Source organism: Geodermatophilus sp. URMC 62, assembly GCF_052931475.1.
This window is the reverse complement of sequence record NZ_JBRFHY010000001.1, coordinates 5,491,031-5,546,239: the sequence shown is the minus strand read 5'-3', so window position 1 is coordinate 5,546,239 and position 55,209 is coordinate 5,491,031. Positions and strand designations below refer to the sequence as shown.

Sequence of the window (55,209 nt, the reverse complement as noted above, 5' to 3'; positions counted from 1 at the left end):
CCGGGCCAGCGCCGGCGGAGCACCCACGAGCCGCGGCGCAGGTGCTCGGCGGCCAGGTCCTCCTGGTCCACCCGACCGTGGCGCAGCACGTCGGTGAGCGACGGCGCCCAGCCGGCGAACAGCCGGTCGGCGGGCGGGAACCCGGTGGGCGCGTCGTCGACCTCGACCGCGTCGTCGGTGTCGGCGACCCGTCCCCGCAGCCCGAGGTCGACCAGCAGCGCCCCGCGCACCGCCAGGGCGGTCACCAGGTCGTCGGTCAGCCGGCCGCGGTCGAGCCCCAGACAGACCAGCCGCATCGACACCGAGTCCGCCCAGTCGTCGTCCACCCCGCCGATGCTGCCGGGGGAGCCCGCGGGACGGCAGTCCCCGGGACGCGTCGGTAACGGCAGGCGTGATCGACGCGAAGGTCGGGCCCCGCGCGCCTACGCTCGTGCACCGGTGGGGACGACGGTGTCCCCGGTGCGTCTCGGGGGAGGCGGTCGACCATGTCCCAGGTGCCCGAGGGGATGCCGGTGCTCGGCCGGGGCAGGCACCGCAGCCCGGCGCGCGGAGCCTGCTTCCTCGAGTACACGGCCCTGCTGGCCGGTGAGCCGTTCAGCGACTCGCCCGCCTGCGTGGACGGCGAGCTGGCCGCGGTCCTGCGGCACGCCAACGACCGGCTGTCCGCGGCCGACCGGCAGCGCCTGGTGCCCCTCCTCGGCCGCGCCATCGGCCTCGCGGTGCCCGAGCCGCTCGTGGCGCGACGCCGGTCCAGGCGCCCGGGGACGCGCTGGGACCTGCGGGCGCTGCCCGCCTACGCCACAGCCGTCGGTGACCTGCGGCAGACGGCTGCGCACCTGTTCACCGCGGCCCTCGGCGTGGACGTCCCGCCGCGGGAGTGGCGCTGGTACGAGTCCGGTCGCGACCTCGACCGGCTGTTCTGGTCGCTCATGCTCGAGCCGACGGCGGTCACCACGTCCCCGGCGTGGGTCGACCGGCTGGTGGACCGGCTGGTCCTGCTCCACGAGTGCTACGAGCAGGCGATGGACTCACTCGGCCTCGCCCGCGCGACCCCCGACAGCGGTCTCGTCCCGTCCTGACCCGCGCACGTCGGGGCGTTCCCGCGGGAACGTCCCCGCGAGCGCGTGCGCCGCGGGGCGTGCCATGATCTCGCGGTCGGCGCCGGACCCCGCCCGGGCACACCCGCCGGCCCCGGACACGCGAGTCGGCCTCCTCCCGGCGCCGGCCCGGCAGCCCGCTGCCGGCACCCCGCCGGAGGCGGCACCGCTCGCGCGAGGACCCGTATGACCACCCCGACCCCACCGCACCGCCCGCCGTCACCCTGGCCGGGCTCCCGCCACGAGACCGAGCACCGCTGGCAGCTCGACGGCGTCCGCACGCTGGACGACGTCGTCGCCGCGCTGCGCACCCTGACCGCGGAGCTCCGGGCGGCGGCCGCGGCCGGCTGGTCGCTGGCCGAGCCGATGCGCAAGGGGCACCTGCTCGCCACCCGCCCGTCCCGGCGGCAGCGGGCCTCCGCTCCCGACGTCCCGTCCGCGCCGGCCGGCGCCCCACCTCGACTGCACTGGCGGGTGCGCCTCGTCGACGAGCCGCCCGTCACCGGCGACGACGTCCTGGACCTCCGCGCCGCCGCGCGCACACCCGTGCTCGCCTGGGCCGGGGGAGCGCCGGCCCAGGTGGGCGGGCCGCCGGTACGGCCGGGCCTGCTGGCCGAGCTGGCCCCGCAGGTCTCCGCGGCCGACCTGGGGCCCCGGCGGTGGGGCGTCGCGCCGGCGCGGGTCGGGCCGGGCGCGGACCTCGTCGCCGACGGCAGCGCGCTGTACGTCCACGCCGTCGAGGACGGCGCGCTCGTCCGCACGGTCGAGGGCCTGACCTTCCGGCACGCCGCGGACCGGGCCGCGACCCTGCCCGACGCGGCGGCCGCCTACGAGCGGCTGGCCCGCGCCGCCGAGGCCATGGCCGCGGCCGGCGGACGGCTGGCCGCCGTGGACGACGGCCTGGTGCACGTCGGCTACGGCGTCACAGCGGCCGGACGGCGCTGATGCCGACGCACCGCGGCGCCGACGGCGCCGCGCTGCACCACGACGTCCTGGGCGCGGACTCGGCGGCACCTCTGGTGATGCTGGCCGGCGGCGCGGCCGCCCACCTGTCCTACGTCGGCGACCTGGCCGGACTGGGCGCGCGGCACCGCCTGGTCCTGCCGCAGCTGCGGGGCGTCGGCCGCTCGGCCGACGCCTCGCTGACCTCGCGGTGGCAGCAGGCCGACGACGTCGACGCCCTGCGCGCCGGCCTCGGGCTCGACCGGTGCACGGTGGTCGCCCACTCGGCCGGCACCCGCCGGGCCGTGGCGCACGCCGCGCGGTTCCCGCACCGCGTGGCCGCCCTCGTGTTCCTCAACTCGCCGGCCGACCACCTCGTCGACGTGCCCTCCGACGCGGCGCGCATCGCGGCCGCCCGCTCCGGCGACTCGGCGTTCCAGACGGCGACGGCGGCGACGGCGGCGGCCGAGGACGGCGCGGACCTCGGTAGCGACGGGCGTTCGTCGCCTGTCGCCTCGCCACCGCAGCCCTCGGGTACGCGCGCTGAGACGCGACGACGCAGGCCCACGCCCGTGCGATGCGCTACTCCCTCGCGACGGTCCGGGCCTTCCTCGCGGGCGGGGCACCCGCCGACCTCCTCGATCGGCTGCGCGCCGTCCACGCACCCACGCTGGTCGTCGCGGGGCGCACAGCACACCGTCACCGGCCTGGCCCCGGTGCTCGCGGTTGCCGGCCTGTTCCCCCACGGCCGGAGTGTGGTGGTCGAGGACTGCGGCCACTTCCCGTGGGTGGAGCGGCCCGCCGCCTTCCGCGCCGCGGTCGACGCCTTCCTCCGGAGACGTCGACCACCGGCCCGTGACACGGCCGGCGGGTCACAGCCGCCCGTGGTCGACGGCGACCTCCACCACGACGGCGCTGGACTGCGTGACGGGGACGACTGTTCTCAGCCGGCGAGCACGAGCCCCGCGACGGCCAGCGGCACGGACACGAACAGGAAGACGCCGACCGGACCCAGCGCGGGCGTCAGGTCGGGCTGGTCGGCCTCGGGTCCCATCCCGAGGAACGCCCGGACGTCGGAGGACTCGGCCCGTGCCAGCATGTTCCCGCCCAGCAGCGCGTGCAGCCCGGCGACGACGAACAGCGACAGCGACAGCTTTTGCTGGAACCCCCCGTCGGCGACGGCCGACCAGACCCCGGCCGCGGCGACCGCCACGACCGTCGACCCGACGAGGAGGACCAGCGCCTGCCGCAGACCCCGCACCACGTGCACGGCCGGAGCGTAGCGGTGGTCACACCCCGGCCAGTGCCGCCAGCACGTCCCGCGCCCGTGTCCAGAGCAGCGCCCCGCCCTCGCCGTCGAGCACGGTGTGCCGCACGACGGGGAAGCGCCGTGCCAGCGCGCGACCGCGGTCGGGGGAGTGGACGGTGCTGGTGTCCTCGGCGCCGTACCAGAGGTGCACCGGGATGGGGACGTCCTCCGGGCGCACCCACCAGGGCCCGAGCGCGGTCCGCAGGTCCCGGGCGTAGCCCGCCGCGCCCTGGCCGAAGCCGTCGTCGAGAGCGGTGCGGACGGCGGCGCCGAGCGGCGTCTCCTCGTACAGGGCACGGTCCCGCGGCGCGGCGGTGGTCACGATGACCTGCCACAGCCAGTCGGCGTCCGCGCTGCGGGCGACCTCCCGCTCGAAGCCGTCGGGGTCGCCGTCGACCGCGTCGAGCATCCCGGCCACCTCGGGCACGAGCAGGTGCCGCTGGGCGCGCAGGTCGTCCTGACCGGCCACGAGCGCCACCGCGTCGAGCAGCCCGGCGCCGGCCAGCGCGACGGCGAACGGCGCGCCCTGGGAGAAGCCGACACCCAGCACGTGGCGCAGCCCCTCCGCCCGGACGACGTGCCCGACGTCGGCGGCCCAGGTCGCGGAGGTCTTCGCCGGGTCGTGCGTGGAGCGGCCCAGCCCCGGTCGGTCCAGCGCGAGCAGCCGCAGCCCCAGCTCGGGCAGGACGTCGACGCCGAAGCCCAAGACCCCGCTCATCCCGGCGCCCGGGCAGAACAGCACCGGCCGGCCCTCCGGTGGGCCCCACTCCGACCAGGCGAGGTCCCGGCCGCCGGGCAGCCGGACCGCGCGCGCGGTCGGGCGTGCGGTCACGGGGTCGAGGGTGTCCACCGGTCCTCCTGCTGGTCGTCGAGGTCGCGGTCAACCTGGCACCGCCGGCCCCGCGCGGGCAATCGACTTCCCACCTCCGCACGGCCGACGGGAACCCGGTCCGGGCCCCGCCGCTCCGTGGGGCGGCTGCGCCGTCCGTGACGCCCGGGACGACGCGGCCGCCGCAGCCCCCGCCGGCGGACGGGAGCCACGGGAGGACTGTGCCACCGTCTCGACCGTGCCCGCCCGCAGCTCCCGCGCCACCTCGTGACCGGCCTCCTGCTGGCCGGCGCGGCGCTGCTCGGTGCGGGCGCGGGCACGCTCGCCGACCGGGCCGCGGCCCGCTTCCCGTGGCCCCGGCCGGCGACCGTCGGCGGGGTCCTCGGCGGCGGGGTCCTCGGCGGCGGGCGGGCGGCGCCGCGCGGCCTGCTGGCGGTGGTGACGGCGGCCCTGTTCCTGCTCGCCGCCCTCCGCTTCGGGGCCACCGCCGAGCTGCCGGCGTGGCTGTGGTCCGCAGCCGCCGGCGTCCTGCTCGCCGTGATCGACCTCCGCGAGCAGCTGCTGCCCGACCGGGTGCTGCTGCCCGCCACCGCCGGGGCGGCCGCGCTGCTCGCGGTCGCCGCCGCGGCCCTCGGCGCCTGGCCGGACCTGCTGCGGGCCGGCGCCGGCGCGGTCGTCCTCTTCTCCGTCCTCCTCGGGCTGGCGCTGCTCGCGCCCGGGCAGCTCGGCATGGGCGACGTCAAGCTGGGGCTCCTGCTCGGGCTGCACCTCGGCTGGCTGGGCTGGCCGGCCCTCGTGTTCGGGGTGCTCGCCGCGTTCGTCGTCCAGGCGGTGGCGGCGCTGGTGCTGCTGGCGGTGCGCCGGGTCGGCCTGCGCAGCGCGCTGCCCTTCGGGCCGGCCCTGCTGCTGGGGACGGCGCTCGCCGCGGGGTGGCCCGCCGCCCTCTCCTGACCCCCCGGTTCCGGTCACCGCGCGTGACGGGCGGCGTCGGGCCGCCGATCGACCGGGTGGTGGCCGTCCTCCGATCGGCTGGACACCCCTCAAGGCGCTGAACCGTCGTGGCGACAGGACCAGCACAGCCGCGAGGCCGGGTCAGCCGACCCGTGCCGGCCGGTGCCACCTCAGGGAGTCCCCGTGCAGAACCCGTTCGCCGCCCTCGTCAGCCTCGTCGCCCTCGCCGCGGACCGTCTCCGGCGGGAGGAGGAGGGCGCCACCGCCGTCGAGTACGGCCTCATGGTCGGTCTCATCGCCGCCGTGATCGTCGGCCTGGTCGCCTTCCTCGGCCAGGACCTGCGCGACCTGTTCCAGCAGATCGTCACCGCGCTGCCCGGTGGCCACGCCTGACCGCTCCGCTCGACACAGGCACCAGCCGCCCGGCGCAGCGGCCCCGTCCCGGCGGGGCCGCTGCGCCGCAGCACACCCGGGAGGAGGGACGAGGATGCCGCGACTGCGCGGAGAGCGTGGGGCCAGCGCCGTCGAGTTCGCGCTCGTCGTCCCCGTCCTCATCCTGCTGGTGCTCGGCATCGCCGAGTTCGGCCGCGGCTTCCAGGTGCAGGGCACGCTGTCGGCCGCGGCCCGGGAGGGCGTGCGGCTCATGGCGCTGCAGAACGACCCGGCCGCCGCCCGCGCCGCCGTCCGCTCGGCGGCCTCCTCGCTGGACCCGGCGATCACCGACGCCCAGATCGTCATCACGCCGGCCAGCTGCCCGCAGGGCACCGGCTCCACGCTGGTGCGGCTGCGCATCGACTACGACATGCCCTACCTCACCGGGTTCTTCGGCGCCTCGGTCGACCTGACCGGGACGGGGGTCATGCGGTGCGGCGGCTGACCCGGCGGCCGGTCGCCCGCCTGCGCGACCGGCTGCACGGTGAGCGCGGCGCGACCGCGGTGCTGCTGTCCCTGCTCCTGGTGCCGGTGCTCGGCTTCGCGGCGGTGGCGGTCGACGTCGGCGCCGTCTACGCGGAGCGGTCGCGGCTGCAGGTGGCCGCCGACGCCGCCGCGCTGGCCGTGGCCCAGGACTGCGCCCGCGGTGCCTGCGGGAACCCGCAGGCGACCGCCACCGCGCTGGTGGCGGCCAACGCCGGCACGGCGACGGCCGCGCCGCCGGTGCTCTCCAGCCGGCCGACCAGCGTGACCGTCACCGGCCGGCAGCCGACCGAGCACTGGTTCGCCCCGGTGCTCGGCGTCGACGCGACGACGGTCTCGGCGACGGCGACGGTCGCCTGGGGCGCCCCGGGCGGGGGGACGGCGGTGCTGCCGCTGACCTTCTCCTGGTGCGAGTTCTCCCAGCAGACCGGCGGGGGCCTGCCCTCGGGCACCACCGTCCGCACCATCCGGCTGACGAAGACCTCCGGCACCACCGACTGCACCGGGCCGTCGCACAACGTCGTCCCGGGCGGCTTCGGCTACCTGGTGACCGACCCGGGGCAGTGCCGGGCCACCAGCGCGGTCGCCGGCCGCTCGACGTCCTCCACGGGCAACACCCCGCCGGCGGACTGCTCGCCGGCGGACTTCACCCGCTTCCTCGGCTCCACCGTGCTGCTGCCGATCTTCGACCAGTTCGGCGAGACCGGCAGCAACGCCTGGTACCGGGTGTACGGCTACGCCGCGTTCCGGATCACCGGCTACTCCCTCGGCGGCCAGTTCGGCACCACGCCGCGCCCCTGCGGCGGCAACGACCGCTGCATCAGCGGCTACTTCACCCGCTTCGTCGAGCTCTCCGACGACTTCACCCTCGACCCGGGCGCCCCCGACCTGGGCGCGGCCGTCCTCCGACTTCTCCGATAGGTGCCCCGTGAGACGACTCCTCGCCGCCGTCGCGGCCCTGCTGCTCGCCCTCGTCGGCACCGTCGTGCTGGTCGCCTACGTCCGCGGCGCCGACGCCCGCGCCCTCGAGGGCGTGCAGACCGTGCCGGTCCTCGTCGTCGACCGGCCCATCGCCGCCGGGACGCCTGCCGACCAGCTCGACGGCCTCGTGCGCACCGAGCTGCTGCCGGCCAGGGCCGCCGTCGAGGGCCGCGTGGAGGACCTGGCTCAGTTGGCCGGGCGGGTGGCCGACGTCGACCTGCAGCCGGGGGAGCAGCTGCTGGCCGGCCGGTTCGTCGCCCCCGAGGAGCTCACCGCGCCCGGCACCGTCCCCCCGCCCGCGGGGGCGGCGGAGGTCAGCATCCTGCTCGAGCCGCAGCGCGCCGTCGGCGGCCGGCTCGCCGCAGGGGACACCGTCGGCGTGCACGTCTCCCTCGCCGAGCCCGCCGCCACGCACCTGGTCCTCGACCGGGTCCTGGTCACCCAGGTGCAGGGCGCGCCGGCCCCCGCGGCCGACGGCGAGGGGGCCGAGGCCGCCGCCTCCGGCGGCGGCGCGCCCACGGCGAGCCTGCTGGTCACCCTCGGGCTGCCGCCCGCGCAGGCCGAGACCGTCGTCTTCGGCATGGAGCACGGCACCGTCTGGCTCTCCCTCGAACCGGCGGACGTCGATCCCTCCGGCACCGAGGTCGTCACCCCCGACACCCTCTACGCGAAGGACCCCTCATGAGCCGCATCGTCCTGGCCGCCGCCGACCAGGAGCTGTGCGGCCGCGTCCTCGCCGCCGCCGACGGCGACGTGCACGTGCTGCCGCCCGGCCGCCTGCCCGGCGACCCCGCGCGCCTGTTCGAGCAGCTCTGGGACGGGGAGCTCCCCGACGTCCTCGTCGTGGGCCCGGACGCCGCACCGGACGAGGCGCTGACGCTGGCCGCGCGCCTGGACGTGCAGTGCCCGGGCATCAGCGTCGTGCTGGTGGCCGAGCCGACGCCGGAGCTCTGGCAGGCCGCCATGCGCTCGGGCATCCGCGACCTGCTGACGCCGGACGCCCCGGTCGACGACCTCCGCGCCGCGATCGACCGCGCCGGTGCCGCCGCCACCGGGCGCCGCCGCGTCCTGCGCCCGGTGGAGGAGACCGCCCGCTACACCGGCCGGGTCATCACCGTGGCCTCCCCCAAGGGCGGCGTCGGCAAGACCACCGTGTCGACCAACCTGGCGATCGGGCTGACCGCGGCCGCGCCGCAGTCGACGGTCCTCGTCGACCTCGACGTCCAGTTCGGCGACGTCGCCTCGGCCCTCGGCCTGACGCCGGAGTACACGCTGCCCGACGCCGTCCACGGCCCGGCCAGCCAGGACACGATGGTGCTCAAGACCTTCCTCACCCAGCACCCCTCGGGCCTGTACACCGTCTGCGGGGCGGAGTCCCCGGCCGCCGGGGACGCGGTGACCGCCACCGACGTCAGCGGGCTGCTCGCGTCGCTGGCGCGGGAGTTCCGCTACGTCGTCGTCGACACCGCGCCGGGGCTGTCGGAGCAGACGCTGGCCGCCCTCGACCGGGCCACCGACGTCGTGATGCTCAGCAGCATGGACGTGCCCGGGGTGCGCGGGCTGCGCAAGGAGCTCGACGTGCTCCGCGAGCTGTGCATGATCCCGGCCGGCCGGCACGTGGTCATGAACCTCGCCGACCCCAAGGGCGGGCTGTCGGTGCGCGACGTCGAGACCACCATCGGCACGGGGGTCGACGTCGTCCTGCCCCGCTCCTCGGCGGTGCCCGCCTCGACCAACCAGGGCGTGCCGCTGCTGCAGAGCGGCGGGCGCGAGCCGGTCGTCAAGGAGCTGCGCCGGCTGGTGTCCCGCTTCGCCGCGACCCCGATCGTGCGCCCCGGCCGCTACCGCGCCAAGCACCGGGCGGCGTCGTGAGCTCCGCCTGCGCGCACCGGGCGGCGTCGTGAACCTCACCGCCCGCCTCGAGGCCGCCCGCGGCCGGCCCGTTCCCGGTGCCGTCGCCCCGGGCGCTGCCGAGCCCGTCCCCGAGGTGCCCGCCCCGGGTCCCCGCCCGGCCGCCGCGCTCCCGCGGCCGGCGGTGCCCGCACCCCGTCCCGCCGCCCCGGCGGGCGGGGCGCCGGTCCCGGCCGCGGGCGACGCGCTGACCCGGCTCAAGGACCGGGTCGGCAAGGCGCTCTTCGAGCGCATGGGCAGCCGGATCAACGACCCCGGCCTTGGCGAGGAGCAGCTGCGGACCATCGTGCTCGGCGAGCTCGACACCGTGGTCGAGGAGGAGCGCATCCCGCTCAGCCCCGACGAGCGGCAGCGGCTCACCGCCGAGCTCGCCGACGACGTCCTCGGCTACGGGCCGCTGCAGCGCCTCCTCGACGACGCCACGGTCACCGAGATCATGGTCAACGGCCCGGAGATGATCTACGTCGAGCAGGGCGGGAAGCTGCTGCGCAGCGGCGCGCGGTTCGCCTCCGAGGAGCACCTGCGGCGGGTCATCGACCGGATCGTCTCGCGGGTGGGACGGCGCATCGACGAGTCCTCCCCGCTGGTCGACGCCCGGCTGGCCGACGGCTCCCGCGTCAACGCGGTCATCCCGCCGCTGGCCTTCAGCGGGTCGACGCTGACCATCCGCAAGTTCGCCAAGGACCCGTTCACCGTCGAGGACCTGATCGGCTTCGGCACGCTCACCCCGGAGATGGCCGAGCTGCTGCGGGCCTGCGTCGAGGCCCGGCTCAACGTCATCGTCTCCGGCGGCACCGGCACCGGGAAGACCACGCTGCTCAACGTGCTGTCCTCCTTCATCCCCGAGGGCGAGCGGATCGTCACGATCGAGGACGCCGTCGAGCTGCAGCTGCAGCAGGACCACGTCGTCCGGCTGGAGTCCCGCCCGCCCAACATCGAGGGCCGGGGCGCGATCACCATCCGCGACCTGGTGCGCAACTCGCTGCGGATGCGCCCCGACCGGATCGTGGTCGGGGAGTGCCGCGGCGGCGAGAGCCTGGACATGCTGCAGGCGATGAACACCGGCCACGACGGGTCGCTGTCGACGGTGCACGCCAACTCCCCGCGCGACGCCGTCGCCCGCCTGGAGACCCTCGTCCTCATGGCCGGCATGGACCTGCCGCTGCGCGCCATCCGCGAGCAGATCGCCTCGGCCGTCGACCTGGTCGTGCAGCTCACCCGGCTGCGCGACGGCACGCGGCGGGTCACCCACGTCACCGAGGTGCAGGGCATGGAGGGGGAGACGGTCACCCTGCAGGACGCCTTCCTCTTCGACTACTCCGCCGGGGTCGACGCCTCCGGCCGCTTCCTGGGCCGGCCGGTGTCGACCGGAGTGCGGCCCCGGTTCACCGACCGCTTCGCCGAGCTGGGCATCGCCGTCGACCCCCGGGTCTTCGGGGTGCCCCAGCCGGCGCGGCAGCGGGGGTGGGCCGGGTGAGCCCCGCGCTGCTCGTCGTCGGTCTGGTCGCCGTCACCGGCGCGCTGCTGCTGCTCGCCCTCGCCGTCGTGCCGGCCGGCCCGCGGCCGGTGCCGCTGCGCCGGCTGGACCCCGCGGCCGCCCCGCCCGGGTCGGCGCTGGCCGGGGTCGGGGCCGCCGCCGGCGCCGCCGTCGAGCGGGTGCTGGCGCGGCGCGGCCGGCTGGCGGCCGGCACCGCGGCCCTGGAGCGGGCGGGGTGGTCGGTGAGCCTGCCCGACCTCGTGCTGCGCACCGCGCTGGCCGCCCTCGGCCTGGGGCTGCTCGGCGGCCTCGCCGGCGGCCCGGTCCTGGGGCTGCTGATGGCGCCGGCCGCCCCCCTCGGCGCCCGGGTTCTGCTCTCCTGGCGGACCGGGCGGCGCCGCGCGGCCTTCGCCGACCAACTCGACGACTCGCTGCAGCTGATGGCCAGCAGCCTGCGCGCCGGGCACAGCCTCCTGCGCGCCATCGACTCGGTCGCGCAGGAGGCGGAGGCGCCGACGTCGGAGGAGTTCGCCCGGATCGTCAACGAGACCCGGGTGGGCCGCGACCTCTCCGACGCCCTCGACGAGGTCGGGGCCCGCACGGGCAGCGACGACTTCACCTGGGTCGCCCAGGCGATCGCCATCCACCGCGAGGTGGGCGGCAACCTCGCCGAGGTGCTCGACGTGGTGAGCCGGACGATCCGCGAGCGCAACGCCATCCGCCGCCAGGTCGCGGCGCTGTCGGCCGAGGGGAAGCTCTCGGCGCTCGTCCTGATGGTGCTGCCGTTCGGGGTCGGCGGCTTCATCGCGCTGACCAACCCCGGCTACCTGGCGCCGTTCACCTCCACACCCACCGGCGTGCTGATGCTCGGCGTCTGCGGGCTGCTGCTGGTCGCCGGTGCGCTGTGGCTGAAGAAGACCGTGAGCATCCGGTTCTGATGGACACCCTCCCCACCCCCGTGCTCGCCGCCGCCGCGGCCATGGCGCTCGCCGTGCCCGCCCTGGGCTGGGCACTGCTCGCCCGTCCCGGGGCGGGCGCCGCGCAGGCCCGCCAGAACCTGCTCCTCGGCCTGGACCGCGCGCCGGCCGGCGCCGCGGCCCCCGCGGCCCGCAGGAGCGCCACCCGGCTGGTCCGGGTCCTCACCCCGCGCGGCACCGCCGCCCGCATCGACCGGCTGCTGGGCGCCGCGGGCCGGCCCGCCCGCTGGCCGGTGGAGCGGGTGCTGACCGCCAAGCTCGCGCTCGTCGCCGTCGCCACCGGGGTGGGGACGCTGGTCCTCAGCAGCCGGCCCACCCCGCTGCTGGTGGCCGTGGTGGTCCTGGTGACCGCGACCGCCTACGTCCTGCCCGAGCTGCTGCTGAGCAGCCGCGGCCAGGAGCGCAGGCAGGCCATCGGCCTGGAGCTGGCCGACACCCTCGACCAGATGACCATCGCCGTGGAGGCGGGGCTGGGCTTCGAGTCGGCGCTCGCCCGGGCCGGCCGCACCGGGAAGGGGCCGCTGGCCGAGGAACTGGTGCGCACCCTGCAGGACATCGCCGTCGGGCAGCCCCGGCGCGAGGCCTACCTGGCGCTGGCCGAGCGCACCGGCGTCCCCGACCTGCGCCGCTTCATCCGAGCCGTCGTGCAGGCCGACGTCTACGGCGTCTCCATCGCCGACGTGCTGCGCACCCAGGCGGCCGAGATGCGGCTGAAGCGGCGGCAGCGGGCGGAGGAGAAGGCGATGCAGATCCCGGTGAAGGTGATCTTCCCGCTGATCCTCTGCATCCTCCCCACCCTGTTCATCGTGCTGCTCGGCCCCGCCGCGATGGACATCGCGGCCACCTTCGGCGGCGGCTGAGAACGGCGGCTGACCTCCCCCGCGAGATCTGCACACTGGTCGTCATCAGGGCTCCCACGGCGGCCGGTGTGCAGATCTCGCGGGTGGGGGAGGGACCTCAGCCGGTCGAGCGGGGCTGGGCCGGGTTGGTCGGGTCGCCCTGCGACGGCGGGTTCATCGCCGGGCCGGTGGTCGCCTCGGACACCTTGGAGCCGGTCGACGCGGGCACCGGGTCGTCGGCGGCCGCGGCGGCGGGGTCGCCGCCGGAGGGCTGGGCGCCCTGGTGCAGCGACTCCAGCCGGTTCTGCATGGCCAGCACGACCTGCAGCCGGTCGGCGTGGGCCTTCTCGTAGTCGAGCAGGGTCTGCAGGCCGGTGGCGTCCAGCGTGCGGATGCGCGAGATCAGTCCCTCCACCGGCAGGTGGTCGTAGTCGGGCAGCGGCAGCTGGTCGTGCTCGGTCATGCGACCCGCCTACCCCCGCCCTCCGCATCCGACACGGTGTGTGGCGGTCGGGCCGGTGGGTAGGCGGCCAGCGAGAGCGCGCCCCGTCGCGGGCGCCGTCCCGCTCCGACAGCACACCGAGGAAGTGGTCCCCACCCCATGGACGTGTCGTTCCTGGCGCCGGTCTTCGACGCCGCCGGCCCCTACGCCACCGTCTGCGCCGACGTCACCCACGTGACCGAGAACGCCGACACCGAGCTCGACCTCCGCGTGCGCGCGATCGGCGAGAAGCTGACGGAGCAGGGCGCCCCGGAGGAGGTCGTGGAGGCGGTCCGCGGCCGGCTGCTCGAGGGCAACGACGGCGGGGAGGCCGGCACCGTCCGGGGCCGGGCGGTCGTCGTCGCCGCCGACGGCAGCGTCGTGCTCGACCAGCAGCTGGCCGACGTCCCTCGGCAGGAGGTGGCCGAGTGGTCGCCCACGCCGGACCTGCTGCCGGTGCTGCGCGCGCTGCCCGGCCGCGTGCCGCACGTGGTGGTCCTCACCGACCGCACCGGCGCCGACCTCACCCTCGCCACCCTCCCGGGGCAGGCCGAGGCGGAGGAGACGGTGAAGGGCGACACCTTCCAGATCCGCAAGTTCCAGGGCGGCGGCTGGGCGCACCACCGCTACCAGCACAACGCCGAGAACAAGTGGGTGCACAACGCCGACGACGTCGCCGAGCACATCACCTCGATCGTGCGGCGGGTGCACCCGCGGTTCGTGCTGCTGGCCGGCGACATGCGGGCCCGGCAGATCCTCACCGACCGGGCCAGCGGCCTGTGGTCGGACCTGATCGTGTCGATGGACGAGGGCGGTCGCGCCGCCGGCGCCGACCGCGAGCCGGTGGAGCGCCGGGCCGCCGAGCTCGTCGCCGAGCACGAGGCGCGCGACGAGGCCGAGGCCGTCGAGAAGATCAGCTCGGCCGGCGCCCACGGTCTCGCCGTGACCGGCACCGCGCCGGTCGTGGAGGCACTGCGCAAGGCGCAGGTGGAGACGCTGCTGCTCGCCGACCCGCCGGACGACGAGAAGCTGCTCGTGGGCGCCTCGCCGCTGGAGCTGGGCGTCGACCAGGGCGACATGGACGCCCTCGGCGTCCAGGAGGTCCGCTCCGTGCCGGCGGAGGCCGCGCTGGTGGCCGCCGCCGTGGCCAGCACGGCCGGCGTCGTCGTCGTGCCCCGCGCGGCCATGCCGGGGGACATCCCGGTCGCGGCGATCCTGCGCTACACCGACGACTCGACGGCGACCCCCCAGTGACCGTCCCGACCGCCCAGGAGGCGACCCCGTGACCGATCCGCGCCAGGAAGGCACCCCGGCCGGCACCAGCCCCGCCGACGTCGACCGCCGTGCCGCCATCGCCGAGGTCCTCGGCAAGGAGGTGTGGCCGGCCGACCGCGACACCCTCGTGGCCAAGGCCCAGGAGTCCGACGCGACCGACCGCGTGCTCGGCGACCTGCGCCGGCTGCCCGCCGGACAGCAGTTCGAGAACGTCCAGGACGTCGCCCGGGCCCTCGGCCTGGGCACCGAGCAGCACCGCTTCTGAGGAGCCCCGGTGACCACGAACAAGGAGCCCAGCCCCGAGGCGCTGGCCAACGTCACCGAGCACAACATCGAGACCCGCGCCGACCTGCTCCCGGAGGAGTCCGGCATGAAGGGCTCGGGCATGGAGGAGGTCGCCGCCGAGATCATCCTCGCCGAGTCCGAGGAGCGGACCGTGCACCCCGACCCGGACGACGCGCAGGGCGCCCATCGGCAGTCGGCGGAGACGGCGGACCTGCCCTGAGCGCGGTCCACGAGCACCCCGTCCAGCTGCGCTGGGGCGACAGCGACGCCTACGGCCACGTCAACCACGCCCGCGTGCTGGGGCTGCTCGAGGACGCGCGGCTGGCGCTGGTCGACCCCTCGTCGGGCGCGGGGATCATCCTCGCCCGCCTGGAGGTCGACTACCTGCGGCAGGTCCACTACCGGGTGTCCGAGCACCTGATGGTGAGCACCCGGATCACCCGGCTGGGCCGCAGCTCGATCGGCATGCGCCAGGAGCTCACCCAGGACGGCGAGGTGGCGCTGCGCGCGGACATGGTGCTGGTCAGCTTCGACTACGCCGCCGACGCCGCCAGCCCGCTGACCGAGCAGCAGCGGGCGCACTGGTCGCAGTGGCTGGTGGAGTGACCGGGACCGGCCGTTGACCGGCGGGCCCGCTGGGTAGGTCCCCGTCATGCCGAAGACGACGAGGAGCGGGGACGCGAAGGCCGACGAGATCCCCAGCACGCTGCAGCGCTCCGACGACAAGGCGCAGCGCACCTGGGCCAAGACGCACGACTCGGCCGTCGAGACCTACGACGGCGACGAGCAGCGGGCCAACCGGGTGGCGTGGGCCGCGGTCAAGCACACCCACGAGAAGGTCGGCGACCACTGGGAGCCGAAGGAGCGTCCGGGGCCGAGCGACCCGCAGGCCGAGGGCGGCGCCGACACGGACCTGGAGACCAAGGGCGGCGTCGACGCCAACGCCACCAAGGAGCACCTGGTGGACGTTGCCAGGCGGCTGGACGTGCACGGCCGCTCGTCGATGACCAAGGACGAGCTGGTCGACGCCATCCAGAAGGCCAACGACCGCGAGACGCGCCGGGCCCGCGAGCAGTAGTGAGCACCCGGCGTTCCCGTCCGGCGCGCCGGGGGTAGACGAACGGCATGGCTTCCCCGCGTCCCGTCCGCGACCAGGTGGTCGTCGTCCTCGGTGCCTCCAGCGGCATCGGGCGCGCGGCGGCGCTCGAGTTCGCCCGGCAGGGCTGCACCCGGATCGTGGTCGCCTCCCGTGGTGAGGAGGCCCTCGGCACGCTGGTCGAGGAGCTGACGCGGAGGGGTGCGGAGGCGGTCGCCGTCCCGACCGACATCACCGACGAGGCCGCGGTCCGGGCGCTGGTGGAGGCGGCCGAGGTGCGCTTCGGCCGGATCGACACCTGGGTCACCGTGCCCGGCGTCGGCATCTGGGGCTCGGTCCAGCAGATCAGCCTGGAGGAGTTCCGCCGGGTGACGGAGGTCAACTACATCGGCCACATCGCCGCCGCGCAGGCCGCCGTCCCGGCGCTGGAGCGGGCCGGCGGCGGGGTGCTGATCGGGATCGGCTCGGTCGAGGGCTACCGCTCGTTGCCGCTGCACGCGCCGTACTCGGCCAGCAAGTTCGCCCTGCGCGCGTTCTACGACGCGCTGCGCGCGGAGCTGGCCGAGGCCAGGTCGCCGGTCGAGGTGAGCCAGATCCTGCCCGCCACCATCGCCACGCCGTTCTTCGAGCACGCGCGCACCAAGCTGGGGGCGATGCCCAGCGGCCCGCCGCCGGTCTACGCCCCCGAGCTGGTCGCCGAGGCCGTCGTGCGGGCCTCGGTGCAGCCGCGCCGGGAGATCCCGGTCGGCGACGCGGCGCTGGGCATCATCGCCGGGCAGAAGTTCAGCCCGGCCCTCACCGACGCCGTCCTGTCGATGACCGCGCGGCAGCTGCAGACCACCGACCGGCCGGACGACGGCACCGACATCCTGGACACCCCGACGCCGGGGCCGGGCCGGGTGCGCGGTGCGTACGCCGACCACGTGCTGACCACCAGTCCGGTCACCCGGGTCGCCGGCGCCGTGGTGCGGCCGGGCGAGCTGCTGCTGCGCGCGATCAGGAGGCGTCCGTCGTCGACCTGACCTGTGCGCCGGGGACGACCAGCAGCTCTGTCTGCGGGCTGCCCAGGTAGGTCGCGCCCGCGTCGGTCAGCGCGACGGCCTCCTCCAGGGCGAGCCGCACGCACTGCCCGCCCCACTCGGGCACCGGCGCGCGGACGGCGAGCTCCAAGGCGTAGACGGTGTCGGGGTGCAGCACGCGGTCGCCGTCGCCGGGGACGCCGCGCTGGTCGTCCCACCGGCCGATCGCCGGCCCGGCCCCGTGCCCGTGCACGCCGACGGGGTGGGAGTAGACCTCCGCCTGCAGCCCCTCGGCGGCCGCGGCGGCGCGGGCGGCGGCGAGCACCTCGTTGCCGGTGCGGCCGACGCGCAGGGCCGCGGCGGTCAGCGCCTGCACCCGGGTGCCGGCGGCCCAGGCGCGCTGCAGGCCCGGCGGGGGAGCGGTCTCGCCCGGCCGGAGCAGGTAGGCGGTGCGCTGCAGGTCGGTGGCCAGGCCGAGGCTGGTCAGCCCGGCGTCGCAGGTGACCAGGTCGCCGGGGGCCAGCGCCGCCTGGTGCGACACGGCGGGCAGCTCGACGCCCCCGTCGCCGTGGGCCCGCAGCGGGACCCCGGCCCGCTGCACGGTCACACCGGGGTGGAACCACGGCGGGGTGCCGAGGTCGGCCAGCCGCTGGTGCACCTCCCAGGCCAGGTCGGCCCCGGTCGTGGTGCCGGCGGTCAGCCCGGCGGGGGAGAGCACCGCGGCGAGGACCCGGTCGGTCAGCGCGTTGAGCGCGTCGAGGGCGGCCACCTCCTCGGGCAGCCGCGTCTCCAGCCAGCCGACGACGAGGTCCTCGGCGGGTACCAGTCGCTGCGCGTGGGGGCCGAGGGCCTCGGTGAGCAACCCGTGCTCGGTCACCGAGAGCCCGTCGGCCAGCGCGCACCGCGCCGAGACGTCGATGCCGATCCGCCGCGGGGCGGCCTGCTCGACGATCCGCCGCACCGCCGCCCACTGGCCCCGCTCGTCGCCGCCGTCGCTGCCGTCGCCGGCGTCCTCCGGCGTCCAGCCGGGGAGGAACTGGCCCACCGGGTAGCGCGAGACGGCGACGGGGGTGACCCCGTCGTCGCTGCGGTGCAGCACGAGGACGACCCGGCGCCGGGCCGACAGCCACGACGCCGGCAGCAGCGTCGCGAGCACCGGGTCCTCGTTGTTCTCCCGCCCGACGACCACCCACAGGTCGATGCCGGCGCGGTCCATCAGGCCCGGGAGGAGGTCCAGCAGGCGCTGCGTCAGCCACCGGTCCCGCACGTCGGCCTGCTGCCGCAGCGGCAGCGGCACCGTCCGCGTCGGGTCGGGGACGACCAGCGTCATGGGGACAGGGAAGCAGAGAACCGCTCTTCCCACCGGGTGAGACGACGGCGGGCTGGTCAGCGCGGGGCGCGGAGCTCAGTGCGGGTCGCGCGGCACCGGCGGCGAGCCGGCCGTGCCCGGGACGGTCGGCGGGTCGAGACGCCCGGGCGCGGGCCGGCCGTGCCCGGAGGGGAGGTGCTCGTCGGTCGGCGTCGCGCGGGGCCGCGGCGGGCTGAAGGCGGCCACCCGGTCGCGGCCGGCCTGCTTGGCCTCGTACATCGCCGCGTCGGCGCGGTCGACCAGCCGCCACAGCGCGTCGGTGGCGTCCTCGCCGTCCACCGGGTTGGTCAGCGCGACGCCGATCGAGGCGGTCACCGCGTGCCCGTACGCGCTGCGGGTGGCCGACACCGCGTGCCGGAGGCGCTCGGCGAGCCGGCCCGCCTCCGTGGGGTCGCCGACCAGCCCGAGCACGACCAGCTCCTCACCGCCGACGCGGGCCAGCAGGTCGCTGGGGCGCACGGTCGCGGCCAGCGCGGCGGCCACGGCCCGCAGGACGGCGTCGCCGGCGGCGTGCCCGTGGACGTCGTTGACCTGCTTGAAGTGGTCGAGGTCGAGGACCATCGCGGCCACCCGCAGGCCCGCGCGGCGGGCCTGCCGCCACGTGCGGGGCGCCTGGTCGACCAGCTGCCGGCGGTTGGCCAGCCCGGTCAGCGGATCGCGGTGCGAGAGGGCCTCTGTCTCGACGAGCAGCCGCTCCATCCGGCGGCGCAGGACGAGGACGGCGACGGCGGCCAGGTCGAGCACCCCCGCGTGCACGCCGACCTGGACGGCCAGGGCCACCGCACCCGGGTGGCTGTCGGCCAGGGCGATCCAGCAGGCCACCGGCGTGACGACCAGGTGCACCGCCAGCATCCAGGGGCGGAGGAACCAGGCAGCGACGACCGAGGGGACCAGCAGCACCAGCGGCGGCGCGTAGCGGACCGGGTCCTCCGTGCAGAGGGCGGCGACCACGTAGGCCAGGTCGCCGAGGAGCACCAGGCCGGAGGTCTGCCAGAGGCCGGCCCGGCGGCGCACCAGGAGGGGCACCGCGGCCAGGAGGAGGGCGGCCGCGGCCGCCGCGTGGGTCCAGCGCGCCACCCCGTCGCGGACGACGCCGTCGAGGGCCAGCTCCACCAGGCCGGCGGCGCCGCCGGCGAGGAGGAGGACGGCGAGGGTCAGCGCGGCGGCGCAGTGCTCGGTGCCGCCGGTGCCGAGAGCCCCGGGGGACGGTGCCGTGCCGTCGTGGTCGAGGAGTCGAGCGGAGCTCACGCGCGAGAGGATGCCCTACGACCTGCCCTCTCCGGGTGCTCCGCCGCGCGGCCGGGTGATCACGGTCACGTGGGGGCGGGCGGGAGCCGCCCGGCGGGGCCGCGCCGCTGGCAGGCTCGCGGGCATGTCGCACCCCGACCCGGGACGAGTGCAGGTCCGGACGCTGGCCGACCACCCGATGGCCGACGCCGGCCCCAACGCCCTGCGGATGGTCGCGACCGGCGCGGTCACCGCCGGCCGCTTCGGGCTGGTCGAGTACCGGCTCGGCCCGCACGCCGCCGGAGCGGCTCCGCACTACCACCGGACGTTCTCCGAGTCCTTCTACGTCCTGTCCGGAGAGGTCACCCTCTACGCCGGCGGGCGGTGGCAGCCCCACCGGCCCGGCGACTTCGCGCTGGCCTCCGAGGGCGGCGTGCACGGGTTCCGCAACGACTCCGGTGAGCCGGCGTCCCTCCTCATCCTGTTCACCCCCGGCGTCGCGCGGGAGACCTTCTTCGCCGAGATGGCCGAGCTGCGCCGCAGCGGCCGGCGACCGAGCCCGGAGGAGATGACGGCGTTCTACGCCCGCCACGACCAGGTGATGGTCGAGGAGTGACGGGCGAGGAGTGACCTGTCCCTCACCCGCGGAGGAGCTGCTCCCGGAGCACGTGGAGGTGGACCCAGCGCAGCGGCAGCGGACCGCGGGCGGTTGACGTGGACGACGTCGTCGAATCCCAGGTGGGAGGTCGCCCGACGGGACGCCGCACAGGCGCGGGCGTGCGCCTGCAGGACCCAGGCGACGGTGTCGTCGTCGTCCAGGACGAAGGACTCGTCCGGCGTCGCGGGGATGCCGATCTCGGCCCGTGACCGGCCGGTCACCGCTTCGTCGAACCAGACCCGCTCGACGAAGGTCGCGTGCTTCACCGGGCCCAGAAGCGTCGTCCGGGACGGCACCAGTGACCGACGCGCCTGCTCCTCGGTGAGCCCGTCCAGGGAGGCTCCCCGGGCGCGGCGGTGGTCGTCGAGGAAGGCCTCGAACTGCGTCCTGAGCTGTGCGTGGTGCACGTCCTCGGGTGACGGGGTCGAGGAGTCGGACACGCACGGAGCATGCCAGCCGAGTTCCTCGGGCATGTCCCCGTCGAGTGCCCGCCGTCGTGGAGGGGCCGGCCGAGTGGAGGTGCGCCGGTGGCGCAGGGACCGTGGTTCTACTGCCTCAAGCACAACACCGTGGAGACCCGGGACGGCTGTGCCGAGCGGCACCGGCTGGGCCCGTACGAGACGCGGGAGCAGGCCGAGCACGCGCTGCAGTCGGTGGCCGAGCGCAACGAGCGGCTCGACGCCGAGGACCGCGAGTGGCGGGAGGGCGACTGACCACCCGGCATGATCGGCCCGGGACGCCGGGCAGGCCGGCGCCGGGGGAGGGGGCGGCGTGACGGCGGCAGCGCAGGGACGTCCGGTGGAGGAGCTCGTCGTCGGGGTGCTCGGCGGCACCGGGCCGCAGGGGCGGGGGCTCGCCGTCCGGCTGGCCGCCGTCGGGCAGCGGGTGCTGCTCGGCTCGCGCGACGGCGACCGGGCCCGCGAGGTGGCCGCCTCGGTGGGTGAGCGTGCCGCGACCGCCGCGGTCGGCGAGGTGTCGGTGCAGGGCGGGTCCAACACCGACGTCGCCGGCGCCGCCGACCTGGTGGTCGTCGCGGTGCCCTTCGCCGGGCACGCGGACACGGTGGCCGCGCTGGCGGCGCCGCTGGCCGGCAAGGTCGTCGTCGACTGCGTGGTGCCGATGGGCTTCGACGAGCTGGGCGCCTACGTCCTCGACGTGCCCGAGGGGTCGGTGGCCCAGCAGGCCGCCGCGCTGCTGCCCGACTCGGCGGTCGTCGGCGCGTTCCACCACGTCTCGGCGGTGCTGCTCGAGGACCTGTCCCGGCCCACCCTCGACGGCGACGTCCTGGTGGTGGGCGACGACCGCGCCGCCACCGACACCGTGCAGGCGCTGGCCGGGCGGCTGCCGGGGATGCGCGGGGTCTACGCCGGCCGGCTGCGCAACGCCCGCCAGGTCGAGGCGCTGACGGTCAACCTGGTCTCGGTCAACCGCCGCTACAAGGCCCACGCCGGCATCCGCGTCACCGACGTCTGAGGTCCGCTCCACCGGCCCCTCCTGTACTCCCCGGGCCCGATCGGGCAGGTGGCGCACGGAAGGAGCCCGTAGGGGGCGCCGTCCACAGGCCTCTGACCCCTCCACGTCCTCCCGCCGGCCCGCCCGCCGCGCCGGCTCGTGGACGACGGTCGGCCCGTGGATCCCCTGCTCCCTCCCGACCTGCTCCTGCGCCGCGACGCCCTGCCCGCCGGCTGGTCGGACGAGGAACTCACGGCGCGCCTGCGCCGGGGTGAGCTGACCCGCCTGCGGCCCGGTGCCTACCTGGTCGACGCGGCCACGGTCGACGCCGTCCGTCGGCACCGGCACCTGGTCGCCGCGACGGTCGCCGCACTCCGGCGCCCGGCGGTGCTGAGCCACCAGTCGGCTGCGGTCCTGTGGGGCATGCCCCTGTGGGGGGTGGCCCTGGGCCGCGTGCACGTCACACGGCGACCTCCAGCGTCGAACGAGGTCGGCCGGTACCGGTGCTGTCACGTCGCCCGGTTGCGCGAGGACGAGGTCACCACCGTGGACGGCGTCGCGGTCACCACGCCCGTCCGGACGGCGCTGGATCTGGCGCGTGCTCTTCCGGCCGAGCCCGCGGTCGTCGTCCTCGACGCCGCACTACGGCTCGGGCTGGTCGAGCGGAGAGACCTGGAGGCCGAGCTGGCCGGCCTGACCGGGGTCCCGGGCGCCCGACGGGCCGCCCGGGCGGTCGCGCTGGCCGACGGGCGCAGCGAAAGCGTCGGGGAGAGCCGCAGCCGGGTGCTGCTGCACCGGCTGGGGATGCCGCCGTCGACGCTGCAGCTGCCGATCCGGGCGGGTGACGGGCGCCTGCTGGGGCGGGTCGACGTCGCCTGGGAGGACGCGCGGGTGGTCGGCGAGTTCGACGGGCGGGTGAAGTACGGGCGGCTCCTGCGACCGGGGCAGGACGCCGGCGATGCGGTCTTCGAGGAGAAGCGGCGCGAGGACGCTCTGCGCGACGAGGGCTGGGGCGTCGTCCGGTGGACCTGGGCCGACCTCACGCCGCAGGTGCTGGGACCGCGGGTGCGGCGGGCGTTGGAGCGGGGCCGGTCCAGACACGTGTGAGCCGGCTCCACCGGTTCCTTCCGCGCTCCCCGGGCCCGATCGGACCGGCAGAGCACGGATGGAGCCGGTGGAGCCCGTCGCCGGGATCACGGCGCGAGCGCACACCGTGGGCTCGTGAGGCGCGAGGATGGACGCCGTGCTGCTCGCGGGCGCGGTCGCGGTCCTGCACGCGGCCGTCGTGCTGTTCATGCTGACCGGCGCCCTGCTGGCGCTCCGGTGGCCCCGCCTGGTGCTGGCGCACGCGCCGGTGGCGCTCGCCGTCCTGGCCGTGAACCTGGCCGGCGCCCCGTGTCCGCTGACCACGCTCGAGCTCGCGCTGCGGGAGCGGGCGGGGGCCGCGCCCTACGACGGCGGCTTCCTCGGCCACGTCCTGTTCGGCCCGCTGGGGCTCGACGTCCGGGCGACCGCGACGCAGGTCGGGATGTACGTCGTCGCCGGGGGCCTCAACGCCGTCGGCTACGGCCTGCTGACCGCGCGTGCGCTCCGGGTGCGCGCCGCCGACCCGGGGACGGTGGCCGGCTCCGTCGGTCCCCCGGCCGCGCGTCCCGGACGGCGTTGACGGCCACCACGGCCCGCACGGGCTCCTCGTCGAGGCGGGCTACTCGAAGGAGTGCTCGGGACCGGGGAAGGCCCCGCTGCGCACCTCGTCGGCGTACTCGCGGGCCGCGCGCAGCAGCTCCCCGCGCAGGTCGGCGTACTTCTTGACGAACCTCGGCACCCGGCCGCCGGTGAGCCCGGCCATGTCCGGCCACACCAGCACCTGCGCGTCGCAGCCGACGCCGGCGCCGATGCCGATGGTGGGGATGGCCAGCTCCTCGGTCACCTGCGCGGCGATCTCGGCCGGCACCATCTCCAGGACGACGGCGAAGGCCCCGGCGTCCTGGACGGCGCGCGCGTCGGTGAGCAGCTGCTCGGCACCCGCGCCGCGGCCCTGCACCCGGAAGCCGCCGAGGGCGTGCTCGCTCTGCGGCGTGAACCCGACGTGCGCCATCACCGGGACGCCGTTGTCGGCCAGCATCCGGATCTGCGGCGCCACCCGCACCCCGCCCTCGAGCTTGACCGCCTGCGCGCCGCCCTCCTTCATCATCCGGACGGCGGTGGCGAACGCCTGCTCCGGTGCGGCCTCGTAGCTGCCGAAGGGCAGGTCGGCCACGACCAGCGCGCGCTTCGTCGAGCGGGTGACCGCCTTCGTCATGAGCAGCAGGTCCTCGACGGTGACCGGAACCGTGGAGGTGTGCCCGAGGACGACGTTGCCGGCCGAGTCGCCGACCAGCAGGACCGGGATGCCGGCCTCCTCGAACACCGCGGCCGCGTAGGTGTCGTAGGCGGTGAGCATCGCCCACTTCTCGCCGCGCTCCTTGGCCTGCCGCAGGTGGTGGATGCGCACCCGCGCGGTCGACGTCCCGCCGTAGAGCACCGACTCGGTCACGCCTGGGCTCCCTCGCGGACGCTGGGCAGGCTCTCCCGCCAGCGGTTGGTGACGGGCAGGCGCCGGTCGCGGCCGAACGCCTTGAGGCTGATCTTGGTTCCCGGCGCCGACTGTCGGCGCTTGAACTCCGCGACGTCGACCAGCCGCAGCACCCGGGCCACCACCTCGGGGTCGTGGCCGCGCTCGAGCAGCTGGGCCATGCCGAGGTCGCGGTCGACGTAGTCGGCGATCACCGCGTCGAGCTCCTCGTAGGAAGGCAGCGAGTCGCTGTCCTTCTGCCCGGGCGCGAGCTCGGCCGACGGCGGCTTGTCGATCGAGTTCTGCGGGATCGGCTCGGTCTCCCCGCGGTCGCGGGCGTGCGCGTTGCGCCAGCGGGACAGCTCCCACACCAGCGTCTTGGGCACGTCCTTGATCGGGGCGAACCCGCCGGCGGCGTCGCCGTAGAGGGTGGAGTACCCGACGGCGACCTCGCTCTTGTTGCTGGTGGCCAGCAGCAGGTGCCCGTGCTGGTTGGACAGCCCCATGAGCAGCGTGCCGCGCACCCGGGCCTGCAGGTTCTCCGCCGCCGTGCCCGACAGCTCCACCTGCGACTCGAACGCGTCGACCACCGGCGCGATCGGCACCGTGGAGAAGTGCAGGCCCAGCCGCCGCGCGCTGTCCTCGGCGTCGGCGATCGAGTGCTCGCTCGACCAGCGGGAGGGCAGCGCGACGGCGTGCACCCGGTCGGCGCCCAGCGCGTCGACCGACAGCGCGGCCACCAGCGCGGAGTCGATGCCGCCGGAGAGGCCGAAGACGACGGACGGGAAGCCGTTCTTGTCGATGAAGTCGCGCAGCCCCAGGACCAGCGCGCGCCAGACCTCCTCGCAGTCACCCAGCGGGTCGGCCACCTGCCCGGGGCGCGGCTCGAACGCCGGCGCCGGCTCCTCGGAGACGACGGTGCGGGTGACCGTCATCGGCCCGACCCGGCCCGCCCGCCGCTCGGGCACCCGCGCCGGGTCGAGGGTCAGGTCGACGCAGAGCAGGTGCTCGACGAACTGCGGCGCCCGGGCGAGCAGCTCGCCGTCGGCGGAGACGGCCAGCGAGTCGCCGTCGAAGACCAGCTCGTCCTGCCCGCCCACCTGGTTGCAGTACACGATCGGGGCGCCGGCCTCGGCGGCGCGGCGGCGCACCAGCGGCAGCCGCAGGTCGTCCTTGGCCCGCTCGTAGGGGGAGGCGTTGGGGGAGACGACGAGGTCGACGCCGGCCTGCCCCGCGACGCCGCACGGCCCGCCCTCGACCCACAGGTCCTCGCAGATGGTCAGCGCGACGTCGACGCCGTGCAGGCGCACCACCTGCAGCTCGGAGCCGGGCACGAAGTAGCGGGCCTCGTCGAAGACGCCGTAGTTGGGCAGGTGCCGCTTGGCGTAGCGGCCCACCACCCGCCCGCCGTGCAGCAGGGCGGCGGCGTTGCGGGGCTGGCCGCGCCGGGGGTTGGCGTCGCCGGGCCGCTCGTCGTCGGACCCGTCGGCGGCCGGCGGGGTGTCGACGGCGGCCGGCGCCGGCCCGTGCGTGTGCGCCAGGTACCCGACGACGACGGCGAGGTCGCCCAGCCCGCGCTGGTCGAGCGTGGCCGCCAGGTCGACCAGCGCCTGCTCGCTGGCGGCGGCGAACGACTCGCGCAGCACCAGGTCCTCGGCCGGGTACCCGGTGAGCGTCATCTCGGGGAAGACGACCAGGTGCGCGCCCTCGCCGGCGGCCCTCGCCGCCCACTCGACGACCACCGCGGCGTTGCCCTCCAGGTCGCCGACGCGGGTGTCGACCTGGGCCATCGCGACTCTCAGCTGCACGGTCACGGGACCATCCAACAACCGGGTCCGGGGACGGGCCAGACCGGGGACGGCGGCCCTGGATCCCACCCTGTGCTCGGCCCGGCGTGACCGGGGTCGCCGTCACCCCAGGGCGCGCGCCACCGGGAGTGGCACGACACCCACGGGGGCGTCGTCCTGCGCTGCCCGCCGTCCGGGCCGCGCGGGACGCCGTCCCCGACCCCGTCGCCGGGGTGCTGGTCCGCCGCGGCCGCGCCGGCCCGCGGGTGGGCCTCAGCGACCGTCGGCCGGTGCCGGGACGGTGTCGGTCGCCGGCCGCGGGACGGGGAGCTCCGCCGGGGCGGCGGCGTGCGGAGCCGGCGGGAGCGTGGCGTGCTCCAGGAAGCGCAGCAGCTCGACCGGGAAGGGCAGGACGAGCGTCGAGTTCTTCTCCGCGGCCACCTCCACCACGGTCTGCAGCAGGCGCAGCTGCAGCGCGGCCGGCTCGGCGGCCATCACCGAGGCCGCCTGCGCCAGCGTCTGCGACGCCTGCAGCTCGCCCTCGGCGGTGATCACCCGGGACCGGCGCTCCCGCTCGGCCTCGGCCTGCCGGGACATCGACCGCTTCATCGACTCGGGCAGCGCGACGTCCTTGATGTCGACGCGGTCGATGTGGACGCCCCAGTCGACGGCGGGGTTGTCCAGCATCAGCTCCAGGCCCTGGTTGAGCCGCTCGCGGTTGGAGAGCAGGTCGTCGAGGTCGCTCTTGCCGATGATCGACCGCAGCGACGCCTGGGCGACCTGGGCGATCGCCGCCTGGTAGTTCTGCACGTCGACGACGACCCGCACCGGGTCGAACACCCGGTAGTAGACGACCGCGTCGACCTTGACGGTGACGTTGTCCCGGGTGATCCCCTCCTGGGCCGGGACGGGCATGGTGACGACCTGCACGTTCACCTTGTGCATGCGGTCGGCGAGCGGGGCGATGAGCGCGAGCCCGGGCATCCGGGGCTCGCCGCGCAACCGCCCGAAGCGGAGCACCACACCCCGCTCGAACTGGGTGACGACGCGGACGCTCGCCCCGGCCAGGAGCAGCAGCCCCGCGAGCACGATCGCCAGGACCACCAGGATGGCGTCCATCTCGGCCTCCTCGTCCCGTTCGGTGCGGTGCGGGCACGGGGACGACGTGCCCGGCGCAGGGCGCTCCGGCGGGGACGCGACCGCGGACGCCGCCGGTGGGCCTCCCGGCCGGGGCGCGTCTCCGCCACGCTGGTGCCCACGGGCGGACCCGGCGCCGCCCGCACGACCTGCGGAGGCTCGGGTGGGTGCCATCCACGTGGGGCGGGTGTACGACCGCGCGTCCCTGCCCGGGGGACGGCGGTTCCTCGTCGAGCGCCTGTGGCCCCGCGGTGTCCGCCGCGAGGACCTGCAGCTCGACGAGTGGGTGCGCGACGTCGCGCCGAGCACGCCGCTGCGCCGGTGGTTCGGCCACGACCCTGATCGCTGGGAGGAGTTCCGCCGGCGCTACACCGCGGAGCTCGACGCCGCCCCCGGGGCCTGGCAGCCGCTGCTCGACGCGGCCCGCGCCGGGCCCGTCGTCCTGCTCTACAGCGCCCGCGACGAGGAGCGCAACAGCGCGGTGGCGCTGCGGGACTACCTGCTGGCCCACCGGTAGGCCCCCGGCGGGGACGGCTCGGTGCCGCGGTGCACCACGGCGACCGGACCGGCGGCCCCGACCACCACGGCACGGCTCACCGAGCCGAACACGGCGCCCAGCCCCGCCCGCCGGCCCCGCGACCCGACGACGACGAGCGCGGCGCCCGCGGACCGCGCGATCAGCGCGGCGGCCGGGTCGCGGCGCACCACCTCGGTGCCCACCGGCACGTCCGGGTACAGCTCCCGCCACCTCCCGACGGCGTCGTCGACGAGCGCGTGCGCCGCGGCCTCGGTGGTCACCAGGGGAGCGATCACCGCCTCCAGGTCGGCCGGGCAGTCGGCCGTCCACGCGTGGACGGCGGTGACGGCGGTTCTGCGCCGCGCGGCGGCCCGGAAGGCGAACCCGACGGCGGCGTCGGAGTGCCGGAGGCCGTCGACGCCCACGACGACCCCTGGTGGCACGACGTCCGCGGCGGCCGGCGCGGGCGGGCGCACGACCGCGACGGGGCACCCCGCGCCGGCGGTCACGCGGGCGGCCAGCGACCCGTGCAGGAGGTGCGCCAGGCCCGGTCGCCGGCCACCCTGCCACCGGCACCCCGGCCACCGGGACCCCAGGACGAGCAGGGCGGCGTCCCGGCTCTCGCGCAGGAGGACGCGGCGGGGGGAGCCCCGGACGATGCCGGCGGAGACCTCGACCCCCGGGGCGATCGACCGGACCCGCGCCAGTGCGGCACGGACGAGCCGCCCGGCCGCCGCCTGCTGGGCGGGCAGGCTGTCGGCCGCGGGGATCACGCCGAGCGGATCGAGCACCAGCGGCGCGCAGAAGGCGTGCACGATCCGCAGGGGGCGTCCCTGCCCGGCTGCCTCCGCGGCCGCCCACTCGACGGCCGGCATGGACACGCCGGTGGCGGCGACGCCGACGACGACGGGGGCGGACACCCCGTGCAGGCGGCGCACGACGGGGGTGACGGCGCGGGCGAAGGCCGGGTCCGACATCAGCACGGACTCCAGCTCCTGCACGGCCCGGTGTTCGGCGTCACTGAGCACGAGCGCCTCCTCGGGGCGGTCCGCACCGGCATGTGCATCGTAACGCGATACTCCGGTGGTGGACCGGCTCCGCGCGCGACGCATGCGTGGTCGAATGAGGCGGTGGCCGCGGAGGACGACGCACCCGCCGGTGCGCCGCTGACCAAGCAGGAGTTCGAGGCGCTCGCGCGGTTCCGGTTCGGCATCCGCCGCTACCTGCGCTTCAGCGAGGTCACCGTCCGCCGGCACGGGCTGACCCCGCAGCAGTACCAGCTGCTCCTGGCGCTCAAGGGCTTCCCCGACCGGGAGTGGGCCACGATCCGGGAACTGGCCGAGCGGCTGCAGCTGCGCCACCACAGCGTCGTCGAGCTGGTCGACCGGGCCCAGGGCCAGGACCTCGTCACCCGGGCGGCCAACCCCGACGACGCCCGCTCCGTGCGGATCCTGCTCACCGCCCAGGGCGAGCAGGTCCTCGACCGGCTCAGCGCCCTGCACCGCGACGAGCTGCGCCGCCTCGACGCGGCGCTGACCCCGCCGCACCGGGGCGCAGCGGTGCCCGCGGCCGAGTCCGGGACCGTGTGACGAACGTGCGTTCGACCTAGGATCCGCGCGTGGACGCCCACGCCGACCAGGTCGCCGCCGTCGCCGCCCTGGCCGAGCCCACCCGGCGCCGGCTCTACGACCACGTCGTCCGCCAGCCGGAGGCGGTCGGGCGGGACGAGGTGGCCGCCGCCGTCGGCGTCCCGCGGGCGACGGCGGCCTTCCACCTCGACCGGCTCGTCGACGACGGCCTGCTCGAGGTGCACTACGAGCGACGGACGGGGCGCAGCGGTCCGGGCGCCGGGCGTCCGGCGAAGCTCTACCGGCGGTCGGCGTGCTCGGTGGCCGTGTCGCTGCCGGAGCGCCGCTACGACCTGGCCGGCGAGCTCCTCGCCGCGGCCGTGGTCGAGGCCGAGAGGTCCGGCGAGCGGCCGGGGGCCGTCCTGAACCGGCGCGCCCGCGCGCGGGGGCGGGAGCTCGGGGCCGCCGCCGACGGGGCCGGGGGGCGCGCGGCGGTGCTGCGCGTCCTGGAGGCCTGCGGGTACGAGCCGCGGGTCGACGGCGGCGGTGTCGCCCTCGCCAACTGCCCCTTCCACGCCCTGGCGCGCGAGCACACCGACCTGGTCTGCGGCATGAACCTGCAGCTCCTGGAGGGGGTGCTCGACGGTGCCGGGGTCGGTGACCTGACCGCCCGGCTGCGGCCCGTCCCCGGTGCCTGCTGCGTGCGGCTGGAGGCCACCGGCGGACCCGACGGGAGCGGCGCGCCGGGCGATTGACAGCGGGATGGCCCAGGTCTCTACTGACAACCGTCATTGGTTTTAGAGGAGGCCACCATGACCATCCACGCGCACCCGACCTCTCCCTCCCTCGCCGCCGACCCGGGCCGGCAGGCGTTCCTCCTGCTGCGGACCACCTTCACCGTCGCGCCGGTCGTCTTCGGGCTCGACAAGTTCACGAACCTGCTCACCGACTGGCCGCGCTACCTCGCCGGGTGGATCAATGCGATCGTCCCGGGCACGGCGCAGCAGGCGATGTACGCCGTCGGGGTGGTGGAGGTCCTCGCCGGGGTCCTGGTCGCCGTCGCCCCCCGGATCGGCGCGTGGGTCGTCGCGGCCTGGCTGGCCGGGATCGTCGTCGACCTGCTCACCGGCCCCGGCGCCTACGACGTCGCGCTGCGCGACCTCGGCCTGCTCGCCGGCGCGGTGGCCCTGGCCCGCCTCGCGGCGCGGTACGCGCAGCCGGCCCGCGCCGGCGCGGAGGTGCCGCGGTGAGCGTCCCGGGGCCGGTGGCCGCGCCGCGCGGGAGCCGGGACCGGCTGCACGTCGTCGGCGACCGCGCCCCGGTCGACCTGCCCGCCGCCGAGCGGGCCGTCGCCGCCCTGCTGCGGGCCCTCGGCCGCGACCCGGCCGAGCCCCACCTGGCCGAGACGCCCCGCCGCGTCGCCGCCGCCTACGCCGAGCTGCTCACCGGCCGGGCCTTCGAGCTGACCACGTTCCCGAACGACGAGGGCTACGACGAGATGGTCGTCGTGACCGCGATCCCCGTGCAGTCGCTGTGCGAGCACCACCTCCTGCCCTTGACCGGGGTCGCCTCGATCGGGTACCTGCCGGGGGAGCGTCTCCTCGGGCTGTCCAAGCTCGCCCGGGTGCTCGAGCTGTTCGCGCGCGACCTGCAGGTGCAGGAGCGGCTCACCCAGCAGGTCGCCGACTGGCTGCAGGACAACCTGGCCCCGCGCGGCGTCGGCGTGGTCGTCGCGGCGGAGCACCAGTGCACGTCGCTGCGCGGGGTCCGGGCGAGCGGGTCGCGCACCATCACCTCCGCCCTGCACGGTCTGCTGCGCGAGGACGCCCGCTCCCGCCAGGAGTTCCTCGCCCTGACCGGCACGGCCTGCTGAGGGGAGCCGGACGTGGACACCCAGGCGCCGATCGTGGTCGTCGGCGGGGGGCTCGCCGGGGCCACCGCGGCCGCGACCCTGCGGGAGGAGGGCTTCGACGGGCCGGTCGTGCTGGTCGCGGCCGAACCCGAGCTGCCCTACGAGCGCCCGCCGCTGTCGAAGGGCTACCTCCTCGGCACCGCGGAGCGCGCCGGCGCCCAGGTGCACGACGAGGGCTGGTACGGGGCCCACGGGCTGCAGCTGCGCACGGGGACGCGGGCCACCCGCCTCGACGTGGCCGGCCACCGGGTCGCCCTGGACACGGGGAAGGAGCTGCCCTGCACCCGGGTGCTGCTGGCCACCGGATCGTCGGCCCGGCGCCTGTCCGTCCCGGGCGCCGACCTCGAGGGCGTGCGGTACCTGCGGACCCTGGCCGACGCCGACCGGCTGCGCGCCGACCTCCTCCGCGGGGGCCGGCGGGTCGTGGTCGTGGGGGCGGGGTGGATCGGGCTGGAGGTCGCCGCGGCCGCCCGTCACCACGGCGACGCGGTGACCGTGGTCGAACCGCGGCCCACGCCGCTGCACGCGGTGCTCGGACCGCGGATGGGGGAGGTCTTCGCCCGACTGCACCGGGAGCACGGCGTCGACCTGCGCACCCGCACGGGCGTGCGCGAGATCCGCGGGTCCGGCGGGCGGGTCGCCTCGGTGCTCACCGACGGCGGTGCCGAGATCGCCGCCGACCTGGTGCTCGTCGGGGTCGGCGCGGTGCCCGACACCGCCCTGGCGGAGGCCGCCGGGATCGGGGTCGACGGCGGCGTCCTCACCGACGCGGCACTGCGCACCTCGGCTCCCGACGTGTTCGCGGCCGGCGACGTCGCCCGGTCGTACTCCCCGCTGTACGGCCGGCACCTGCGCGTCGAGCACTGGGCGAACGCGCTGCACGGCGGCCCGGCCGCGGCGCGGTCGATGCTCGGCCAGGAGGTGGTGCACGACCGCGTGCCCTACTCCTTCACCGACCAGTACGACCTCGGGATGGAGTGCTCGGGGCTGGCCTCGCCGCAGGCGAGGGTGGTCTGCCGTGGCGACGTCGGGTCGCGGGAGTTCGTCGCGTTCTGGGTGCACGAGGGGCGCGTGCAGGCCGGGATGAACGTCGGCGTCCGGGACGTCACGGAGCCGGTCCAGGCCCTCGTCCGGTCGCGACGGCAGGTCGCGGTGGACCGGCTGACCGACCCTGCGGTCCCGCTCGGGGAGCTCGCCGCCTGATCCCGGGACCGGCCGGTCGGGGAGGGCGACACGGGGGCGCCCTCCCGGTGTGCCCGGCGCCCCGACCGGGCAGGCTGTGCGGCGACGTCACACCCCGGAAACGAGCGGACCCGATCATGGCCAGCATGGACCGACAGCAGGAGTTCGTCCTGCGCACCCTCGAGGAACGCGACATCCGCTTCGTGCGGCTGTGGTTCACCGACGTCTCGGGCTACCTCAAGGCGGTCGCCGTCGCCCCGGCGGAGATCGAGGCGGCGTTCGCCGAGGGCATCGGCTTCGACGGCTCGGCGATCGAGGGCTTCGCGCGGGTCTACGAGTCCGACATGCTCGCCAAGCCCGACCCGGGCACGTTCCAGGTGATGCCCTCCAGCAGCGGGCGGCCCAGCGACACGGCGCGGATGTTCTGCGACATCACGCTGCCCGACGGGTCGCCGTCGTGGGCCGACCCCCGGCACGTGCTGCGCCGGGCGCTGTCCAAGGCCGCCGACATGGGCTTCACCTTCTACACCCACCCCGAGGTCGAGTTCTTCCTGCTCGAGGACCTCCCCGCCGACGGCTCGTCGCCCCGGCCGGCCGACACCGGCGGCTACTTCGACCTCTCCACGCACAACGTGGCGCACGACTTCCGGCGGGAGGCGGTCTTCGCGCTGGAGGCGATGGGCATCTCGGTGGAGTTCAGCCACCACGAGGTCGCGCCCGGCCAGCAGGAGATCGACCTGCGCTACGCCGACGCGCTGTCGATGGCCGACAACATCATGACGCTGCGGCACGTCGTCCGGGAGGTCGCGCTCGCGCAGGGCGTGCACGCCACCTTCATGCCCAAGCCGTTCACCGACCTGGCCGGGTCGGCGATGCACACGCACGTGTCGCTGTTCGAGGGCGACCGCAACGCCTTCCACGACGCGGCGGACCCGACCCGGCTGTCGGCGACCGGCCGGCAGTTCGTCGCCGGGCTGCTGACCCACGCCCGCGAGTACACCGCCGTCACCAACCAGACGGTCAACTCCTACCGCCGCCTGCTGGCCGGCACCGAGGCGCCGACGGCGGCCACCTGGGGCCGGGCCAACCGCTCGGCGCTGGTGCGGCTGCCCTCCTACAAGCCGAACAAGGGCCAGTCGGCGCGGGTCGAGGTGCGCTCGCCGGACTCCGCCTGCAACCCCTACCTGACCTTCGCGGTGATCCTCGCCGCCGGGCTGCGCGGCATCGAGAAGGGCTACGAGCTCCCCCCCGAGGCCGAGGACGACGTCTGGTCGCTCACCGACACCGAGCGCCGCGCCGCCGGCTACGAGGACCTGCCGGTCAGCCTCGGCGAGGCGCTGACCGCGATGCAGGGCAGCGAGCTGGTGGCCGAGACCCTCGGCGAGCACGTCTTCGAGTTCTTCCTGCGCAACAAGTGGGAGGAGTTCAACTCCTACCGGCGGAACGTCACGCCCTTCGAGCTCAAGCGCTACCTGCCCGGCCTGTAGGAGGACCCCCTCGCCCCCACGACGTGCTCCGCACGCCGCGGGTCCCTGCGAGGGGGCCGTTCCATAAGCTCACCTCCGTGGCCCGCCTGCTCGTCGTCGTCCCGCACGAGACCGATCCGCCCGCCCGGCTGGGCGACTGGCTGGCGCGGGCGGGACTCGAGCTCGACGAGCGCCGGCTCGGCGCCGGCGACGACCTCCCGGAGACGCTCGACGGCGTCGACGGGCTGCTCGTCCTGGGCGGCCCGCAGTCGGCGACCGACGACGCGGCGACCAGCCCGGAGCTCGTCGGCGTCCGGCGCGTGCTGGCCGAGGCGCTGCGCGAGGACCTCCCCACCCTGGCCGTCTGCCTGGGCGCCCAGCTGCTCGCCGAGGTCGGCGGCGGCCGCGTGCGCCCGGGCGTCGACGGGCCCGAGGTGGGGGCCACCCTCGTCGCCAAGCGGGACACCGCGGCCTCCGACCCGCTCTTCGGCCCGCTGCCGCTGTCGCCGGACGTGATCCAGTTCCACCACGACGAGATCGCCGAGCTGCCGCACGGGGCGACGCTGCTGGCCAGCAGCCCCGCCTATCCGCACCAGGCCTTCCGGGTGGGCCGGCACGTCTACGGCCTGCAGTTCCACATCGAGACGACGCCGGAGATCGTCGCGGAGTGGGCCGAGCGGGACGCCGTCGGGGTCGCGTCCACGCCCTTCGACGCGGCGACCGTCACCGCGCGGGCCGCCGCGGTGCACCCCGACCTCGAGGAGGTGTGGGCGCCCTTCGCCGGGCGCTTCGCCGACCTGGTGCGCGCGGCGAGCACGACGAGGGTGTGAGGGCGTGTCGACGACCCGCGAGGTGCCCCGGCGGGCGCGGGTGCGGCTGGCCCGCTTCGGGTTCCTCGACGCCGAGCGGGCCGCGCTGCTGCTGTCGGACCCGGCGCTGGGGCTGTGGGACCTCGACCGCAACGAGCCCGCCGACCCCGAGGCCGCCCCGGTCGTCTCCGCGCTCGCCCGCGCCGGCGACCCCGACCTCGCCGTCCGCTCGCTGTCCCGCCTGATCGAGGCGCTCGACGCCGCCGACCCCACCGGCAGCTCGGCCGCGGGACTGCTGGCCCGCCTGCGCGGCTCGGCGCTGCTGCGCAGCCGGCTGCTGGCGGTGCTGGGCGCGAGCGCCGGCCTCGCCGACCACCTGGCCGCCCACCCCGGCGACTGGACCGTCCTGGACTCCGACAGCCGCGGCCCCGTGCGGCCCACCGCGCAGGCGCTCGAGCGGCAGCTGCTCCTCGCCGTCGGCGCCGACCCCGACGACCCGCCGTGGGGCGTGCGGCTGGGGAGGGCCGCGCCCGACGCCTCGCCGCAGCGGGTGGCCGCCCTGCGGCTGGGCTACCGGCGGGCGGTGCTGAGCCTGGCCGGCCGCGACCTCGGCGAGGGTCTCTCGGCCGAGGACGTCGCCGCCGAGCTCGCCGACATCGCCGCCGCGGTGCTCTCGGCCGCGCTGGCCGTCGCCGTCGCCGAGCAGCCCGCGAGCGCCGCGCCGTGCCGGCTGGCGGTCATCGCCCTGGGTAAGACCGGCGGCCGGGAGCTCAACTACGTCAGCGACGTGGACGTCGTCTTCGTGGCCGAGCCGGTCGACCCCAGCGACCCGGAGGCGCCGGCGGTGCAGAGCGCCACCCGCGTGGCCGCCGCGCTCATGCGCATCTGCCGGGAGGCCGCGTGGGAGGTCGACGCCGCGCTGCGGCCCGAGGGCAAGGCCGGCGCGCTGGTGCGCACGCTGGCCAACCACGCGGCCTACTACCGGCAGTGGGCCAGCACCTGGGAGTTCCAGGCGCTGCTGAAGATGCGCCCGGTGGCCGGCGACCCCGACCTCGGCCGCGGCTACGTCGAGGAGCTGTTCCCCCTGGTGTGGCAGGCCGGCGAGCGGCCTGGCTTCGTCGGCGAGGTGCAGGCCATGCGCCGCCGGGTGGAGGAGAACATCCCGCCCGCGCAGGCCGAGCGGGAGCTCAAGCTCGGGCGCGGCGGGCTGCGCGACGTCGAGTTCGCCGTCCAGCTGCTGCAGCTGGTGCACGGCCGGGTCGACGTCCGGCTGCGGGTCGGCGGCACCCTGCCGGCGCTGTCGGCGCTGGTCGACGGTGGCTACGTCGGCCGCGACGACGGCGCCACCCTCATCGCCTCCTACCGCTTCCTGCGCACCGTCGAGCACCGGCTGCAGCTGCTGCGGCTGCGGCGCACCCACCTGTTGCCCACCGACGAGCAGCAGCTGCGCTGGCTGGCCCGCTCGATGGGCTACAAGCCCGACTCCCGCGGCGACGCCGTCGACGTCCTGCGCGCCGAGCTGGCCCTGCACACCCGCGAGGTGCGCCGGCTGCACGAGAAGCTCTTCTACCGTCCGCTGCTCTCGGCGGTGGCCAAGGTGCCGGCCGAGGCCGCGCAGCTGGGGTCGGCTGCTGCCGGTGACTGGCTGCGGGCGCTCGGCTTCGCCGACCCGCAGGGCGCGCTGCGGCACATGGCGGCGCTGTCGGGTGGGCTGTCCCGGTCGGCGTCGATGCAGCGGTACCTGCTGCCGGTGGTGCTGCAGACCCTCGCCGACTGTGCCGACCCCGACGCCGGCCTGCTGGCCTACCGGCAGGTGAGCGAGGCCCTCGGTGGCAACCAGTGGTACCTGCGGCTGCTGCGCGACGAGGGCCGGGTGGCCGAGCGGCTGGCCCGGCTGCTCGGCTCCAGCCAGTACGTGGCCGCGCTGCTCACCCGCACCCCCGAGGCGCTGCGCATCCTCGCCGACGACGCCGAGCTCGAGCCGCGCGGCGCCGAGGCGCTGGCGGGCGCGTGGCTGGCCGCGGCCGGGCGCGCGCCCGACCCGCAGGCCGGCATCCGCGTGCTGCGCGCCCTGCGCCGCACCGAGCTGCTGCGGATCGCCGCGGCCGACCTGCTGGGCCGCCTCGACGTCGTCCGGGTGGGGGAGGCGCTCACCGCCGTCGCCGTCGCCACGCTGCAGGCCGGCCTCGACGTCGCCGTCCGCGCCTGGGCGCGGGAGGCCGGCCTGGCCCCCGACGAGGTGCCGATGGAGCTGGCCGTCATCGGCATGGGCCGGCTCGGCGGCGGGGAGATGGGCTACGGCTCCGACGCCGACGTGCTCTTCGTGCACCGCGCGCGGGCCGCCGCGGAGGAGGGGCGGGCCACCCAGGCGGCCAACGCCGTCGCCCACACGCTGCGCCGCCTGCTCGGGGAGCCGGCGCCCGACCCGGCGTTCGAGGTCGACGCCGACCTGCGCCCCGAGGGCCGCCAGGGTGCGCTGGTGCGCAGCCTCGGGGCCTTCCGGGAGTACTACGAGCGCTGGGTGTCGGTGTGGGAGGTGCAGGCGCTGCTGCGCGCGACCCCGGTGGCCGGCAGCCCCGAGCTGGGCGCGGCGTTCCTCGAGCTGGTCGACCCGCTGCGCTACCCGGAGGGCGGGCTGACCGACGCGCAGGTGGCCGAGATCCGCCGGATCAAGGCGCGGGTCGAGCGGGAGCGGCTGCCCCGCGGCGCCGACCCGGCCACCCACACCAAGCTCGGGCGCGGCGGGCTGGCCGACGTCGAGTGGACCGTCCAGCTGCTGCAGCTGCAGCACGCCGCCGCGGTACCGGCGCTGCGCCGTCCCTCGACGGTCGACGTCCTCGCCGAGCTCTCCGGGCACGGGCTGCTCGCCGAGGACCAGGCGCAGGCGCTGCGCGAGGCGTGGGAACTGGCCAGCCGGGCCCGCAACGCGGTCTTCCTCGTCCGCGGCCGGCCCAGCGACCAGCTGCCGCGGCCCGGTCTGGAGCTGGCCGGCGTGGCGCGGGCCAGCGGGTACGGCCCCGACACCGACCCGGGGCAGTTCCTCGACGACTACCGCCGCACCACCCGGCACGCCCGTGCGGTGGTCGAGCACGTCTTCTACGGACGTCCCGAGGCCTGAACGTGGCCGGGGCCCTGGAAGCCGGGGCCGGAGGGGAGGACGATCGGGACAGGTCCCCGTGTCCGGGAGGAGAGCGCGATGTCGGACACCGTCCACCGCCCACCGGAGCGCACCGGAGGTGCGGAGTCCATGTCCGCGGCCGAGAAGCTGGCCTGCGAGTGGGAGGCCCGCCACGACGTGGCCGCCCGCGGCAAGCGGATCGACCCGGCGGCGGCGCTGCAGCACTACCTGAGCCACAGCCGCTGCGCGGAGGGGCTCCACCACCGCGAGCACCCGCACCGGACCGCGGAGGCCCGGCGGCGGGCGGCCGCCGACGAGTTCGCGGTGGAGCACCCGCTGACGGCGTCGTGGGTGCGGTGGGGCGAGCGGGACTGACGCCCGCGCGGCAGCGGGAGGCCCGCGGCGTGTGCCGGCCGGGCCGGCGGGGCACGCTGGAGGTGTGAGCTCAGCGCTGCCCGCCGACGACGACCGCGACGACCTGCCCGCCGAGGACCCCGGCGCCACGATCACGCCCTACCGGGACGGGCCGCTGATCGTGCGCGGCGACTTCCGCCTGGTCGACCAGGACGGCACCGAGATCGACCCGGGCCGCAGGACGGTGGCGCTGTGCCGCTGCGGCAAGTCCGGCATCAAGCCCTTCTGCGACGGCACCCACAAGCGCTCGGGCTTCTCCGCGCCCAGCGCGCCGAGCCGACCGCGCCCGGCGGCGGCGATCCGCAGCCACGACCGCCCGGCCTGAGCGAGGACCCCTCGGGGCAGGAGGGTCCTCGGTTCAGGAGCGCGCGTCGATGGCGCGGGCCATGCGGACCTGCTCCTCGAGCACGTCGTTGATCCGCGCCTGCACCGCGTCGAGCCGGCCGATCACCTCGCTGGTCGTGTGGATGCCGGCGGTGACCTGCTCGCTGCTGGCCTGGATGCCGGCGATCTGGTCCGACACCCGCTGGGTGGCCGCGGCGGTCTCCCGGGCGAGGTCCTTGACCTCGCTGGCCACGACGGCGAACCCGCGCCCGGCCTCGCCGGCCCGTGCGGCCTCGATGGTGGCGTTCAGCGCCAGCAGGTTGGTCTGGTCGGCGATGCCGGAGATGATCCGGATGACCTCGCCGATCGCCGTCGAGGCCTCGCTGAGCGCCGCCACCTCGGAGGTCATGGTGGACGCCTGGGCGACGGCGCTGTCGGCCACCTCGCCGGCGGCCGACGCCGCCTCGCGGAGCCGGTTGACGCTGTCGAGGAGTTCCCGCGAGCGCTGGGCGTCGGCCTCGGCCCGGCGCAGCGCGTCCAGCCGCTGGGAGACCAGGTGCTGCACGTTGCGCAGCGCCGAGGCCCGCGAGTCGGACAGGTCGATGGTCTCGGTGACGAAGAAGTCCATCGTGCCGATCACCTGGCCGTCGGCGGTGATCGGGAAGCAGACCCCGGACCGGACACCGGCCCGCTGGGCTGCGGGCGCGCGCACGCAGTCGGTGACCTCGGCGAGGTCGCGCACGAACACCAGGTCGCGCTGGCGCCAGGCCCGCCCGGACAGGCCGACGCCCTCGGCGAAGCTGGCGCCCAGGGTGACCCGCCGGAACTCCTCGCCGGCCGAGCCGGACTCGGTGTGGAAGCGCAGCACGCCCTCGGTCTCGTCGAGCGCCCAGAACGAGCCGTAGGCCCAGCCGAAGGTGGTCCGCACGGTCTCCAGCGCGGTGCGCAGGACCGATGACTCGTCGGTGGCCTCGCCCATGCGCTTGACGACGGTGGTGACGGCTAGGCGGTCGTCGACGGTCTCCCGCTGCGCGGCCGTGGCGAGGGCGGCCGCGCGCATGGCGGCGAACAGCCGGTGGATCGACTCCCACTTCTCCGTCCGGGAGCCGAAGAACGGCAGCTGCCGGGTGGAGTGGTACTCGACGACCGCGGTGACCACGCCGTCGTCGACGGCCGGGATGAAACAGCCCTCCCGCGCGCCGGCGGCCCAGGCCGCCTGCCAGCGGGGGTCGGCCCCCCGGGCGGCGGGGGCGCTGTCCAGGTGGACGGCGCGCCGCTCGCGCACCGCCCGGCCGCCGGTCGTGTCGGGGAGCCGGCCGCTGTCCGGCCAGCCCGCGCTGACCGCCGCCCAGGGCCCGGTCTCGTGGGCGAGGGTGAACGAGCCGTCGCCGGCGGGCGCCCACACCGCGCCGTACTCCAGGCCGCAGGCCTCGGTGAGGGTGCGCACGACCGCCACGTGGGCGTCCAGCGGCGTCCGCACCCCGCCGTCGAGGGCGGCGACCACGGCCTCGAGCGTCTCGATGTCGCGGGGCATCGGTGGAGGCGCGAGTGCGCTCGGGGGAGCGGGGTCGGGTCGCCGCCACATGGGAGTCCTCCGGTCGTCGGGGACCGCCGGGGATCGCCCCGCGGTCCTGCGACGGGATGATCGGCAGTACACGACCGATCTGCAGTCGGGACGCCGGACGACTGCGGTGCGTGCGGAGGACCCCTCGTCCTCAGGCGGCCAGCGGGCGCTCCCCGCGCAGCGACGAGCGCCCCGCCTCCCAGGCGCCGAGCAGCCACCGGGCGGCCAGGCCGTCGAGGGCGAGCGAGCAGGCGGCGCCGAAGAGGACGTCGGCGGTCAGCGCGGGCTCCTCGGCCACGAGCGACCCGCACATGTCCACCGCGGCGATCTGCTCGTGCACGGCGTCGGCCTCGACGTGCTCGTCGTAGAAGACGGTCGTGGACTCGTCGTGCCCGAGCCGGCGCAGCCCCGCGGAGTAGCGCCGGCTGGGCTCCGACGACGTCATCTCGACGCAGGCCAGGTGGCCCAGCGCCGCGGCCCGCCAGCGCCGGTGCAGGCCGAACAGCGACATGGTGTTGACGGCGGTGAAGGCGACGGCGGGGGCGTCGTCCCACAGGGCGCCGTAGCCGGCGTCGAGGCCGAGGTCGCGCATCATCCCGGCGAACAGCTCACTGTGCATCCGCCCGGGAGCCCCGCCGCCGTACTCGTCGGCCTGGATCTCGACCATGGCCGCCTTCGCCCGCCCGGACAGCCGCGGGATGGCGAAGGTGTGCGGGTCGCCCTCCTTGAGGTGGTACACCGACCGCAGGGTCAGGTACTCGCGCCACTGCTCGGCCGTCCCCTGCCGGGACATGTAGCGCGACAGCGAGGGCCCGTCGTCGGCGGCGACGAGCGCGCCCAGCTGGACGTCGACCGGCTCGTCCGTGGGCGCCGGCGAGCCGGTGAGCTCCCGCAGCGCCGCGGTGTGCCGGCTCTCCAGGTGGGCGCGCAGCGTGAGCAGCGCGGGATCCCACTCGAGCGCGTCGTCGACGCCGTCGAAGCCCCGGTAGTGCAGCTCGTAGCAGACGGCGAGGGCCAGCTGCAGGTCCTCGTCGTGCAGCGGGTCGGCCGCGGCCGACACGATCCGGGCGGCGAGGTCGACGGTGTCCGGGGAGACGGAACCGGCGAGGAGGTCCGCGCAGAGGGCGGCCGTGAGGGGGCCCCGGGGCTCGGGCAGCTGCATGCACCTCGCCATGCCCCGCGAACCGGGATTCGATGCACCGTGCACGATGTGATGCCGCGCCGGGTAGGGCGGGCACATGACAGACCTGCGCGATCGCGTCGTCCTCGTCACCGGTGGCAGCGCCGGCATCGGCCGGGCCGTCGTGGCCCGTCTCGCCGGCGCCGGGGCCCGGGTGGTCACCTGCGCCCGCGACGGCGACCGGCTGGCCGAGGCGGTGGCCGGCCTGCCCGGGGTCACCCCGGTGGTCGCCGACGTCGCCGACCGCACCGACCGCGAGCTGCTGGTGCGGCGGGCGGTCGAGGCGCACGGGCGGCTCGACGCCGTCGTCCTCGACGCCGGGCTGGCGTACGCGGCGCTGGTGGAGGACACCCCGGGCGAGGTCGTCGAGGGCATGGTGGCCACCAACCTCACCGGCGTGGTCGAGCTGACCCGGCTGGCCCTGCCGCAGCTGCTCGCGTCCGCGCGGGAGCGCGGGCGTGGCGACGTGCTCGTCGTCAGCTCCTCGGCCGGGCTGTCCCAGGTGCCGCCGCTGACGGTCTACTCGGCCACCAAGGCGGGGGTGCAGGGCTTCGTCTCCGGCCTGCGCCGGGAGGTGACCGCGCGCGGCGTCCGGGTGCACTCGGTGCTCCCCGGGCCGGTGGCCACCGAGTGGATGGCCCGCGGTCACGGGTCCCCGCCGAGGTCCGACGCCGACGCCCGCGGCCGGCTGACCCCGGGCATCGCGACCGAGCGCGTCGCCGACCGCGTGGCCGGCTGCCTGACGTCGTACTGGTCGCGGTCGGTCGCCGTCCCGCGGGTCATGGGGCTGGCCCGGCTCGGCGAGGTCTTCCCCGTCAACCGCGTCCTCGACGTGGTCGTCTCGCGGCAGACCGACCGCATCCGGCGCGTCTCGGCGCGCATGGTCGAGGAGCGCACCGGCTGACCCCCGGTCGCCCGATCAGGTGGCGCGGTGGTTGGTTGCGTCAACCAGTGCTCGCCGGGGTAGGGGGCGGTCCGGTTCCGCGATACGGAGGTGCTCGATGACGAGCCTGTCCCAGCCGGCTGAGGCGCCCGGTGCCATCCGCAGCCTCATCCCCGCCCGCATCGACCGGCTGCCCTGGTCGCCGTTCCACACCCGGATGGTCGTCGCGCTCGGCGTGGCCTGGATCCTCGACGGGCTCGAGATCACCGTCGCGAGCTCCGTCACCGCCGTGCTCACCGAGCCCGAGACACTGCACTTCACCTCGGCGCAGGCCGGCCTGATCGCGACCGTCTACCTGCTCGGCGAGGTATTCGGGGCGCTGCTCTTCGGCAACCTCTCCGACCGGCTGGGCCGGCGGAACCTCTTCATGGTCACCTTGGCGGTGTACCTGGTCGGCAGCGGCCTCACCGCGCTGACCCTGGGCAACGGCACCGGTTGGGTGTGGTTCCTCTACCTCACCCGCTTCATCGCCGGCATGGGCATCGGCGGCGAGTACGCCGCCATCAACTCCGCGATCGACGAGCTCATCCCGGCCCGCTACCGCGGCCGGGTCGACATCGCCGTCAACGGCACCTACTGGGGCGGCGCCGTCCTCGGCACCCTCGGGACGTTCGTCTTCCTCAACGTGGTGGACGTCGGCCTCGGCTGGCGGCTGGCGTTCCTGATCGGCCCGGTGCTCGGCCTGGTGATCCTCGTGGTCCGCCGGCACCTGCCCGAGAGCCCGCGCTGGCAGGTCATGCACGGCCACGAGCGGGAGGCCGAGGAGTCCATCCGCTACATCGAGGAGGTCGAGCAGACCGGCGTGCGGCTGCCCACCGTCGACGAGAGCAGGGCCATCGACCTCGAGCCCGCCGCCGACATCGGCTACCTGGCGCTGCTGCGCGTGCTCTTCCGCGAGTTCCCCGGCCGCGCGGTCCTTGGCGCGACGCTGATGATCACCCAGTCGTTCCTCTACAACGCGATCTTCTTCACCTACGCGCTGGTCCTGACGAACTTCTTCGGCGTCTCCACCGGGTCGGTGCCGCTGTTCTTCATCGCCTTCGCCGTGGGCAACCTGGCCGGCCCGTTCATCCTGGGGCACCTGTTCGACACCGTCGGCCGCCGCAGGATGATCGCGTTCACCTACATCCTGTCCGGCGCGTTGCTGGCGGTCACCGCCGTGCTGTTCCAGGCCGGTGTCCTCAACGCGATCACCCAGACGATCGCCTGGTCGATCATCTTCTTCTTCGCCTCGGCCGGGGCCAGCTCGGCCTAGCTGACCGTCAGCGAGATCTTCCCGCTGGAGGTGCGGGCCAAGGCCATCGCCGTCTTCTTCGCCATCGCCCAGCTCTTCGGCGCGTTCGGGCCGTGGTTCTACGGCAAGCTCATCGGCGAGGGCGAGTCGACCGGTCCGCTGTTCGCCGGCTACCTGATCGGCGCCGGCGTGATGGTCCTCGGCGGGGTCGTGGCGGCCTTCCTCGGCGTCGACGCGGAGGGCAGGTCGCTCGAGGACGTCGCCACCCCGCTGGCGGCCCGCCGGCCGGGCACGCGGGCCGAGGGCGCGGCGCGGCCGCGCTCCTGACGGGCTGCCGGAGCGGGCGGGCGGCAGGATCGCCGCATGCCCTTCGACCCACCCTCCGCGGTCCTGCGCACCGCCGGGCCCGACGGCTGGACGCTGGTCGAGCCGCTGTCCTACGTCGGCGCCCGCGACCGCTTCGTCGTCCCCGCGGGCTTCGACACCGACCTGGCCAGCGTCCCGCGCCCGGTGACCTGGCTGGTGCCGCGGTCGGGCCGCTACACGCTGGCCGCGGTGCTGCACGACTGGCTGTGCCGGGTGGGCATCCGCACCGGCGTCGTCACCTCCCGCCAGGCCGACGGAATCTTCCGGCGGGTGATGCGGGAGGCCGGTGTGCCGGTGCTGCTGCGCTGGATCATGTGGACCGGCGTCCGGTGGGGGGCGCTGCGCGACCCCGAACGCCGGCGCGGCTGGCTGCTCAGCGCTCCCGGGGTGCTGGCGATCACCGTCCTGGCCGCACCGCTGGTCCTGCCGCCGACGCTGCTGATCATCCCGGGCCTGCTGGTGTACGCCGTCGCGGAACGGCTGGTGTCCGGGGACTCCGGCGTCCGGCCCTGGTCGCAGGCTGCGGAGGAGCAGCCGGGGGACGAGGCTGCAGGGCATGACTGACGTCTCCGGACCGCCGTTCCGCGCCGACCACGTCGGCAGCCTGCTGCGCCCACCGTCGCTGCTGGAGGCGCGCACCCGGCACGCCGCCGGGGAGATCGACGACGCCGAGCTGCGCGGGATCGAGGACGCGGCGATCGCCGACGTCGTCCGGCTGCAGGGCGACGTCGGGCTGGGCACCGCCACCGACGGCGAGTTCCGCCGCGCCTCGTGGCACATGGACTTCATCTACGCCATCGACGGCATCAGCAAGGTGACCGGCGAGGACATCGTCGTCCACTTCCGGAACGCCGACGGGACGATCGACTTCACCCCGGCCGGGCTGCACGTGGACGGCCCGCTGGCGATCGGGGAGCCGATCTTCGGCGCGGACCTCGCCTACCTGCAGTCGCTGGTGGGGGAGGGGCAGACGGCGAAGCTGACCATCCCCTCGCCGTCGATGGTCCACTACCGCGGCGGAGCGGCGGCGATCGACCCGGCCGTCTACCCCGACGAGGACGCCTTCTGGGACGCGCTGTCGGCCGCCTACGCCTCGCAGGTGCGGGGCGTGGCCGCGATGGGCTGCCGCTACCTGCAGCTCGACGACACCAGCCTGGCCTACCTCAACGACCCGGCGCAGCGGGCCGAGCTCGCCGCTCAGGGCCGCGACGCCGAGCACCAGCACGAGCGCTACATCCGGCAGATCAACGCCGCGCTGGCCGGCCGCCCGGACACCCTGACGGTGACCACCCACATGTGCCGCGGCAACTTCCGCTCCTCCTGGGTGGCCGAGGGCGGCTACGACTTCGTCGCCGAGGCGCTGTTCGGCGGGCTGGAGGTCGACGGCTTCTTCCTCGAGTACGACGACGCCCGCTCCGGCGGCTTCGAGCCGCTGCGCTTCGTGCCGCCGGGCAAGCGGGTGGTGCTGGGCCTGGTGACGACGAAGCGGCCCGAGCTCGAGAGGAAAGACGACCTCAAGCGGCGCATCGACGAGGCCGCGCGGTTCGTGCCGCTCGAGCAGCTCGCGCTCTCGCCGCAGTGCGGCTTCTCCTCGACCGTCGAGGGCAACGCGCTCACCCGCGACGAGCAGGTCGCCAAGCTCGCGCTGGTCGTCGAGGTCGCCCAGGAGGTCTGGGGCTACTGACCCTGGCCCCCGTGCGAGCGGTGGGGACGAGGGGGGTCCCTGATCACGGGGCGGTCACGGTCCCACCCCTGTGTGGTGGCGCCGTCCGGGCACCGGCCATGCTCGGACCCGTCCAGAGGACAGCGTCGTCCGGGCGCCGTCCGCGCACGCGAGGAGGGGCCCGTGTCCACCACCGTCAGCAGGCCAGACACCGACGGAGGACCTCCCGGAGGGGCCGGCCGTCGCCGGCCGTCGGTCAGGAGCGTCCTGGTGTGGACGGCGGTGGCGATCGTCGGCGCCGTCGCGTGGACGGTGCTCGCGCTGGCCCGCGGCGAGTCGGTCTCGGCGCTGTGGATCCTCTTCGCCGCGCTGGCCTCCTACGCCATCGCCTACCGCTTCTACTCGCGGTTCATCGCCTACCGGGCGCTGGGCGTCGACGACCGGCGGGCCACCCCGGCCGAGCGGCTGCACAACGGCGTCGACTTCGACGTCACTGACCGGCGCGTGCTCTTCGGGCACCACTTCGCCGCGATCGCCGGCGCCGGCCCGCTGGTCGGCCCGGTGCTGGCCGCCCAGATGGGCTACCTGCCCGGCACCATCTGGATCGTCGTCGGCGTGATCTTCGCCGGCGCCGTGCAGGACATGGTCGTCCTGTTCTTCTCGATGCGGCGCAACGGGAAGAGCCTCGGCCAGATGGTCCGCGAGGAGATCGGGATCGTCGGCGGCGTCGCCGCGCTCATCGCCGTCTTCGCGATCATGATCCTCATCCTCGCCGTCCTGGCGCTGATCGTGGTCAACGCGCTGGCCGAGTCGCCGTGGGGCGTCTTCTCGATCGCGCTGACCATCCCCATCGCCCTGTTCATGGGCGTCTACCTGCGGGTGCTGCGGCCCGGCCGGGTGCTGGAGGCCACCGGCATCGGCGTCGTCCTGCTGCTGCTGGCCATCGTCGGCGGCGGCTGGATCGAGGGCACCGGCCTCGCCGACGCCCTCACCCTGTCCAAGGAGTGGCTGGTCCTCGCCCTGGTGGTCTACGGGTTCGTGGCCTCGGTGCTGCCGGTCTGGCTGCTGCTGACCCCGCGGGACTACCTGTCCACGTTCATGAAGGTCGGCGTCATCGTCCTGCTCGCGGTCGGGCTGCTGATCGCCCGCCCGGTGCTGCAGGCCGACGCGGTCACCCAGTTCGCCAAGGAGGGCACCGGCCCGGTCTTCGCCGGGTCGCTGTTCCCGTTCGTCTTCATCACCATCGCCTGCGGCGCGCTGTCGGGCTTCCACGCCCTGATCTCCTCGGGGACGACGCCGAAGATGGTGGCCAAGGAGAGCCACGTCCGCCTGATCGGCTACGGCGGCATGCTGATGGAGTCCTTCGTGGCCATCAGCGCGCTCATCGCCGCCGTCGTCATCGACCAGGGCCTGTACTTCGCGATGAACGCCCCGGCCGGCGCCACCGGCGGGACCCCGGAGACGGCGGCGGCCTTCGTCAACGGCCTGGGCTTCTCCACCTCCGCCCAGGACCTCGCCGCCGCCTCGGCCGCCGTCCAGGAGCCGAGCCTGATCTCGCGCACCGGCGGCGCCCCGACGCTCGCCGTCGGCATCTCCGAGATCTTCCACACCGCCTTCGGCGGGAACCTGCAGGCGTTCTGGTACCACTTCGCGATCATGTTCGAGGCGCTGTTCATCCTCACCGCCGTCGACGCCGGCACCCGCGTGGGCCGGTTCATGCTGCAGGACACGATCGGCAACGTGTGGAAGCGCTTCGGTGACCTGTCGTGGCGGCCGGGCAACGTCATCGCCAGCGCCGTCGTCGTCGGCCTGTGGGGCTCGATGCTCTACATCGGCGTCACCGACCCGCTGGGCGGGGTCAACCAGCTCTTCCCGCTGTTCGGCATCGCCAACCAGCTGCTCGCCGCGATCGCGCTGACCCTGGCGACCGTCCTGCTGGTGAAGCACGGGAAGCTCAGGTACGCCTGGATCACCGCCGTCCCGCTGGCCTGGGACCTGGTGGTCACCATGACGGCGAGCTGGCAGAAGGTCTTCTCCGACAACCCCGCGATCGGCTACTTCGCCCAGCGCGCCCGGTACGCCGACGCGCTCGACGCCGGTGAGGTCCTCCCGCCGGCGCAGGACGTGGGCCAGATGCAGCAGGTCGTCACCAACTCGACGATCAACGGGGTGCTGCAGGCGTTCTTCGCCCTCCTGGTGCTGGTCGTCTTCGTCAACGCGCTGGTGGTCGTCGCCCGGGCGGTCCGCACCCGCGGCGCGCTCCCGACGACGGAGGAGCCGGCGGTGCCCTCGGCCATCGTCGAACCCGCGGGGCTGTTCGCGACGGCCGAGGAGAAGCGCGCCATGGCCGAGCACGAGCGGCTGGTCGGCGCCGGGAGGGACCGCTCGTGAGCGCCGCGGTCGCCCTCGCCGGCCGGGCCTGGCGCGGGGTGCGCTGGTACCTGCGGGAGTGGAGCGGCGAGGCCCGCTGGGACGACTACCTCGCGCACTGCGCACGGCACGGGCACGAGCCGGTGAGCCGGCGGGAGTTCGAGCGGCGCCGCGCCGACGAGGTGGAGCGCAACCCGGTCAGCCGCTGCTGCTGAGCCGGACACGACAGCGACCCCCTGCCCGCGGGCAGGGGGTCGCTGTGCTCGGCCGGCCCCGTGGTCCGGCGAGGTGGGTCAGGCCGTGTAGTTCACGTGGACGTGGTCGAAGTGGTTGGCGGTCGCGCTGCCGCGGTCCTCCATCTGCGTCCAGGAGCCGGTCGGGGAGGTGAGGATCCGCTGCTCGTAGATGACGTAGTCCACGCCGAGCTCCTCCCAGTGGTCGATGTGGTACTGGACGATCGCGTCGCCGAGGGCGGTGTCGGACAGGACCATGTAGTCCAGCGCCAGGCCCGACGGGTGGCCGTTCGGGTCGACGGCGCTGGCGCGGGTGCCGCCGAGGGTGATGTCGGCGGCACCGGCGACGTTGGCCACGACCGCGTCGGCGGCGGCCTGCACCTGCGGCTTGACGTCGCCGGCGCTGTTGGTGATGTGCGCGGCGCCGACGGCCGTCTGGGCGAGGGAGGTCGTCGTGCCCGACGGCGCCGACGTGCCGGCGGTGGCCGTCGTCGCGGCGGGGGCCGCCGGGGCCGGGGCGGCCTGCTCGGCGCCCGTCAGCGTCAGCACCTCCCCGGGGGTGATGCGGTTCGGGTTGCTGCCGATGACGTCGGCGTTGCGCTGGTAGACCTCGCGCCAGGACTGGCCGTGGGCAGCGGCGATCTCCCGCAGCGTGTCGCCGCGCTCGACGGTGTAGTCGCCCCAGGCGGCGTGGCGGCCGGAGGTCCCGGCGTCGTGGTCCCCGCGGTCGCCGTCGTCCTGGGTCGTCGCCGGGGCGCCGGCCGGCTGCTCCGCGGCGGGCGCGGCGGCGGTGGTCGCGGCGGCGGTGGACGCGGTGGTGGTCGACGCGGTGGTGGACGCGGCGCCCGACCCGGCGGCGGCCGGCGTGGTGCCCTCGGTCAGGTACTTGCCGCAGGTCGGCCAGGCGCCGATGCCCTGCCCGGCGAGGACCTCCTCGGCGATCTGGACCTGCTGGCCCGGCGTCGCCAGGTCGGCGCGGGGTGCCAGGTCGGTGCCCCCGTAGCCGGCCCAGGTCGGCTGGCTGAACTGCAGGCCGCCGTAGTAGCCGTTGCCGGTGTTGATGCTCCAGTTGCCGCCGGACTCGCACTGGGCGACGCCGGTCCAGTCGTGGGTGGTGGTGGTGGCTGCTGCGGCTGCCGGGGAGCTGAGGACGCCGAGCCCGACGGCGGTGGCGCCGGCGGCGACGGGGGCCTTGGCGAGGACCTTCTTGGTGCGGACGTAGCGGGGCGCGCGGTGCTTGGGCATGGTGATCTCCGATCACCGCCGGCGAGGTGAGCTGTCGGGTTCGGGCGATCGGTGTGCCCGGCCGCGGGACGCGGCTTCACCCCGAGGCGCACAGCGGCAGGGCCGTGGCGCCGTGGACGTGGGTCCCCCACCCCTGCCCTGGGGAGTCGTGGAGGGCGACCGGTGGGCAGGGTTTGGCGGACCGGCGCCGCGCTCCTGTTTAGCTGAGCGCAGCCAAAACGTTACGTTCAGTCATGTGAGTTGTCGCCGTGACGTGGGTCACACTTCGGCATGACACGCTCACGGAGGGCAACAACGGGGGTCGACCGCGCGGTGGGCCGGTGGAGGTCGTGTGCCGCCCAGGGCGGCAGAGGGGCCCGGACGCGCGGGATCCGCCGAGGTCCGGACGCGCAACGGTTCGTCCCGCCCGTCCCACGAACGCCAGGGCACCCCACGGACGGTCAGGACGTGCGGGCGCGGTGCCGACACCCAGTGCACGACCCGAGGCCTGCGGGCCCGTCCGAGGAGTGCCCATGCCGTCGTCCCCCGACCCGAGCCGCCGCCTCACCGAGCTGCGTGCCGGCATGTCCGTCCTGACGAGCGCGGCCGCCGACCTGGGGGTCGGCAGTCAGAGCGAGGTGCGCGTGCTGTCCGACGGACGGCTCTGGCTGGCCGAGCAGCAGATCGCGGTCAGCGCCGCGGACGTCTACCAGGCCGCGCGCGGGCTGGTGGCCGCCCAGCTCGACGCCATCGCCGCGGTCACCGACCGGCCGGTCGAGGACCACGCGCTGGCCTGGCTGGTGACGCTGCAGACCAACGAGGTCATGGTCGGCATCGAGGACGAGGTCGCCGCCCTGGATGCCGCCCTGGCGGACACCGCCCTGGCGGACACCGCCCTGGAGGACACCGCGGCGCTGGAGGACGACGCCGCCTAGGCCCCCGCGTCCGCGCGGGTCACGGCACGCGGACGCCGACCACCCCGCCCACCGTCCGGGCCAGCGCCTCCAGGGCGCGCTGCTCGGACCCGGCGGGCCCCTGCGGCTCCCCGCGGGTGCGCCGGACGGTGGCCACGCCCTCGGCGACCGAGACGTCCCACGCGTCCAGCTCCCCGGTGTAGCCCTCGACCAGCCGCAGCAGGTCGCGGCGGATCTCGTCGTCCGGCCGGACCAGGGCGCGCAGCAGGTCGCGGCGGCTGACGATCCCGACCAGCCGGTCGCCGTCGAGGACCGGCGCGCCGCGCAGCCGGTGGTCGACGACCAGCCGGGCGACGTCGGCGAGGTCCGAGCCGGACTCGACGGTCCGCACCGCCTCGGTCATCACCTCCCGCACCAGCACCGGCGGGGGCGGCGCGCCGGCGTCCTCGGCGCGGCGCAGGTGCAGCCGGGGGTCCTGCGGCAGCCGGTCGCGCAGCACGTCGACCTCGGCGACGATGCCGACCAGCCGGTCGCCGCCGTCGACCACGGGGACGGCGGCGAAACCCCGCTCCGCCCTCACCGCGCCCACGTCCTTGGCGGAGGTGTCCGGTCCCACCGTGACGACCTGGCATGTCATGACGTCCCTGACCTGCACCGTGTCCTCCTCGGCCGCGGTCCCGTCCGGACCCCTCGGCTCCCGAGCATCCCCAGGCGGTCCGGGCACGCCGGCCGGCTCCCCGCGGGACCCGGGCAGGTCGTGGGAGGTCCCTGCACACCAAGCCCTGCTGAGGTCCGCGAGCGTCGCGGCGGCGCCCCGCCCTCGGCTGCCCGTCCTCGACCCCGTGCGAGGAGCCCCGCACCGCCGCGGTGAGCGCCGCAGGACCACTCGACCAGACGGGCCGGGACGACAGGTCAGGCCCGATCGGGGACGTGCCGGTACCGGGTCGACCTGCCATGTGTACCTGACGGGACGTCGATGACGGGCGGGCTGCTCGTGTCAGCGACGGCGGGGGAAGAGCAGGCTGAGTCCGGGCGGGGGGCGGAACGGTGTCCACGTACCCTCGGCCATCCCCAGCCGGTCGGCCAGCAGCCAGAGCACCGCCGGGTTGCAGGCCAGGCCGAGGTGGCTGCCGCGCACCTCCACGTTCTCCCGCCGGGGGCGGAGTTCGTAGCGACACGACGACCAGTGCACGATGCCGTCGGCCCGCGTGTAGACCGACGTCGCGGGCACACGCAGGGAGCCGCGTTCGGCCCAGGGCCGGGGCAGGGCGGCCGCCCCGCGCAGGAGGCGGGTGCCGCCGTCGACGATCCCCGAGGCGGTGCGCACCCAGGGCGCAGATCTCAGCACCGGCGTGCCGAGGGTGACCAGTCCGCGGACGCTGCCCGGCGCGGCTCTCGCCAGTTCCTGAGCGTAGAGGCCGCCGAGACTCCAGCCGACCAGGCTGACCCGCCGTCCCGAGGTCCGGTGCAACCGCTGGAGCCGGGCGCGCAGCGAGTCGACGACGTGGCCCGTCGGGCCGCGGTTGGTGCCCAGGTTCCAGCCGGACACCTCGTGGCCGAGGGCGCGCAGCGCGGTCCGGAGCACCACGGTGGCGGGGTCGCCGGTCATCAGCCCCGGCAGCACCAGCACCGGGTGCCCGTCACCGCGGCGGGCTGCTGCGAGCACCGGCCAGGCAGCCGCCAGGACGGCGAGGTCCAGACCCGCCCGCGGCGGCTCGGTGAGCAGCGCAGCCGGTGAGGGGGAGCGTGAGGCGGCAGGCACCTCGACAGCATCCCTGGCGCGGGAGTCCCGACCCGCAGGGGCGTCCCCACCGGCCCGTCCCCGGCGTGGAAGGGCGCGACGACCGGACTCGAGCCCTGCCAGGATCGTCGGGTGCAACTCGAGCAGACCTTCGTCTGGCGAGGACGTCAGGTGCGATGGGACGCCTGGGGCGAAGGTCCACCGGTGGTGTTCTGCCACGGCACCCCGTGGTCCTCGGCTCTCTGGCGTCCGTTCGCTGATGCGCTGAGCTCGGAGTTCCGGGTCCACCTCTGGGACATGCCCGGCTACGGCCAGTCCTCGATGCAGGCTGAGCACCGCGTCTCGCTCGATGTGCAAGGCGAGCTGCTCTGCGACCTCATCGGCCACTGGGGACTGGACCGGCCACACCTCATCGCCCACGACTACGGCGGGGCCGTCGCACTGCGCGCACACCTGCTGCACGGCGCGCTCTACAGCTCCCTGGCCCTGGTCGACGTCGTGGCGCTTGCGCCCTGGGGCTCGGAGTTCTTCCGCCTGGTACGCGACAACGCTGATGTCTTCGCGGCTCTGCCGGCCGCTGTGCACGAGGGCGTGGTGCGCGCGTACGTCGAGGGAGCCAGCCATCGCGGCCTCGACGAGCGCCAGACGCGCACGCTGGTCGGGCCGTGGCTCGGATCGCCGGGCCAGGCGGCGTTCTATCGGCAGATCGCCCAGGCCGACCAGACCCACACCGACGAGGTGGAGCCCCTGTACGGCTCACTGGCGCTGCCGGTACTCGTCGCCTGGGGCGTCGAGGACACCTGGATCCCGGTCGACCGGGCTCATGCCCTGGCCGAGGCGATAGCCGGGGCGCGCCTGCAGCTCGTCCGGGATGCAGGGCATCTGATCCAGCTGGACGCTCCTGAGCGTCTCGCCACCGTCCTGCACGGTTGGCTCGTCGAGCAGCGGCAACGCCGGGCCTGAGTGAAGCCACGGCATCCCGCGACCGGATCCGCTTCCGGTCCTGCAGCTCAGTGCGATGACAGCTCAGTGCGATGACATGGTGGAGCGAGAGCCTGAGTGAGCGGCGGAGGAACTTGCTACCCCGGGCCTTCATCCGCTCCTGGCCAGTCGGTGGAGTCCTACGACCTTCGCCGCGTCGTACGAGTTGAGCGTGGCGGAGGTCGATCTCCTGCCCGAGGCGGCCCGCTGGGCGGACTGGGACTACTCCGAGCTCGCGCTCGACGACCTGGGCCAGGCCGTCGCTCACCGTTGAAGGTTCACCCCCATCGCCCGAGGCCCAGGGTGAGCGACGACCCCTCGACGACCTCCTCTGGGCAACCAGGGGTTCCCGTGCGGGACGCCGCCGTCGGCGCGATTGCACGCGCGGACGTCGACGCAGCGGGCCGGCAGCCTGGCCCGGGGACCCTGCGGCGTCGATGTCCGCGACACGATCGGAGCTCATCGCGCCGACCTCAGGAGCGACGCGAGGTCGCCGATCGGCCCGAGGTGCGCCAGCTTGTCGGGGTTGACGATCCCGCTGATGCTCGTGATCCGGCCGTCGGCGATGTCGATCGCGCACGCGCCGATCAGCCGCTGCTGTGCGTCGAGGAGGAGCGCTCCCGGGCTGCCGTTGAGTTCGACAGGGAGCAAGGACACGCCCGGGAGGCGCGCGACCCGTCGGACCCAGTTGATGACCGTGCGTGCGACACGGTTGCGTCCGCGCAGCGCTCGCGCGAGCGCCGGGACCTTGCCGCCGCCGTCGCCGGTCAGTGTGACGTCGTGCGCGAGCAGCGCCTCGAGCCCGGCGAGATCGCCGTGTTCGGCGGCCGCGAAGAACCGGGCTGCCAGCTCGTCGCGCTGCTCGCGCGTCGTCTGGAAGCGCGGCCGGCGCTGCTGGACGTGGCGTCTGGCGCGGGTGGCGAGTTGACGCACGTTGTCCTCGCTCTTGCCGATGATCCGCGCGATCTCGGGATACCCGTAGTCGAACACGTCGTGGAGCAGCAGCACGGCGCGCTGCTCGGGCGAGAGGCTCTCCAGCAGCACCAGCATCGCCAGCGACAGCGAGTCGGCGGTCTCGGCGTGCCGGGCCGGATCATCGTGGCCGTCGGTGACGATCGGCTCTGGCAGCCACTGGCCGACGTAGCGCTCGCGGCGGGCGCGCGCGGAGCGCAGCTCGTTGATCGCCAGCCGGGTGGTCACGGTGGCCACCAACGCGCGTGGCGATGCGATCCGCTCGCCCGCTTCGAGTGCCTGGTGCACCCGCAGCAGCGCTTCTTGCACCACGTCCTCGGCCTCGGACACGCTGCCGAGCATTCGGTACGCGAGCGCGAACGCGCCCGGCCGCAGCTCGTCGAGCAGCCGCTCGCGGGCGGTCATGCCGCGGCAAGCCCGTGCCGCCAGCTCGGGTGCGCCGGGCGCCACCCCAGCTCGCGCTTGGCCTTGGCGTTGGAGGCGCCGCGGAGCTCGGTCATCATCACCACGCCGGCCTCACCAGCGAACAGCCGCCCGATGAACCGCGGCACGCGCATCGGCTTCCTGGCACCGAGCTCCTGCGCCAGCGCCGGCAGCCACTCGGCGACCGGGGCGGGGTCATCGTCGACGACGTTGTAGACACCGCGGCGGCCGTGCTCGACCGCCGCCACCGTCGCCTCCGCCGCGTCGGCCACGTGGATGAACGACCACACGCCGCCGCCGTCGCCGACCAGGGGGAACCTGCGCTTGCGGATCAGCTCCGGCTGCTGGCCGCCCGGTGCCATCGACGTGCCCGGCCCGTAGAAGGCGCCGTAGCGCAGCACGATCCCCTCCGTCCACCGTGCGCCGAGGACCGCCTGCTCGAGATGACGGATCGCAGCCAGGGTCTCGCGCATCTCCCGCGCGGGCGCGGAGTCCAGCGGATCCTCCTCGGTCTTGATCGGCGCACCGGTGCGCGCGTACGCGCCGTAGCCCGCGATCCCCTGCGCCACGAACCGCTGCACGCCCACCGCCTGCCCGGCGGAGAGCAGATGGTCCGTGCCCTCGACCCGCAGGCGGTTGGTCCGCGCGAAGTCGCGATCGAAGTGACGCATGTCCAACGCGCCGATCGCGGTCAGCTGGTGCACGATCACGTCCGGCCGCGCCCTGCCCACGGCCTCCGCGACCTGATCGGGGTCGAGCGCGTCCGCGACCACCGGCAGAGCACCCAACGCGCGGAGCATCGCCTGCTTGGACTCGTGGCGTGTCATGCCATGAACCTCATGACCCGCCTCGACCAGACGTGGCACCAGCTGCCTTCCGATCGCTCCCGTCGCCCCTGCGACGAACACCCTCATGATCAGCTCCTTGGTCGAGGATCACCGACACCTGATGAGACAAGACGGGGCCCCCTGCTGTGACACCTTGGAGCAGCCGGGCACCCGCCGGCTTCGGCGCCTGGTGCACCGTGTTGTCCGGACAGGCGACGCCGTCCGCTGCGGCAGCCGCGAGCCGCCCTCACCGACCGGCGCCCGTCCGGGGATGGGCCTACGGCACACCATCCCCGGGGTCGTCAACCGATCTCGGCCGGCGCTGCTGCCGGTGGCGAAACAGACCCTCGCGCGGAGATCTGCTGCACGGCCCAGCCGTTGCCGTCCGGGTCGCGGAAGAACACGAACCCGACGTTGTCGAGTGCCGTCCCGCCCTGACGCAGCGCATCCGCGTCGCCGCCCAACACCTGGATCTCGCTGACCTCGACTCCGCGCTCGACGAGCTGCGCGTGTGCCTCAGCGATGTCCGGGACGACGAGCTGGAGGCCCTGGAGGGAGCCAGGAGGCATGTGCGGAACGACGCCCTCGCCGATCACGATCGAGCAGCCGGAGCCCGGCGGCGTCAGCTGGACGAGCCGGTTGCCCGGGCCTGGAGGGCTGATGTCGTGGTCGATGGTGAAGCCCAGCTTGCCGGCG

At 75.6% G+C, this 55,209-nt stretch carries 59 protein-coding genes, 2 pseudogenes and 1 riboswitch (2 of these 62 only partly in view); of the genes and pseudogenes, 42 read left to right on the top strand and 19 right to left on the bottom strand.

Annotation, left to right across the window (positions count from 1 at the left end; all coding sequences use genetic code 11):
- Positions 1-326 carry the 5' portion of a GPP34 family phosphoprotein gene (locus ACU616_RS26605; RefSeq protein WP_446761397.1) on the bottom strand. It extends 283 nt beyond the left edge of the window, so 326 of the gene's 609 nt are visible here — the first part of the coding sequence; its start codon is at positions 324-326; its stop codon lies off the left edge, out of view.
- Between the two features lie 159 nt (positions 327-485).
- Here ACU616_RS26605 and ACU616_RS26600 point away from each other — a divergent pair, with 159 nt between their 5' ends.
- From ACU616_RS26600 to ACU616_RS26590, 3 genes and pseudogenes are all read left to right on the top strand, one after another.
- Positions 486-1,079 carry a hypothetical protein gene (locus tag ACU616_RS26600; protein ID WP_446761396.1) on the top strand — a complete coding sequence of 198 codons (594 nt, stop codon included), beginning with the start codon at positions 486-488 and terminating at the stop codon, positions 1,077-1,079.
- A gap of 204 nt (positions 1,080-1,283) precedes the next feature.
- On the top strand, positions 1,284-2,042 hold the full coding sequence (locus ACU616_RS26595; protein ID WP_446761395.1) for a hypothetical protein: 759 nt from the start codon (positions 1,284-1,286) through the stop codon (positions 2,040-2,042).
- A pseudogene (locus ACU616_RS26590) lies at positions 2,042-2,845 on the top strand (alpha/beta fold hydrolase); the annotation flags it as partial. The gene ACU616_RS26595 and the pseudogene ACU616_RS26590, both read left to right, overlap by 1 nt.
- 137 nt (positions 2,846-2,982) lie before the next feature.
- Here ACU616_RS26590 and ACU616_RS26585 read toward each other — a convergent pair.
- Both ACU616_RS26585 and ACU616_RS26580 read right to left on the bottom strand, forming a co-directional pair.
- Positions 2,983-3,309, bottom strand: a complete 327-nt coding sequence (locus tag ACU616_RS26585; protein WP_446761543.1) for a hypothetical protein — start codon at positions 3,307-3,309, stop codon at positions 2,983-2,985.
- Positions 3,310-3,328: 19 nt separating this feature from the next.
- Positions 3,329-4,180: an alpha/beta fold hydrolase gene (locus ACU616_RS26580; RefSeq protein ID WP_446761394.1), complete on the bottom strand. Its 852-nt coding sequence runs from the start codon at positions 4,178-4,180 to the stop codon at positions 3,329-3,331.
- Positions 4,181-4,444: 264 nt separating this feature from the next.
- Between ACU616_RS26580 and ACU616_RS26575 the strand changes: the two genes are divergently transcribed.
- From ACU616_RS26575 to ACU616_RS26535, 9 genes are all read left to right on the top strand, one after another.
- Complete coding sequence (locus ACU616_RS26575; protein WP_446761393.1) at positions 4,445-5,128, top strand: prepilin peptidase; 684 nt, start codon at positions 4,445-4,447, stop codon at positions 5,126-5,128.
- 183 nt (positions 5,129-5,311) lie between these two features.
- Positions 5,312-5,521 (top strand): Flp family type IVb pilin, encoded by a 210-nt coding sequence (locus tag ACU616_RS26570; protein ID WP_446761392.1) that lies wholly within the window; start codon positions 5,312-5,314, stop codon positions 5,519-5,521.
- A 94-nt stretch (positions 5,522-5,615) separates the two neighbouring features.
- Positions 5,616-6,005 carry a TadE/TadG family type IV pilus assembly protein gene (locus ACU616_RS26565; RefSeq protein ID WP_446761391.1) on the top strand — a complete coding sequence of 130 codons (390 nt, stop codon included), beginning with the start codon at positions 5,616-5,618 and terminating at the stop codon, positions 6,003-6,005.
- A complete protein-coding gene (locus ACU616_RS26560; protein ID WP_446761390.1) occupies positions 5,993-6,964 on the top strand; it encodes a pilus assembly protein TadG-related protein in 972 nt (323 codons plus the stop codon). The genes ACU616_RS26565 and ACU616_RS26560 overlap by 13 nt, the downstream gene beginning before the upstream one ends.
- A gap of 7 nt (positions 6,965-6,971) precedes the next feature.
- Complete coding sequence (cpaB, locus tag ACU616_RS26555; protein ID WP_446761389.1) at positions 6,972-7,709, top strand: Flp pilus assembly protein CpaB; 738 nt, start codon at positions 6,972-6,974, stop codon at positions 7,707-7,709.
- Positions 7,706-8,896 (top strand): AAA family ATPase, encoded by a 1,191-nt coding sequence (locus ACU616_RS26550; RefSeq protein WP_446761388.1) that lies wholly within the window; start codon positions 7,706-7,708, stop codon positions 8,894-8,896. Before cpaB ends, ACU616_RS26550 begins: the two co-directional genes overlap by 4 nt.
- Before the next feature lie 28 nt (positions 8,897-8,924).
- Complete coding sequence (locus ACU616_RS26545; protein ID WP_446761387.1) at positions 8,925-10,412, top strand: CpaF family protein; 1,488 nt, start codon at positions 8,925-8,927, stop codon at positions 10,410-10,412.
- On the top strand, positions 10,409-11,350 hold the full coding sequence (locus tag ACU616_RS26540) for a type II secretion system F family protein (protein ID WP_446761386.1): 942 nt from the start codon (positions 10,409-10,411) through the stop codon (positions 11,348-11,350). Before ACU616_RS26545 ends, ACU616_RS26540 begins: the two co-directional genes overlap by 4 nt.
- Complete coding sequence (locus tag ACU616_RS26535) at positions 11,350-12,249, top strand: type II secretion system F family protein (protein ID WP_446761385.1); 900 nt, start codon at positions 11,350-11,352, stop codon at positions 12,247-12,249. The genes ACU616_RS26540 and ACU616_RS26535 overlap by 1 nt, the downstream gene beginning before the upstream one ends.
- A 97-nt stretch (positions 12,250-12,346) precedes the next feature.
- Here the strand turns inward: ACU616_RS26535 and ACU616_RS26530 are convergent, their stop codons facing one another.
- Positions 12,347-12,691 (bottom strand): hypothetical protein, encoded by a 345-nt coding sequence (locus ACU616_RS26530; RefSeq protein ID WP_446761384.1) that lies wholly within the window; start codon positions 12,689-12,691, stop codon positions 12,347-12,349.
- A 138-nt stretch (positions 12,692-12,829) separates the two neighbouring features.
- Here ACU616_RS26530 and ACU616_RS26525 point away from each other — a divergent pair, with 138 nt between their 5' ends.
- From ACU616_RS26525 to ACU616_RS26500, 6 genes are read left to right on the top strand one after another with little or no spacing between them, the layout of a single operon-like run.
- Positions 12,830-13,963 (top strand): baeRF2 domain-containing protein, encoded by a 1,134-nt coding sequence (locus ACU616_RS26525; RefSeq protein WP_446761383.1) that lies wholly within the window; start codon positions 12,830-12,832, stop codon positions 13,961-13,963.
- Between the two features lie 28 nt (positions 13,964-13,991).
- Positions 13,992-14,249, top strand: coding sequence for a DUF2795 domain-containing protein (locus tag ACU616_RS26520; RefSeq protein WP_446761382.1), 258 nt, complete (start codon positions 13,992-13,994; stop codon positions 14,247-14,249).
- Between the two features lie 9 nt (positions 14,250-14,258).
- Positions 14,259-14,489: a hypothetical protein gene (locus ACU616_RS26515; protein WP_204690680.1), complete on the top strand. Its 231-nt coding sequence runs from the start codon at positions 14,259-14,261 to the stop codon at positions 14,487-14,489.
- Positions 14,486-14,875: an acyl-CoA thioesterase gene (locus tag ACU616_RS26510; protein WP_446761533.1), complete on the top strand. Its 390-nt coding sequence runs from the start codon at positions 14,486-14,488 to the stop codon at positions 14,873-14,875. Before ACU616_RS26515 ends, ACU616_RS26510 begins: the two co-directional genes overlap by 4 nt.
- Before the next feature lie 46 nt (positions 14,876-14,921).
- Positions 14,922-15,347, top strand: coding sequence for a ChaB family protein (locus ACU616_RS26505; protein WP_446761381.1), 426 nt, complete (start codon positions 14,922-14,924; stop codon positions 15,345-15,347).
- A gap of 47 nt (positions 15,348-15,394) precedes the next feature.
- Positions 15,395-16,387, top strand: a complete 993-nt coding sequence (locus ACU616_RS26500; protein ID WP_446761380.1) for an SDR family oxidoreductase — start codon at positions 15,395-15,397, stop codon at positions 16,385-16,387.
- Here ACU616_RS26500 and ACU616_RS26495 read toward each other — a convergent pair.
- Both ACU616_RS26495 and ACU616_RS26490 read right to left on the bottom strand, forming a co-directional pair.
- Positions 16,362-17,714, bottom strand: a complete 1,353-nt coding sequence (locus ACU616_RS26495; protein WP_446761379.1) for a M24 family metallopeptidase — start codon at positions 17,712-17,714, stop codon at positions 16,362-16,364. The genes ACU616_RS26500 and ACU616_RS26495 overlap by 26 nt on opposite strands.
- A gap of 75 nt (positions 17,715-17,789) precedes the next feature.
- Positions 17,790-19,001 (bottom strand): GGDEF domain-containing protein, encoded by a 1,212-nt coding sequence (locus tag ACU616_RS26490; RefSeq protein ID WP_446761378.1) that lies wholly within the window; start codon positions 18,999-19,001, stop codon positions 17,790-17,792.
- 124 nt (positions 19,002-19,125) lie between these two features.
- On the opposite strand from ACU616_RS26490, the gene ACU616_RS26485 reads away from it, so the two are divergent.
- The gene (locus ACU616_RS26485) at positions 19,126-19,596 is read left to right on the top strand and encodes a cupin domain-containing protein (RefSeq protein ID WP_446761377.1); all 471 of its coding nucleotides are present in this window, start codon (positions 19,126-19,128) and stop codon (positions 19,594-19,596) included.
- Here ACU616_RS26485 and ACU616_RS26480 read toward each other — a convergent pair.
- Positions 19,560-20,078, bottom strand: a complete 519-nt coding sequence (locus tag ACU616_RS26480) for a mycothiol transferase (protein WP_446761376.1) — start codon at positions 20,076-20,078, stop codon at positions 19,560-19,562. The genes ACU616_RS26485 and ACU616_RS26480 overlap by 37 nt on opposite strands.
- 87 nt (positions 20,079-20,165) lie before the next feature.
- Here ACU616_RS26480 and ACU616_RS26475 point away from each other — a divergent pair, with 87 nt between their 5' ends.
- The 4 genes from ACU616_RS26475 to ACU616_RS26460 all read left to right on the top strand — a co-directional run bounded on the left by ACU616_RS26475 (position 20,166) and on the right by ACU616_RS26460 (position 22,756).
- Complete coding sequence (locus ACU616_RS26475; RefSeq protein ID WP_446761375.1) at positions 20,166-20,351, top strand: hypothetical protein; 186 nt, start codon at positions 20,166-20,168, stop codon at positions 20,349-20,351.
- A gap of 58 nt (positions 20,352-20,409) precedes the next feature.
- Entirely contained in the window at positions 20,410-21,111 is a 702-nt protein-coding gene (gene npdG, locus ACU616_RS26470) for an NADPH-dependent F420 reductase (protein WP_446761374.1), read from the top strand.
- 156 nt (positions 21,112-21,267) lie between these two features.
- A complete protein-coding gene (locus ACU616_RS26465; RefSeq protein WP_446761373.1) occupies positions 21,268-22,197 on the top strand; it encodes a type IV toxin-antitoxin system AbiEi family antitoxin domain-containing protein in 930 nt (309 codons plus the stop codon).
- A 127-nt stretch (positions 22,198-22,324) separates the two neighbouring features.
- Positions 22,325-22,756, top strand: a complete 432-nt coding sequence (locus tag ACU616_RS26460; protein ID WP_446761372.1) for a DUF2784 domain-containing protein — start codon at positions 22,325-22,327, stop codon at positions 22,754-22,756.
- 39 nt (positions 22,757-22,795) lie between these two features.
- Here ACU616_RS26460 and panB read toward each other — a convergent pair whose 3' ends face one another.
- The 3 genes from panB to ACU616_RS26445 form a co-directional block, all read right to left on the bottom strand.
- Positions 22,796-23,626: a 3-methyl-2-oxobutanoate hydroxymethyltransferase gene (gene panB, locus ACU616_RS26455; protein WP_446761371.1), complete on the bottom strand. Its 831-nt coding sequence runs from the start codon at positions 23,624-23,626 to the stop codon at positions 22,796-22,798.
- Positions 23,623-25,458, bottom strand: a complete 1,836-nt coding sequence (locus tag ACU616_RS26450; RefSeq protein ID WP_446761370.1) for an NAD+ synthase — start codon at positions 25,456-25,458, stop codon at positions 23,623-23,625. The genes panB and ACU616_RS26450 overlap by 4 nt, the downstream gene beginning before the upstream one ends.
- Positions 25,459-25,704: 246 nt before the next feature.
- Positions 25,705-26,550, bottom strand: a complete 846-nt coding sequence (locus ACU616_RS26445; RefSeq protein WP_446761369.1) for a slipin family protein — start codon at positions 26,548-26,550, stop codon at positions 25,705-25,707.
- Positions 26,551-26,731: 181 nt separating this feature from the next.
- Here ACU616_RS26445 and ACU616_RS26440 point away from each other — a divergent pair, with 181 nt between their 5' ends.
- The gene (locus tag ACU616_RS26440) at positions 26,732-27,085 is read left to right on the top strand and encodes a DUF488 domain-containing protein (RefSeq protein ID WP_446761368.1); all 354 of its coding nucleotides are present in this window, start codon (positions 26,732-26,734) and stop codon (positions 27,083-27,085) included.
- On the opposite strand, the gene ACU616_RS26435 is transcribed toward ACU616_RS26440, so the two are convergent.
- Entirely contained in the window at positions 27,064-28,113 is a 1,050-nt protein-coding gene (locus tag ACU616_RS26435; RefSeq protein WP_446761367.1) for a universal stress protein, read from the bottom strand. The two genes, ACU616_RS26440 and ACU616_RS26435, sit on opposite strands and share 22 nt — an antisense overlap.
- Before the next feature lie 102 nt (positions 28,114-28,215).
- Here ACU616_RS26435 and ACU616_RS26430 point away from each other — a divergent pair, with 102 nt between their 5' ends.
- From ACU616_RS26430 to ACU616_RS26385, 10 genes are all read left to right on the top strand, one after another.
- The gene (locus tag ACU616_RS26430; protein ID WP_446761366.1) at positions 28,216-28,674 is read left to right on the top strand and encodes a MarR family winged helix-turn-helix transcriptional regulator; all 459 of its coding nucleotides are present in this window, start codon (positions 28,216-28,218) and stop codon (positions 28,672-28,674) included.
- Positions 28,675-28,703: 29 nt separating this feature from the next.
- Complete coding sequence (locus ACU616_RS26425; RefSeq protein ID WP_446761365.1) at positions 28,704-29,408, top strand: helix-turn-helix transcriptional regulator; 705 nt, start codon at positions 28,704-28,706, stop codon at positions 29,406-29,408.
- A 57-nt stretch (positions 29,409-29,465) separates the two neighbouring features.
- Positions 29,466-29,903: a hypothetical protein gene (locus ACU616_RS26420; RefSeq protein WP_446761364.1), complete on the top strand. Its 438-nt coding sequence runs from the start codon at positions 29,466-29,468 to the stop codon at positions 29,901-29,903.
- Positions 29,900-30,526 (top strand): GTP cyclohydrolase I FolE, encoded by a 627-nt coding sequence (gene folE / locus ACU616_RS26415; RefSeq protein WP_446761363.1) that lies wholly within the window; start codon positions 29,900-29,902, stop codon positions 30,524-30,526. The genes ACU616_RS26420 and folE overlap by 4 nt, the downstream gene beginning before the upstream one ends.
- A gap of 12 nt (positions 30,527-30,538) precedes the next feature.
- Positions 30,539-31,768 carry an NAD(P)/FAD-dependent oxidoreductase gene (locus tag ACU616_RS26410; RefSeq protein ID WP_446761362.1) on the top strand — a complete coding sequence of 410 codons (1,230 nt, stop codon included), beginning with the start codon at positions 30,539-30,541 and terminating at the stop codon, positions 31,766-31,768.
- Positions 31,769-31,893: 125 nt separating this feature from the next.
- On the top strand, positions 31,894-33,234 hold the full coding sequence (gene glnA / locus ACU616_RS26405) for a type I glutamate--ammonia ligase (protein ID WP_446761361.1): 1,341 nt from the start codon (positions 31,894-31,896) through the stop codon (positions 33,232-33,234).
- Positions 33,235-33,311: 77 nt separating this feature from the next.
- Complete coding sequence (locus ACU616_RS26400) at positions 33,312-34,043, top strand: type 1 glutamine amidotransferase (protein WP_446761360.1); 732 nt, start codon at positions 33,312-33,314, stop codon at positions 34,041-34,043.
- Positions 34,044-34,047: 4 nt separating this feature from the next.
- A complete protein-coding gene (locus ACU616_RS26395) occupies positions 34,048-37,140 on the top strand; it encodes a bifunctional [glutamine synthetase] adenylyltransferase/[glutamine synthetase]-adenylyl-L-tyrosine phosphorylase (protein ID WP_446761359.1) in 3,093 nt (1,030 codons plus the stop codon).
- A gap of 78 nt (positions 37,141-37,218) precedes the next feature.
- Entirely contained in the window at positions 37,219-37,515 is a 297-nt protein-coding gene (locus tag ACU616_RS26390) for a hypothetical protein (RefSeq protein WP_446761358.1), read from the top strand.
- A gap of 64 nt (positions 37,516-37,579) precedes the next feature.
- Entirely contained in the window at positions 37,580-37,879 is a 300-nt protein-coding gene (locus ACU616_RS26385) for a CDGSH iron-sulfur domain-containing protein (RefSeq protein WP_446761357.1), read from the top strand.
- Positions 37,880-37,912: 33 nt separating this feature from the next.
- Here ACU616_RS26385 and ACU616_RS26380 read toward each other — a convergent pair whose 3' ends face one another.
- Both ACU616_RS26380 and ACU616_RS26375 read right to left on the bottom strand, forming a co-directional pair.
- Positions 37,913-39,412: a methyl-accepting chemotaxis protein gene (locus ACU616_RS26380; protein WP_446761356.1), complete on the bottom strand. Its 1,500-nt coding sequence runs from the start codon at positions 39,410-39,412 to the stop codon at positions 37,913-37,915.
- A gap of 181 nt (positions 39,413-39,593) precedes the next feature.
- The gene (locus ACU616_RS26375; RefSeq protein WP_446761355.1) at positions 39,594-40,604 is read right to left on the bottom strand and encodes an iron-containing redox enzyme family protein; all 1,011 of its coding nucleotides are present in this window, start codon (positions 40,602-40,604) and stop codon (positions 39,594-39,596) included.
- 76 nt (positions 40,605-40,680) lie between these two features.
- On the opposite strand from ACU616_RS26375, the gene ACU616_RS26370 reads away from it, so the two are divergent.
- From ACU616_RS26370 to ACU616_RS26345, 6 genes and pseudogenes are all read left to right on the top strand, one after another.
- Positions 40,681-41,526, top strand: a complete 846-nt coding sequence (locus ACU616_RS26370) for an SDR family oxidoreductase (protein WP_446761354.1) — start codon at positions 40,681-40,683, stop codon at positions 41,524-41,526.
- Between the two features lie 97 nt (positions 41,527-41,623).
- Positions 41,624-43,126 (top strand): annotated as a pseudogene (locus tag ACU616_RS26365) (MFS transporter).
- A 36-nt stretch (positions 43,127-43,162) separates the two neighbouring features.
- Positions 43,163-43,729 (top strand): DUF1353 domain-containing protein, encoded by a 567-nt coding sequence (locus ACU616_RS26360; RefSeq protein WP_446761353.1) that lies wholly within the window; start codon positions 43,163-43,165, stop codon positions 43,727-43,729.
- Complete coding sequence (locus ACU616_RS26355) at positions 43,722-44,849, top strand: 5-methyltetrahydropteroyltriglutamate--homocysteine S-methyltransferase (protein WP_446761352.1); 1,128 nt, start codon at positions 43,722-43,724, stop codon at positions 44,847-44,849. Before ACU616_RS26360 ends, ACU616_RS26355 begins: the two co-directional genes overlap by 8 nt.
- A 162-nt stretch (positions 44,850-45,011) precedes the next feature.
- Positions 45,012-47,219, top strand: coding sequence for a carbon starvation CstA family protein (locus ACU616_RS26350; protein WP_446761351.1), 2,208 nt, complete (start codon positions 45,012-45,014; stop codon positions 47,217-47,219).
- A complete protein-coding gene (locus ACU616_RS26345; RefSeq protein WP_446761350.1) occupies positions 47,216-47,413 on the top strand; it encodes a YbdD/YjiX family protein in 198 nt (65 codons plus the stop codon). Before ACU616_RS26350 ends, ACU616_RS26345 begins: the two co-directional genes overlap by 4 nt.
- A 78-nt stretch (positions 47,414-47,491) precedes the next feature.
- On the opposite strand, the gene ACU616_RS26340 is transcribed toward ACU616_RS26345, so the two are convergent.
- The gene (locus ACU616_RS26340) at positions 47,492-48,676 is read right to left on the bottom strand and encodes a transglycosylase family protein (protein ID WP_446761349.1); all 1,185 of its coding nucleotides are present in this window, start codon (positions 48,674-48,676) and stop codon (positions 47,492-47,494) included.
- Between the two features lies 1 nt (position 48,677).
- Positions 48,678-48,835: riboswitch (cyclic di-AMP (ydaO/yuaA leader) on the bottom strand.
- Between the two features lie 353 nt (positions 48,836-49,188).
- Here ACU616_RS26340 and ACU616_RS26335 point away from each other — a divergent pair.
- Complete coding sequence (locus tag ACU616_RS26335; protein WP_446761348.1) at positions 49,189-49,590, top strand: hypothetical protein; 402 nt, start codon at positions 49,189-49,191, stop codon at positions 49,588-49,590.
- A gap of 19 nt (positions 49,591-49,609) precedes the next feature.
- Here the strand turns inward: ACU616_RS26335 and ACU616_RS26330 are convergent, their stop codons facing one another.
- Both ACU616_RS26330 and ACU616_RS26325 read right to left on the bottom strand, forming a co-directional pair.
- Entirely contained in the window at positions 49,610-50,224 is a 615-nt protein-coding gene (locus ACU616_RS26330; protein ID WP_446761347.1) for a CBS domain-containing protein, read from the bottom strand.
- Positions 50,225-50,566: 342 nt separating this feature from the next.
- Positions 50,567-51,331 (bottom strand): esterase/lipase family protein, encoded by a 765-nt coding sequence (locus ACU616_RS26325; protein WP_446761346.1) that lies wholly within the window; start codon positions 51,329-51,331, stop codon positions 50,567-50,569.
- A gap of 111 nt (positions 51,332-51,442) precedes the next feature.
- On the opposite strand from ACU616_RS26325, the gene ACU616_RS26320 reads away from it, so the two are divergent.
- Positions 51,443-52,273: an alpha/beta fold hydrolase gene (locus ACU616_RS26320; RefSeq protein ID WP_446761345.1), complete on the top strand. Its 831-nt coding sequence runs from the start codon at positions 51,443-51,445 to the stop codon at positions 52,271-52,273.
- A 477-nt stretch (positions 52,274-52,750) separates the two neighbouring features.
- Here ACU616_RS26320 and ACU616_RS26315 read toward each other — a convergent pair whose 3' ends face one another.
- The 3 genes from ACU616_RS26315 to ACU616_RS26305 form a co-directional block, all read right to left on the bottom strand.
- The gene (locus ACU616_RS26315; protein WP_446761344.1) at positions 52,751-53,668 is read right to left on the bottom strand and encodes an RNA polymerase sigma-70 factor; all 918 of its coding nucleotides are present in this window, start codon (positions 53,666-53,668) and stop codon (positions 52,751-52,753) included.
- A complete protein-coding gene (locus tag ACU616_RS26310; RefSeq protein WP_446761343.1) occupies positions 53,665-54,600 on the bottom strand; it encodes an NAD-dependent epimerase/dehydratase family protein in 936 nt (311 codons plus the stop codon). The genes ACU616_RS26315 and ACU616_RS26310 overlap by 4 nt, the downstream gene beginning before the upstream one ends.
- 215 nt (positions 54,601-54,815) lie before the next feature.
- Positions 54,816-55,209 carry the 3' portion of a VOC family protein gene (locus ACU616_RS26305; protein WP_446761532.1) on the bottom strand. It continues 65 nt past the right edge of the window, so only the last 394 of its 459 coding nucleotides appear in the window; its start codon lies beyond the right edge, outside the window — the gene reads right to left on this strand; its stop codon occupies positions 54,816-54,818.

Bases quoted from the DNA above. Each gene is read 5' to 3' on its own strand.
- ACU616_RS26600 (WP_446761396.1), top strand. From the start codon at position 486: ATGTCCCAGGTGCCCGAGGGGATGCCGGTGCTCGGCCGGGGCAGGCAC.
- ACU616_RS26595 (WP_446761395.1), top strand. From the start codon at position 1,284: ATGACCACCCCGACCCCACCGCACCGCCCGCCGTCACCCTGGCCGGGC.
- ACU616_RS26565 (WP_446761391.1), top strand. From the start codon at position 5,616: ATGCCGCGACTGCGCGGAGAGCGTGGGGCCAGCGCCGTCGAGTTCGCG.
- ACU616_RS26550 (WP_446761388.1), top strand. From the start codon at position 7,706: ATGAGCCGCATCGTCCTGGCCGCCGCCGACCAGGAGCTGTGCGGCCGC.
- ACU616_RS26535 (WP_446761385.1), top strand. From the start codon at position 11,350: ATGGACACCCTCCCCACCCCCGTGCTCGCCGCCGCCGCGGCCATGGCG.
- ACU616_RS26530 (WP_446761384.1), bottom strand. From the start codon at position 12,691: ATGACCGAGCACGACCAGCTGCCGCTGCCCGACTACGACCACCTGCCG.
- ACU616_RS26525 (WP_446761383.1), top strand. From the start codon at position 12,830: ATGGACGTGTCGTTCCTGGCGCCGGTCTTCGACGCCGCCGGCCCCTAC.
- ACU616_RS26505 (WP_446761381.1), top strand. From the start codon at position 14,922: ATGCCGAAGACGACGAGGAGCGGGGACGCGAAGGCCGACGAGATCCCC.
- ACU616_RS26500 (WP_446761380.1), top strand. From the start codon at position 15,395: ATGGCTTCCCCGCGTCCCGTCCGCGACCAGGTGGTCGTCGTCCTCGGT.
- ACU616_RS26495 (WP_446761379.1), bottom strand. From the start codon at position 17,714: ATGACGCTGGTCGTCCCCGACCCGACGCGGACGGTGCCGCTGCCGCTG.
- ACU616_RS26485 (WP_446761377.1), top strand. From the start codon at position 19,126: ATGTCGCACCCCGACCCGGGACGAGTGCAGGTCCGGACGCTGGCCGAC.
- ACU616_RS26460 (WP_446761372.1), top strand. From the start codon at position 22,325: ATGGACGCCGTGCTGCTCGCGGGCGCGGTCGCGGTCCTGCACGCGGCC.
- ACU616_RS26445 (WP_446761369.1), bottom strand. From the start codon at position 26,550: ATGGACGCCATCCTGGTGGTCCTGGCGATCGTGCTCGCGGGGCTGCTG.
- ACU616_RS26420 (WP_446761364.1), top strand. From the start codon at position 29,466: ATGACCATCCACGCGCACCCGACCTCTCCCTCCCTCGCCGCCGACCCG.
- glnA (WP_446761361.1), top strand. From the start codon at position 31,894: ATGGACCGACAGCAGGAGTTCGTCCTGCGCACCCTCGAGGAACGCGAC.
- ACU616_RS26390 (WP_446761358.1), top strand. From the start codon at position 37,219: ATGTCGGACACCGTCCACCGCCCACCGGAGCGCACCGGAGGTGCGGAG.
- ACU616_RS26380 (WP_446761356.1), bottom strand. From the start codon at position 39,412: ATGCCCCGCGACATCGAGACGCTCGAGGCCGTGGTCGCCGCCCTCGAC.
- ACU616_RS26375 (WP_446761355.1), bottom strand. From the start codon at position 40,604: ATGCAGCTGCCCGAGCCCCGGGGCCCCCTCACGGCCGCCCTCTGCGCG.
- ACU616_RS26370 (WP_446761354.1), top strand. From the start codon at position 40,681: ATGACAGACCTGCGCGATCGCGTCGTCCTCGTCACCGGTGGCAGCGCC.
- ACU616_RS26360 (WP_446761353.1), top strand. From the start codon at position 43,163: ATGCCCTTCGACCCACCCTCCGCGGTCCTGCGCACCGCCGGGCCCGAC.
- ACU616_RS26355 (WP_446761352.1), top strand. From the start codon at position 43,722: ATGACTGACGTCTCCGGACCGCCGTTCCGCGCCGACCACGTCGGCAGC.
- ACU616_RS26340 (WP_446761349.1), bottom strand. From the start codon at position 48,676: ATGCCCAAGCACCGCGCGCCCCGCTACGTCCGCACCAAGAAGGTCCTC.
- ACU616_RS26335 (WP_446761348.1), top strand. From the start codon at position 49,189: ATGCCGTCGTCCCCCGACCCGAGCCGCCGCCTCACCGAGCTGCGTGCC.
- ACU616_RS26315 (WP_446761344.1), bottom strand. From the start codon at position 53,668: ATGACCGCCCGCGAGCGGCTGCTCGACGAGCTGCGGCCGGGCGCGTTC.
- ACU616_RS26310 (WP_446761343.1), bottom strand. From the start codon at position 54,600: ATGAGGGTGTTCGTCGCAGGGGCGACGGGAGCGATCGGAAGGCAGCTG.